Origin of the sequence: Phytohabitans rumicis (genome assembly GCF_011764445.1) — a bacterium.
Taxonomy (GTDB): Bacteria; Actinomycetota; Actinomycetes; order Mycobacteriales; family Micromonosporaceae; genus Phytohabitans; species Phytohabitans rumicis.
This window is the reverse complement of sequence record NZ_BLPG01000001.1, coordinates 1,433,874-1,491,544: the sequence shown is the minus strand read 5'-3', so window position 1 is coordinate 1,491,544 and position 57,671 is coordinate 1,433,874. Positions and strand designations below refer to the sequence as shown.

Genomic DNA, 57,671 nt, shown 5'->3' with positions numbered 1-57,671 from the left:
CTGTCCCAGAGCCTGCGCACCACCTCGACGTACTCGGTCGCCTCGTCGAACAGGTTCGCGATCAGCTCGACCATCGCGGGCGATCCGAGGTCGTCGAGGCTGAAGCGGGGGATCTCCCGGCGCCCGAAGTGCCGCGCCTCGTGGCTGCGGCCGGAGACCTGCACGCGCCAGCCGGCCCGCCCCTTGCTGGCGTAGTCGAGCGTCGCGATCGCCTTGGAGACGTGGAACGGCTCGGTGTGCGTGACGGTGGCGGTCGGGACGAGTCCAATGTGGTGGGTTGTCGGCGCGACGCGAGCGGCGATGAGTACCGCGTCGAGCCGGCCGCGGACCTGGTCGGTGCGTTCGTCCGGCCCGTCGAAGCGGGACGACTGCAGACCGAGCGCGTCTTCGATGGTGACGAAGTCCAGGAGGCCGCGCTCGGCCTCCTGGACCAGGCCGGCCCAGTACCCGGCCGTGAAGAGCGCCTCCGGTCGCGCGTCCGGCTCCCGCCAGGCCGCCGGATGCCAACCGGCGCCGTCCAACGCGACCGCCAGATGCAGCGGGGATGTCGTGGTCACGCGGCGCCCCATTCCTTGGCCAGCAACTCGTACGAGCGGACCCGGTCCGCGTGGTCGTGGGTGATCGTGGTGACCAGCAGCTCGTCCGCTCCGGTGGCATCGCGCAGGATGCGCAGCTTCTCCGCCACGGTCTCCGGCGCGCCGACGAACTGGGTGTCGATCCGGTCGGCGACCAGCTCGCGTTCCTCGTCGGTCCAGGCGTGGGCGGCGGCCTCGGCCGGGGACGGGAACGGCGGGGCCCCCTGCCCGCTGCGGATGGAGCGCACCCACAGCCCGTACGGCGAGGCCAGCTCCCGGGCGGTCTCGTCGTCGGGGGCCACGACGGCGTCCGCCGATACGAGCACGTGCGGCCGATCGAGGACGCCGGGCCGGAACGCTTCCCGGTACGCCTCGACCGCTTCGAGCACGCTGGCCGGACTGACGTGGTAGTTGGCGGCGAACGGCAGGCCAAGCGCGCCGGCGACCTGCGCGCTCTGCCCGGCGCTGCTGCCCAGGATCCACACCTCGACGTCCGCGCCCTCCCGGGTACGGCGTGCAGGTCGACGTCGCCGACCAGGTAGCTGCCGGACAGGAGGGCGAGAATGTCGCCGACCTGCTCGGCGAAGTCCGGCGACTGGGCCCCCGGCTGCTGCAAGACCGCGGTCTGCGCGGCCAGACGCGGCGAGGCGAGCAGCGGCAGGAAGTTGAACGCCGGCGGGACGAGCAGCCCGTCCACCACCCGAGCCGGCTTCGGCTCGAACACCGGTGGCGCGGCCAGCGCCTGCGCCTTTCGCTGCCCGGACCGCCCCAGGCCCAGGTCGATCCGGCCCGGGTGGAAGGCGTCGAGCGTCCCAAATTGCTCGACCACCGAGACCGCGGTCTGGTGGCCGAGCTGGACGGCCCCGGAGCCGACCCGGATCCGGCTGGTCGCCGCGGCCACGAGACCGATGAGCACCGCGGTCGCCGAGCTGGCCACGCCGGGCGCGAAGTGATGCTCGGCCAACCAGTACCGCCGGTAGCCGGCCTGCTCGGCCTGCTGCGCCAGGTCGATCGTGTTACGCAGCGCTTGCGCCGGGGTGCCGCCGGACAGTACTGGCGCCAGGTCCAAAATGGACAGCGGAGTTAAGCTCATCGGCACCCCTCAGTCATGGGCGGGGAAGGGTCGGCTGACCTCCGTCGGCCCAGCCTACTAAACCTACAGAATAAGTAGGATCAGGCTGAGACCTGGGTCACACGCCGTGCAGCGCTGGGCGCGGGCGCGCGAGCAGGCCGAGGTCATCTGGTTTCTCGCCTCGCCACGGTGTCGAGCAGGGTCACGCCCAAGGGGGTGAGCGCGTAGTCGACCCGCGGTGGCACCACCGGGTGCACGGTACGGATCACCAGCCCGGTTACCGCCCACTTCTCGCCGACCCGGTCCAGGACCTCGCGGACCCGGCAGGTCGTGTCGTCGCGCGCGGCGAGGACCGCGTCTACGTCTGCGTGGTTGCCGTGATGGGTCATGCGACCACCTCGCGCAGCCGCCCGGTCTCCACCTCGTAGACGAAGCCCCGCACGTGGTCGGTGTACGGGATGAACGGGTCGGCGTCGATCCGCCGGATCGACTGGCGCACGTCCTCGTCCAGATCGGCGAACGCTTCGGCGGACCAGTCCGGCTTGATCCCGGTCTCGGCCTGGATCTTGGACTTGAAGTCGTCGTCGGTGAAGGTGAGCATGCCGCAGTCCGTGTGATGGATGAGGATGATCTCGCGGGTGCCCAGCAGGCGCTGGCTGATGGCCAGACTCCGCCGCTCGCCGGCGGTCACCACGCCGCCGGCGTTGCGGATGACATGGGCGTCGCCTTCCTGTAGACCCAGCAGCCCGTACGGGTTCAGTCGCGCGTCCATGCACGCCAGCACCGCGACGCCGCGGGCCGGAGGCAGCGGCAGATGCCCCTTGTCGAAGGTCTGTGCGTATCGCTCGGCGTTGGCGAGCAGTTCGTCGGTGACGGTCATGGCCAGCTCCCATCCGGATCACTTACACCTATCTACCCGATAGGAATTATCGACCATGGTCATGGTTCCCTCCACCTCACCGGGGCAGAAATTAGTGCGTACTTCCGCTGCGCCGTCATGGCTGCGCAGAATTCGATCGCCAGAAACGACAACCGCGATACGGAGCGAACCAACGATGACTGTGCAGGCCCCCGACCTCGACGAGACCTTCGCTATCCCGGCGGGTGCGGCCCAGCTGGACCGCGCGGCGGCTGCCTTGTGCGGCAACGGCTAGCGACGCCGCGGGCCGTCCCCTGACCCAGACCGTCCACAACACTGGCGGCAGCCCTTCACCGAGGTACGCATCGACCCCGAGCACGTGATCGGCTCGCTGGCACCGGCGAAGCTGACGCCCCTGGCCACCGTGATCACCCCAGCGATCCAGGCCGTCTTCGGCCACTTCTACCTGGGCATCGCGGAGGGCGCGCTGGCCGTCGCCCGCGACTACACCCGTACCGTCTCCCGCCCGTGGGTGCTCAGCGGCATCGACGCGGCCACCCGCGAGCCGTACGTCCTGTCCACGTACGGCAGCTTCGCCGCCCGCCTGGACGCGGCGGGCGCCCTGGCCGACCGGGTCGCCGCCCACCTCGCCGCGGCCGTCGCGCGCGGACCCGCGCTGACCTGGGACGAACGCGGCGAGGTCGCGGCGGCCGTGGCCCGGCTCAAGGTGGTCGCCACCGACGTCGCGCTGGACGTCACCGCGGGCATCTACGAGGTGACCGGGGCCCGCGCCACCAGCAATCGGTACGGCCTCGACAGATTCTGGCGCAACGTGCGCACGCACACCCTGCACGACCCGGTCGCCTACAAACGGCGCGAGGTCGGCGATCACTACCTCAACGGCGCGTACCCCGAGTTCACCCTCTACACCTGATCCGAAGGCCCACCACCTCCCGGACTTGACTCGCGAGCGAACTCAGTCCACTATTCCTACATATCAAGTGGGAAAGATCGGAGAACGGAGTCAGGTCGTGTACGTGTCCGCGCGGACCGACTACGCCGTGCGCGCCATGCTCGCCGTGGCGGCCCACCATCCGGAGTTGGCGAAGGCGGCCGATCTGGCCGCGAGTCAGGACATCCCGTACGCGTTCCTGCAAGGCATCCTGCTCGATCTGCGCCGGGCCGGCCTGCTGCACAGCCTGCGTGGGGCCGACGGTGGGTACGCCTTGACCCGTGCGCCGCAGGACATCACGGTGGGCGACGTGCTGCGCGCCACCAATGGGGCGATTACGACGGTCCGGGGGCTCCCGACTGCCGGCGCCTCGTACCACGGCGTCGCCGCCGGACTGAGCGAGGTCTGGCTGTCGGTGCACCGGGCGATCGAGGGCATCGTCGACAGCGCCAGCCTCGCCGACCTGCTCGCGCCCGGCCGTCCCGCGGCCGTACCTAACTCTTGAAAGTCTGTCGACTAGATGGGATATTCGGTCGAGAGTTGCCGCCGCTGGCATCGAGGCCCGGCAGGCGCTCGTAGTCGCTGACGCTTCACTCTTGTTTGTCCATATTCCCGACCTTTTCGCTCGGAGATATATATCGCGCGGAGACGCGCTGAAGGAGGATGGGTTCCCATGAAGATTCGGACCAGAGCGGCCGCCGCTCTCGCCCTCGTCGCCAGCTTGGCGCTGTCGGCCTGCGGTGGCGATGGAGGAGGGGAGTCGGCCGGTGAGTCCGTGACGCTGAACATCGTCGGCTTCGCCGTCCCCGAGGCGGCGAATAAGGCGATCGCCGCGGAGTGGAACAAGACCGACGCGGGCAAGGGTGTCAAGTTCAAGACCTCGTACGGCGCGTCCGGTGACCAGAGCCGCGCGGTGGTGTCCGGGCTGAAAGCCGACTACGTGCACTTCTCCGTGACCAGCGACGTGACCCGGCTGGTCGACGCCGACCTGGTCGACGCGGGCTGGAACAGCGGGGCGAACAAGGGCATCGTGTCCTCGTCGGTCGTCGTGCTCGCGGTGCGCGAGGGGAATCCCAAGAACATCCAGGGCTGGGACGACCTGATCAAGCCGGGCATCAGCATCGTCACGCCCAACCCCGCCTCGTCGGGCGCGGCCCGGTGGAACGCGCTCGCCGCCTGGGGTCACATCACCGCCAACGGCGGGACCGACGCGCAGGCGCAGGACTACCTCACCAAGCTGTTCGCGAACGTGGTAGCGCTGCCCAACAGCGGTCGGGACGCTACCACCGCGTTCCTCGGCGGTACCGGCGACGTCCTGCTCGCCTACGAGAACGAGACGATCCTGGCCCGCCAGAACGGTGAGAAGCTCGACTGGGTCCTCCCGTCGACGACCATCCTGATCGAGAACCCGGGCGCGGTGCTCAAGAACGCCAACCCGAAGGCGAAGGAGTGGCTGGACTTCGTGCTGGGTCCGCAGGGCCAGCGCCAGTTCGCGCTCAAGGGCTTCCGGCCGATCATCGACGGCGTCGACACCAAGGGTGTCGAGGGGGCGATCGATCCGAACAACCCGTTCCCGACCCCGCAGAAGCTGCTCACCGTGGACAAGGACTTCGAGAGCTGGTCGGCGTTGTCGAAGAAGTTCTTCGATGAGGACGCGGGTCTCGTCACCAAGATCATTACCGCGTCCGGGAAGGCGCAGTGACCTCGACCGCACTCGCTCCGGACCGACCGGCGGCCACCCGCCGGTCGGCCCGGGGCGGCCTGCCGCTCACCCGGGTCTCCGGCCTGGGCCTCGGGGTGGCGATGCTGTGGTTCAGCCTCCTCGTGCTCATCCCGCTGACCGCTGTGGTGGTGACGGCGTCGGAGGGCGGCTGGGGCGGCTTCTGGCGGGCGGTGACCAACGAGCAGTCCGCCGCCGCGATCCGGCTCACCGTCGGCACCGCGGCGCTCGTCACGGTGGTCAACATCGTCATGGGCACGCTCATCGCTTGGGTGCTGGTGCGCGACCGGTTCTTCGGCAAGCGAGCCCTCGAGGTCCTGATTGACATCCCGTTCGCGCTACCGACGATCGTCGCCGGCCTGGTGCTGCTGTCGCTGTACGGCCCGGACAGCCCGCTCGGGATCAACATCGCCAACACCCGGGTCGCGGTGTTCCTGGCCTTCCTGTTCGTCACGCTGCCGTTCATCGTGCGTACCGTGCAGCCGGTGCTGGCCGAACTCGACCCCGAGGTCGAGGAGGCGGCGGCGTCGCTGGGCGCGAGCCGGCTCACCACGTTCCGGCGGATCATCCTGCCCAGCCTGACCCCGGCCATCGCTGCCGGCGCCGCGCTGTCGTTCGCCCGCGGGGTGAGCGAGTACGGCTCGCTGGTCCTGCTGTCCGGCAACCTGCCGATGCGCACCGAAGTCGCCTCGGTGCGGATCCTCAGCAGCATCGAGAACGACAACCCGGACAGCGCGGCGGCCGTGGCCGCGGTGCTGTTGGCGATCTCGTTCGCCGTCATCGTCATCCTCGACGTTATCCAGCGAAGGGTGGTGCGCCGTGGCTGACCGCACCGCCGCGGCCAAGGTCCGAGCGGGTCGCCAGGGCCCAGGTCGGTACGTCCTGCGCCTCGTGGTGACCGCGTACCTGTTCCTGCTCGTCGCGTGGCCGCTCTACCTGGTCGGGCGCAACGCGTTCGAGGACGGCTTCACCGACCTGAACGCGATCCTCGACGACCCCGATGTGGTCCACGCGCTGAAGCTCACCGTGGGCATCGCGATCACCGCCGTCGTCATCAACACGGTGTTCGGCGTCGGTATCTCCATGCTGATCGTCCGCTACGACTTTCCCGGCAAGCGGCTGCTCAACGCCCTGCTGGACGTGCCGCTGTCGATCTCGCCCATCGTCGTCGGCCTCTCGCTGGTACTGGTCTACGGCGGCCGCGACGGCTGGTTCGGGCCGACCCTTGAAGCGATGGGCTTCCAGATCATCTTCGCGGTGCCGGGCATGGTGATGGCGACGGTCTTCGTGGCCCTGCCCCTGGTGATCCGGGAGGTCGTGCCCGTCCTGGAAGAGATCGGCGACGAGCAGGAACAGGCCGCGCGGAGCCTCGGCGCCAACGCGTTCCAGACCTTCCGCCGGATCACCCTGCCCGCTATCAAGTGGGGCGTCACGTACGGGGTCGTGTTGAGCCTCGCCCGTTCACTCGGCGAGTTCGGTGCGGTCAAGGTCGTGTCCGGCAACGTGCTCGGCCAGACCCGCACGGCCACCCTCGTGGTCGAGGAGAAGTACCTGAACTTCGACCGCGGCGGCGCCTACGCCACCGCGTTCCTCCTCGCCCTCGTCGCGGTGGCCGCCATTATCGTCGTCTCCGTCATCCGGCCGAAGGACAACCGTTGAGCATCGAGATCACCAACGTGGGCAAGCGCTTCGGAGACTTCGTCGCGCTCGACAACATATCCGTGAACATCCCGGCCGGCCAGCTCACCGCGCTGCTGGGCCCCTCCGGCGGAGGAAAGTCCACCCTCCTGCGCATCATCGCCGGGCTGGAGCGCACCGACACCGGCAAGGTCCAGATCGAAGGCATCGACGCGACCGACTTGCCGCCGCAGAAACGCAACGTGGGCTTCGTGTTCCAGCACTACGCGGCGTTCAAGCACCTGTCGGTACGCCGCAACGTGGCCTTCGGCCTGGAGATCCGCAAACGCCCCAAGGCCGAGATCCGCCGCCGCGTCGACGAACTCCTCGCCCTCGTACACCTGGAACAGTTCGCCGATCGGCTGCCCTCGCAGCTGTCCGGCGGGCAGCGCCAGCGGATGGCGCTCGCCCGCGCCCTGGCCGTCGAGCCGACGGTGCTTCTGCTGGACGAGCCGTTCGGCGCCCTCGACGCCAAGGTCCGCAAGGAGCTGCGGGACTGGCTGCGCCGCCTGCACGACGAAGTGCACGTCACCACCGTCTTCGTCACCCACGACCAAGAGGAGGCGCTCGAGGTCGCCGACGAGATCGTCGTCATCAACGAAGGGCGGATCGAGCAGATCGGATCACCCGACCAGCTGTACGACGAGCCGGCCAACGACTTCGTCATGCGCTTCCTTGGCCCGGTCACCCAACTGGGCGACCAACTCGTCCGCCCGCACGACCTGCAACTCCACAGCGGCGCGGCGGATCCGGCCGGCGTGCCGGGGCAGGTCACCAGGATCACCCGCATCGGCTTCGAGATCCGGGTGGAGGTGACCACGGCCGACGACCAGGCGGTCACGGTGACGCTCACTCGCAACGAGTTCCTGGATCTGGGCCTCGAGCTCGGCACCGCGGTGTTCATCCGGATCGCGCCGCATAGTCCTACCACGACAGTGACACAAACGGGCGAGTCGTCCGCCGAACCCGCGAGCCTCGCCCCATCCCGCTAAAGGAAGCCGATGTGGGCTGTGATGTCGCGGGACCGGGAGATGGTGTCCGGCGCCACGACGGCGGTGCGCTCACCGCAGTTGACCGGCGATTCGGCGCAGCCCGGCGCGGATCCGCGGCTCGCCGAGTTCAGGTAGCAGCGCGGCCATGTGTTCGGCGGCCAGGGCGGCCAGGAGAACGTGTGCGGCATGATCCGGGTCGGGTACGCCGGCCAGCAGGATCGCCAGGTGCCGGTGCCAGAATCGGTAGGCCCCGATCCGGTAGCGGGCGCCGGGTGCGGCGGTCTCCGACATCCGTACCAGGTCCAGGTGCTCCAGTAGGTAGTCCAAATAGGCGTCGAGGAATGCGGTGAGCCGTTGGGCCGGGGGCGCCCCGGGGCCGAGTGGCGGCGGTCCGTGCAGGATGGCCTCCTGCAGCACCCGCTCGCGCGTGTCGAGCAGCGCAGCGGCTAACCCGGCCTTGTCTCCGAAGCGGCGGAACAACGTGCCCTTGCCTACCCCGGCAGTGGCCGCGATCTCGTCCATGGAGACCGTGGCCACACCGTGCTCGGCGAAGAGCCGGGCGGCCGCGTCGAGTACGGCCGCCCGGTTGCGCGCGGCGTCCGCTCGTTCCTTGGGCGGCGGGCTACGGAGCAGTTCCAGAGGCATTGCAGAACCGGACCGTGGTCCGCTACTGTCTCCAGGCATAACCGGACTATAGTCCGATCCCCTTGGAGGTAGCGACATGACCGCACTGATCACCCGAGACGAACTGAAGGCGGCGATCGGCGCCGGGACCGTCACCGTTGTCGACGCGCTGGGCGGCGAGTACCACGCCAAGCAGCACCTGCCCGGCGCCATCGCCCTGCCCCCTGCCGAGGTGGACGCGCAAGCCTCGGCCCTGCTGCCGGACCGCGACGCCGCGATCGTCACGTACTGCTCCAACCCGGCCTGCCCTAACAGCGGACAGGTCGCCGACCGGCTCACCGCCCTTGGCTACACCAACGTCCGCAAGTATCGCGAGGGCATCGAGGACTGGACTGCCGCCGGCCTGCCCACCGAATCCCTCTGAGGCCAGCCAGAGCCGTTGACCGCTGGCGGCGGCTGAGCAGCAATGCCAGCCGCCGCTGGTCGTCCTCGCCGGCGCCCGGACACCCACCTCACGCCCTTAGCGGCGGGTGCTGCCGCCGTCCGCGACGATGATCTGGCCCGTGATGAACGCCGAACAGCACGCCCGCCGCCGTACGCACCCGGGTCCGCATCCCGCTGCGCTTCCCCGACGCCTACTCCGTCACGACGGAGGCCGTCACGTTCCGCGGCCTGGTCGACGGGGCGGAGCACGTCGCGCTCGTGCTCGGTGACCTGTCCACCGCCCGGCCTCCGCTGGTGCGGCTGCACTCTGAGTGCCTCACCGGGGACGTCTTCGGCTCGGCCCGCTGCGACTGCGGCCCACAGCTGCGCAAGGCCGTGCAGCGCATCGACGCCGTCGGCGGCGTGCTGCTTTACCTGCGCCAGGAGGGCCGCGGCATCGGTCTGTACAACAAGCTCGACGCGTACGCCCTGCAGGACGCCGGCCTGGACACCTATCAGGCCAATATCGCCCTCGGCCTGCCCGAGGACGACCGCGACTACACGGCGGCCGCGCAGATGCTGACCGCCCTCCGCGTCACCGAGCTGGACCTGCTCACCAACAACCCCGACAAGGCGCAGCAACTGCGCGACCTGGGCATCACCATCGCCGAGACCGTGCCCACGGGCGTACACGCGACCCCCAGCAACCTGAACTACCTGCACGCCAAGGCCCAGCACACCAACCACACCATCCCGCTGCCCGAGCTGACCCGCGTGGTCGAGAAGACCGGCCCGGGCGTCACCCGGTTCCGCCCCGGGGACCGCGTCTACGGGCAGTTCATGCGCCTTCCGCAGGGACAGGGCTCCTACGCCGAGTACGTCCTCGCCGAAGAGGACGGCAAGATCGCCCACATCCCCGAGACCCTGTCCTTCGGGGGACGGCCCCAGATGTCAGGGTCTTGCTGCTTTGGGCGCGGCCGTGGACTGGCGCACGATCAGGTCGGTCGCCAGCTGAATGTGCATGCCGCGTGGGTTTTGGCCGTTGATGAGCTGGATGAGCATCGTGGCCGCTGTCGAGCCCATCTCCGAAAGGGGCTGGCGTACGGTCGTGAGGCTGGGGGAGATCAGCTTGGCGGCGTCGACGTCGTCGAAACCGACGATGGACAATGCGTCCGGCACCGGAAGCTTGAGCGTGTGCGCGGCTTGGAGCGCCCCGAAAGCGAGCCGGTCGTTGAACGCGAAGATGGCGGTGGGCGGGTCCGGCTGGCGCATGAGGTCGAGCGCCGCTTCGTAGCCTCCGGCCGATTCGGTGTATCCGCTCACCCGTACGAGGCTCTGGTCGAGACCGATCCCGGCTTGTTCGAGTGCTTCCCGGGTACCGTGCAACCGCTCCCTGGTGCTGAAGAAGTGGGACTCACCGGTGATGATCGCGATCCGGTGGTGGCCCAGTGCGAGGAGGTGCTCGATGGCGTGGCGGGCTCCCATCGCGTTGGTCGCCGTGACCCATGGCATGGGAGCCGTCACCTGGTCGGTCGGGTCGATGATCACGAATTTGAAGCCGCTGTCGTAGAGGGCGGATATCTCCCAGTTGGACCGCGCCGGCAGGAGCAGGAGAGCGCCGTCGACCCCTGTCCGCACGAACTCGCGGATGGCGTCGGTTTGGCGGTCTCCCTCGTGCTGGGTCGTCTCCAGGACGAGGCTCAGCCCGGCGTCATGGATCACCTGCGCGGCACCGGCCAGGATCCGAGCGAAGTACTCGGCCTCGATGCGGGGCAGGGTTACCGCGATGCGTCCGGTCTGGCCGGTCGAGAGCGCTCGCGCTGGCTGGTTGCCGGTGAAGCCGTGCTCGCGAGCGAGCCGGGCGATGACGGATCGGGTGGCGGCGGACACACCGGGCTTCCCGCTCAACGCGCGGGACACCGAGGCCACCGACACCCCAGCCATGCGGGCAAGGTCCTGCATGGTGGCTGGTTCGCCCGCGGTCATCCACTGCTCCTGATCTGACGTCGGCCCACCGACCCGCGGCGGCTGACACCCGCGAGCGCAATCGGTTGCGCACAGTTTGCCACAACCCCTGGCGGGCCGGACAACCCCGCCGAGGGCTTGTACCACGTCGATCCGCAGGTCGTTGACGTCTCGCGCAGGGTGGTGATACGTTCCACGGCACGCAAGCGGTTACGTAGTCTTTGCGTACACGTAACAGTTACCGCCGGCAGCCGCGGCGGCGGACCGCATCCGTCGCTGTCAACGCGGCTTGTGGCTACCCCATAGACCGAGGATCACCAACGACGAGGAGACCTCATGAAACGATTCAGGTATGCGGTGGCCGTTGCGGCCGCTGCCGTCCTTGCCCTCACGGCTTGCTCGGCGAACAACGACACTGGCGGCGGGGACAGCGGGGTGGCGGCCGACGGGACGGCCACGGTCAAGGCGAAGGAGCTGACCGTCTGGACGAGCACCGGTGATCAGCCCTACGTTCGCGAGGCGTACAAGAACTTCGAGCAGAAGTTCGGCGTCAAGGTGAACCTCGTCGAGATCACCGCGGACGGCCTGGAAAACCAGGTGCAGACCAAGTGGGCCAGCGGCGACCGGCCGGACCTGTTGGAGTACCACGCGACAGCGCTGTTCTGGGCGCTCAACCCGGCGAAGAACATGATCGAGATGTCGAACATGCCGTACGTCCAGCGGTCCGGGGAGCTCTACAAGACCGCGGGCTCGCTCGACGGCAAGATCTACGCCGCGATCACCGTCGGTCCGGGGTTGTTCGGCATGTACTACAACAAGAAGGTGCTGGCGGACGCCGGACTCAGCGCGCCAAAGACCTACGCCGACCTGGAAAACATCTGCACCACGCTCAAGCAGAAGGCGCCCGGCGTCGCCACGATCTACGAGGCCGGTGGGTCCCAGTGGCCGACGCAGATCCAGATCCTCATGAACCTCGCCGGCGCCGAAAAGAGCCAGAACTACTCCGGAGAGTTGCTCACCAAGAAGGCGACCCTGGACGACCCCGCGGGACCGTTCGTCGCGGCGCTCACCCAGTACAAGAAGCTCCAGTCGATGGGCTGCTTCAACAAGGACGCGACCACCGCCAAGTCCGAGCCGTCCTTCAAGGCGCTCGCCGACGGCAAGGCGGCGTTCCTCCCGCAGTCCACCAGCTCGCTTCCGCAGCTGACCGCGGTGTACGGCGACGATCTCGCCAAGGCCAGCGCCGCGATCGGATGGGCGTCGCCGTCGGCGAGCAGCACGACGTCCGCCTGGTCGCCGTCCTTCAACGGCACCTGGTACGTGCCGAAGACCGGCAACGCCGACCGCGAAAGCACCGCGCTGGCCTTCATCCAGTGGATCACCACGGACGGGTACCAGGACTATCTGACCTCGACGAAGCGGTTTCCGGCGTTGACCGGCGCCACGGCCACGACACCGACGGGCATCAACCAGGAGTTCTGGAACGCCTACGAGGCAGACAAGGCACTCGCCGTCAACGCCAACCTCGTCGGCTTCAGCGCCCAGTTCCCTACCTTGATGTCGGGCCTGCTCAGCGGGCAGTACACGCCCGAGCAGGCCGCCAAGCTCGCCCAGGAAGCACTGGCGCAAGGGGCGAAATCGGCACACGTGACGGGCTGGTAGAAGCCTGCGATGACGTACGCGCCGAGTGACACCGCGCCGGCGGCGCAAGGCAGGGCCGAGCCCTCCCTTGCGCCGCGGCGCCCGCGTCAGCGAAAAATCGGACAGGGCGGATGGTGGCCGTTCATCGTCCCGGCCTTCGCCCTCGTGGCCGCCTTCTTCACCGTGCCGTTCCTGCTCAACCTCCGGTTCGCGTTCACCGACTGGAGCGGGTACTCGGACGTCATCTCCTTCAACGGACTGGAGAACTTCCGAGCCCTCATCAGCCAGGACATCCTGTGGCAGGCCATCAAGGTCACGCTCCTGTACGCGGTGCTGGCCATGATCATCCAAAACCTGTTCAGTCTCTCCATGGCGCTGGTGTTGCAGCGCTCCAACAGAGTGAACGGGTTCTTTCGATCGTTCTTCTTCCTTCCCGTGCTCGTCGCTCCGGTGGCCGCTGGCTACATCTGGGGCGCCATCCTCGCACCACAGGGGCCACTGAACAGCTTCATCTCGCTTTTCGTCGGCGGGTTCGACTACGCCTGGCTGGGGCACGGGACCAGCGCGCTGGTCAGCCTGGCGTTCGTCGACGCGTGGAAGTGGAGCGGTCTGATCACCTTGGTCTACATCGCCGGGCTCAACAACATCCCCGAGTCGCTCACCGAGGCGGCGACGGTCGACGGCGCGAACGCGTGGCAGCGATTCTGGCGCATCCGGTTTCGGCTCCTGGCGCCCGCGTTCACCTTCACCGTGGTCGTCACGATGCTCGGCGCCATCAACGCCTTCGACCTCGTCGCCGCGACGACCCGCGGCGGTCCCGGCACCGCGACCATGGTGCTCAACATCGCGATGTTCAACCAATACGGCAGCGGCTTCTTCGGGATGGCGAGTTCGCTCAGCCTCGTCGTGACGGTCCTCGTCATCGTGCTCGGGCTACCGCTCATCGCGTACCTGCGGCGCCGCGAGGTCGAAGCATGAGCACCAAGTCAAAGAGCCGCTGGCGGGGCGGCGCCCGGATAGCCGTGCTCAGCGTCATCGCGCTGCTCTGGGTCGTGCTGCCACTGTGGATGCTCCTGGTGAACTCGGCCAAGCCGCTGGAAGAGGCGTCGCTGCTGGAGCTGGACCTGCCGAAAGAGTGGGCCCTCTGGGACAACTACTCCTTCGTCATCAACGAAGGTCACTTCTTCCGAGCCCTCGTCAACAGCCTCGTCGTCGTCGTGCCCACGATCGCCGTCATCGTCGTCCTCGGCGCGATGGCCGCCTGGGCGTACGCGCGGTCACGGTCCATGACCGCGCGGGTCGCGTACAACATCACGGTGCTCTCCATCGTGCTGCCCGCGGCCATCCTGCCGACCATCTACGAGCTGCAGACCCTCGGGATCGACGGCAGCAGGTTCGGCTACTTCCTGGTGATGGCCGGCACCCGGATGGGGAACGTCGTCTTCCTGGCCACCGGCTTCATCAAGTCGGTGCCGCGAGACCTGGAGGATTCGGCATCCATCGACGGCGCCAACCGGATGCAGATCTTCCTGCGCATCATCTTCCCGCTCACCGTTCCCGTGCTCCTGGTCGGGTCCGTGATCCTGATCATCTCCACCTGGAACGAGTTCTTCTTCGCGGGATTCCTGCTCCAGGGCTCGGATCGGGCGACGCTGCCGCTGGCGCTGTACCACTTCGCGTCCGCGTCGGCGGATCAGCCGGTGCTGCGCTGGAACGTCATTTTCGCCCACGTCGTGCTGACGAGCATTCCGCTCGTACTGGCGTACCTACTTGTCCAGCGGCGCGTCGTCCCCGGGCTGTCGTCTGGCGCTATCAAGGGATGAGGACAATGCGCAACGCTTTCCCGCCGGGCTTCTTCATCGGTGCCGCCACGGCCGGCCACCAGATCGAGGGAGGCAACGTCGCGAGCGACAGCTGGGCGCTCGAACACGTGCCAGACACCGTCTTCAAGCACCACAGTGGAGACGCGGCGGACTTCTACAACCGGTGGCCGGACGACGTGGCGATGGCGGCGGGCGTGGGGTTGCGAGCCCTGCGGTTCAGCGTCGAGTGGTCGCGCGTCGAGCCGGTTCCCGGTGAGTTCTCCCGGGCGCAGCTGGATCACTACCGGAGGCTGGCCGCCGCGTGCCGTGCTGCCGGCCTGCGCACCGTCGTCACCTTCAACCACTGGACCACGCCGCTGTGGTTCGCCGCCGAGGGCGGATGGACGAACCCGCACGCCGTGGACCGCTTCGTGCGGTACGTGAACGTGACGGCGGCCCACCTGGCCGGCGAGATCGACTGGGCGATCACGCTCAACGAACCCAATGTCGCCACGGTGGCCGCCGTCGGCGGCGGTGGCGTGGGCGGTGCGGCGGTCGGCGACCTCGGCCTCGCGCTGGAGCACGCCAGCCGCCGGCACCCGAGCACCACCGGCTCGTTCAAACCGATGATGTTGTGGGACGGCGACCAGCTAGGCCGGTACGCGGAGGCGCACCGCCGCGCCACCGAAGCGATCAAGTCGCACGTCGACGTTCCGGTCGGCTGGTCGCTGGCGTGTGTGGACTACCAGGCGGTGCCCGGCTTCGAGGAGCGTGCGGCGGCGGTGCGGGACCAGGCGGTCACCCGCTGGCTCGAGGTCAGCCGGGACGACGACTTCGTCGGCGTGCAGAACTACACGCGCCGCCTCGTCGGCGCCGGCGGCGTCGAGAAGCCACCGGCCGGCACACCGGTGGATGACCTCGGCTGGGAGCTGTATCCCGCGTCGCTCACCAACGCCGCGCGGTATGCGGCCTCGGTATCCGGGCGCCCGGTCGTGATCACCGAGCACGGCGTGTGCACCTTCGACGACTCGCTGCGGCTGGAGCACACCGGCCGGGCGCTGGACCTGCTCGCCGCGGCGGTGGCCGAGGGCCTCGACGTGCGCGGCTATCTCCATTGGACGCTGCTGGACGAGTTCGAGTGGTTCTCCGGGTACGACGTGACGTTCGGCCTCGTCGAGGTGGACTGGCGGACCTTCGAGCGCCGGCCGCGGCCCTCGGCCGCCTGGCTGGGCGGCATCGCCGCCGGCGTGGCGGCCGGATGAGCGCCGGCTATCAGGACCGCGGCGCGGTGTTCATCGGGCCGCGCGCGAGGCCGACCAGCGAAGCCGAGGACCCGGCAGTCTACTTCCGGCGCGAGTTCGAGGTGGCGCAGGACGTCGTGTCGGCGACGCTGTGGGTCACCGCGCTCGGCGTCGTGGAACCGTATCTGAACGGCGCTCCCGTCGGCGACGAGGTGCTCGATCCCGGCTGGACGTCGTATCGCCACCGCCTGGTGGTCCGCAGCCACGACGTCACTCATCTGGTGCGTCCCGGTGCGAACGCCTTCGGCGCGATCGTCGGCGAGGGCTGGGCGACCGGGCGGCTGGGCTACGCGGAGATCTGCCGGCGGCGCCAGTTCGCCGACCGGGTCGGGCTCTTCGCCGTGATCGACCTGAACTACTCCGACCGCAGGGAAGTCGTCGTGACCGACCGGCTGTTCCGGGCGGGCGAGGGATCGGTGCGCGCGAACAGCGTCTACGACGGTGTCACCATCGACGCGCGCATGGAGCCCAACGGGTGGCACCAGCCCGGGTTCGACGACAGCGGATGGGGTCCGGTCGAGGCGATCGAATGGGATCGGGCCACGCTCGTCGACCCGGTCGCCCCGCCGATCCGGCGCATCGAGGAACTGGCGCCACGGGACATCCGGCCGTCCCGGCGGGCGACGACGATCGTCGACTTCGGACAGAACATCTCGGGCTGGGTACGCCTGCGGCTCACCGGCCCACGCGGGCGGCTCGTGACGATCCGGCACGCGGAGGTCCTCGTCGACGGTCTGCCGGACTACACCACCTTGCGCACGGCGCAGGCCACGGATCGGTACCTGCTGGCAGGCTCCGGGACAGAGGAATTCGAGCCGCGGTTCACCTACCACGGGTTCCGCTACGCCGAGATCGAAGGACTCCCGCACGACATCTCGCCCGACGACGTGCGCGCCGTCGTCGTCCACAGTGACATGACGCGAACCGGGTGGTTCGAGACCTCGGACGAGCTCGTCAACCGCCTGCACGAAAACGTGGTCTGGTCGATGCGCGACAACTTCGTCGGGCTGCCGACCGACTGCCCGCAGCGCGACGAGCGACTCGGCTGGACCGGCGACATCAACGCGTTCGCGCCCACCGCCGCCTATCTCTACGACGTCTCCGGTGTCCTGGGCTCGTGGCTCGCCGACCTGGCCGCCGAGCAACGCGAGCGCGGCTTCGTCCCGTACGTGGTCCCCGACGTACAGGGCACATACAAGTCACCGGCAGCACTGTGGAGCGACGTGGCGGTCAGCCTTCCCTGGGCCCTGTACTGGCAGTACGGCGACATCGAGATCCTGCGCCGCTCATACGAGTCCATGGTGGCGTTCACCCGGAGCGTGGAGGCGCTGCTCGACGAGCGCGGCCTGTGGAGCGCGGGCTTCCAGTTCGGTGACTGGCTCGATCCTTCCGCCCCGCTGACCAGCCCGCGCCGCGGAAAGACCGATCCGCACCTCGTCGCCACGGCATACCTCGCGAAGGTCGCGCGGGAGATGGCGGCCACCGCCCAGGCGTTGGGGCAGGTGGGCGACGCGAAGCACTTCACCGCGCTCGTCGAGCGCGTACGTGCCGCCTTCCGCGCCGAGTACGTCACCCCCAACGGCCGGATCACCAACGAAAGCGCGACCGCGTACGCCCTCGCGATCCAGTTTGGACTCCTCGATGCGGGTCAGCTGCCCACCGCGGGCACGCGGCTGGCCGACCTCGTCCGCCGGGACGCCGGTCGGATCTCCACCGGGTTCGCCGGCACACCGCACGTCGCCCACGCGCTGACCCGTACGGGCCATACGGATGCCGCCTACGCGTTGCTCCTGCAGCGCGAAGCGCCATCGTTCCTGTATCCCGTCACCCGAGGGGCGACGACGATCTGGGAGCGATGGGACGCGATCCTTCCCGACGGCACCGTCAACCCCTCCGGCATGACGTCCCTCAACCACTACGCCCTCGGCTCGATCGCGCACTGGCTGCACGCCGTCGTGGCCGGCCTCGAAGCGACCAGCCCGGGCTACCGCACCGTACGCATCGCACCCCAGCCCGGTGGCGGCCTCACCTTCGCCAAGGCGGCACACGACACCCCTCGTGGAAGGCTTGCGGTGCGGTGGCACCAGGCGAATGGCACCATGGAGTTGGCGGTGGTCGTCCCGCCGGGAACGACAGCGATCGTCGAACTCCCGCTGCATCCGACCGGCGACTCGGAGCGGGTCGGCCCGGGAGAGCACCGCTGGACATACCCGGCGCGCCAGCGGCCGCACGAGCTCGCGCTCGACAGCCCGATCGACGCACTCGCCGGCGACGACGCCACCTGGGCCAGGATCGCAGCGATCCTGCAGTATCACCTGCCCCATCTGCCGCTCGACGCCGTTGTCGAGAGCAATGCGGCCATGCCGCTGTCGGCCGTCCTGAACGACTTTTCCGCGCTCCCCGCCAGCGCTCGTGAGGAGATTGCCGCCGCCATACAGAGCGAGGCCGGGGGCAACAAGCGGCAACCAGTGGACGGTGGCGCCCGCCGGCCGATCAGATTGGTCCCTCCACCCCACGTGACGGAGGACCAGCGATGACGACCTTCCCGGCGGGCTTTCTCTGGGGCGCGGCCACCGCGCCGCACCAGATCGAGGGCAACAACGTCAACAGCGACTTCTGGGCCAGCGAAGGTCGCGTGCCGGGAATGGAACGCAGCGGCGACGCCTGCGACAGCTACCACCGGTACGCCGAGGACATGCGTCTCCTGGCCGACGCCGGCCTGAACGCCTACCGGTTCGGCATCGAATGGGCGCGCGTCGAGCCGGAGCCCGGCCTGATCTCGCGCGCGGAGCTGGCGCACTACCGGCGCATGATCGACAAGGCGCTCGAGTTCGGGTTGACGCCGGTCGTCACGCTGCACCACTTCACCAACCCCCGGTGGTTCGCCGAGGAGGGCGGCTGGGCGGGGGAGCGTGCCATCGAGCGGTTCCGGGCCTACGTCGAGACCGTGACCACCATCCTCGACGGCGTGCCGTGGGTGTGCACGATGAACGAACCGAACATGCTGGCGCTGATGACCATGCTGGCCCGCCTCGCCGCCGACCCCGAGCTGGCCGCGCAGTGGCAGAGCCCGACGGTCGACGAGGGCGTGCGGCCGGTCCTGCCCGACCCCGACCCGCGGATCGGGCGTCGCCTGGTCGAGGCGCATCACGCGGTCCGCGACCTGGTCCGGGAGCGCACCGGCGCCGCGGTCGGCTGGACCGTCGCTAGCCAGGCGCTGGTCGCGCGCCCCGGCGGGGAGGAGAAGCTCCGCGAACTCCAGTACGTCCGGGAGGACCTCTACCTGGAGGGTGCGAAAGGTGACGACTTCGTCGGCGTGCAGTCGTACTCCAGCCAGTGGGTGAACGGGACCGGCATCGAGCCCGCCCCGCCAAGCCCGGACAACACGCTGGTCGGCACCGCGTACCGGCCGGACGCGATCGGCCTCGCGGTGCGCCACACCTGGGAGGCGACCGGCGGCATCCCGATCCTCATCACGGAGAACGGGATCGCGATCGGCGAGGACGAGCGGCGCGTCGCATACACGAGCGAGGCGTTGCGTCATCTGGGCGCGGCGATGGCCGACGGTGTGGACGTGCGCGGATACCTGCACTGGAGTCTGCTGGACAACTACGAATGGGGGCATTGGGCGCCCACGTTCGGGCTGATCGCGGTGGATCGCGAGACGTTCGTGCGGACCCCGAAGCCGAGCCTGGCGTGGCTGGGCGAGGTGGCCCGCCGCAACGCGCTCTGAAATGCCCTAGGCGAGGCCGCGGGCGGCGATCACCAGGGCGTTCCGGACGGTGTCGCGCAGGGCCACCGGGTCGCTGTCGGCCGGGTCGGTGGTGAACGCGTAGTGCTCCATCGCGGCCCGCAGGGCGCCGTTGATGGTGGCGGCGTGTACCCGGATGGTCAGATCGGGGGCGGGCAGGCCGGCGCGGCGGGCGAGCGCGTCGGCGATGATCGGCTCGGAGTCGTCCTGGGAGTGCAGCCACACCAGCCGAAGGCCGGGCTCGGTGCGCGTGAGCCGCACCAGGTCGAGTATCGCCGGGATGTCCGCGCCCATCTCGTCGGCGGCGATCGCGTCGGCGGTGCCCTGCTCCATGGCTTCGTAGAAGGCGGCGACGTCGTCGCCGCGTCGCCAATCGCGGAGGGCCTTCGCGGTGACCGCCAACGGCTCGGTGAGCAGTGGCAGCACGCAGCGTTCCTTGTTGGGGAAGTGGCGCCACAGGCTCCGGACGGAGATCCCGACCGCGGCGGCGATCTCCTCGGCCGAGGTGGCGGCCACGCCCTTGGCGGTGAACAACCGTACGGCCTGCCGGGCGATCTCCCGGCGGATCTCCGCCTTGTGCCGCTCGGTCAGCGGGGGCCGACCCACCTGCCGCGTGCGGCCACTCACGCCACCGCCGGCCTCACCTTGCCCGCCTGACACACATACCTCCCGGTCACCGGCCTGCTCGACCCATCCTAGGGTGGCGAACTCCAATTGTTGGCAATCGGTTGCCAAAAGTTGTGGGTTCAGGTTAGCTGGTGCGATGACAGACCAGTCGGACGCCCTCGGTCGCGGGCCTACGATCTATGACGTCGCCCGCGCCGCCGGGGTGGCCGCGTCGACCGTTTCCCGGGCCTTCTCACGCCCGGGACGGGTGCGTTCCGAGACGGCGGAGCGGATCAGGCGGGTCGCCGCGGAGCTCGGCTACCATGCGCACCCGATCGCCCGGGCGGCGCCGACCGGTCGCACGTCGATGGTGGCGTTGGTGATCTCCGACATCACCAACCCGTTCTCCAACCAGATCATCCACGGCGCGCATGTCGCGGCGGTCGAGGCCGGCTACTCGCTCCTGCTCGCCGACGCGCAGGAGTCCGGCCTGCGCGAGCGGGAGGTCCTGGAGCGCGTGATGCCCACTGTGGACGGTGTCGTGCTGGCGACGTCGCGGATGCCGGACGCGGCGATCCGCACGATCGCCAAGCAGCGGCCGCTGATCGTGCTCAACCGGACGATCGCCGACGTGCCATGCATCGTGACCGACAACCCCCGCGGCATGCGGCGCGCGGTCGAGCACCTGGCGGCGCTGGGGCATCAGCGGATCTCGTACGCCGCCGGGCCGGAGGCGTCGTGGGCGGACGGCATCCGCTGGCGGTCGCTGCGGGCCGCCGCCACCGAACTGGGGCTGCACGTGCGCCGGATCGGCCCGGGTGAGCCGACGATCAGCGGTGGCGCCGTGGCCGCGACCGAACTGCTGCGGCATCCCACCAGCGCGGTGATCGCCTACAACGACCTGGTCGCGATCGGCCTGATGCAGGCGCTCACGGCGCGAGGTGTCGCCGTGCCCCGCGACGTGAGCGTCGTCGGGTTCGACAACGTGTACGCGGCGGAGCTGGTGACGCCGGCGCTGACCACCGTCGCCGCGCCGCTGCACGCGATGGGGCTCACCGCGGTACGCAACCTGCTCGCCGTGGTCCGCGGAGCCAAGCCGCACGCGCTGGAGCCGGTGATGCTGCCGTCGCGGCTCGTGGTGCGCGCGTCCACTTCTCACCTGAGGCGGAACAGGACCTCGCCGGCCTGGGCGACGAGGAGGGTGTCGGGGTCGTCGGCGAAGTCGTCGAGCCTGACGGTGTCCGGGTCGCGGTAGTTGAGGTTCGCGCGGTGCACGACGTCTGGCGGGATGCCGGTGGCGAGGGTGACGGTGACCCGGTTGCGCTCGCCTTCGGTCGCGGACCACGTGCCGGCACCGCGCAGGTGGGTCGAGTGGGCGAGCACGCCCCAATGGTGGTGTGCGAACCGATCCCACTGGCCGAGGAAGTAGTCGCGGCAGTGGTACCCGATCTCCTCGATCTCCGGGTGCGTCGCCGACAGCCGGTTGATGTGCGGGGCGTAGAGGATGACCTCGCCGCCGTCGGCGACGACCGGCTCCACCTTGTAGAAGCCCTTCGCGCCGGTCCACATGTCGTCGTACTTGGCCGGGATGACCGACAACACGCGGGATACCGGTGTATCCAAATAGGACACGTGTGCGCGCGCCGACACGTCCGCGCACGCCGTCCAGGCTTCCTCCGGCGTGCCGAACGCCGCCGCGTGCAGCGCGCCCGTGCCGGATCGCACCACCACGCACAGCGCCAGCCGCCGGCTCGGGATCAGCCCGGCGGCCTCGTCGATGAGCGCGCGCACCGGCGTGACGCCGCGGGTGCCGATGATGGCGGCGCTGGTGATGAGGGCGCCCAGCCAGTGCGAGAAGTCGATGATCTCCTGGCCGGCGACACCGGGGAAGAAGTACTTGTTGCCGCCGGAGAAGCCGACCACCTCGTGCGGGAACACCGGGCCGACCACCAGGCACACGTCGTGGTCGACGACCGCCCGGTTGAGCACCACCTCGACCGCGCGTTTCATGCGGCCCCCGGACAGCTCCGCGACCCGGTCGGCGTCGATGCTGCCCAGCGACACGAGGGCCTCGGGGTCCCACCACTCGTGGTTGCGGATCACCCAGCCGGGGTACGGGCCGCCGAGGTGCGCGCGCAGTTGGGCGTCGCTCATCGGCGCATGGGTGCCCAACGCTACGAGAACGGTCACCCGTGCGGCCCGCCCCCGCAGGGCCTCATGGACCGCGCCCAGCAGCAGCGGCAGCGGGCAACTGCGGGTCGCGTCCGGCACGATGACGCAGACGCTGCGCCCGTCCAGGTCGGCGCCGGCCAGATGCTCGGCAACGTAGGCCCGGACCGTGTCGTCGTCGAGAACATCGCTGGTCACCTCCCCACCTTTGCCACAACCGCGCCGTGGCGGCAAGGACCGGCGGCAACACGTGGCAACCGGTTGGCGCCGTCGCCGGCGGGGCCACATGCTCCGGGCATGGCGACCGCACGCGTACCCCTGACGCTGCATCCGGACCGACTCCTGCCGGCCGGTGGCGCGGTGCGGCCGATCGCGCGCCGCCTCTACGCGGCGGTGCGGGACCTACCGATCATCTCCCCGCACGGGCACGTCGACGCCCGGATCCTGCGCGATGACGTCCCGTTCACCGACCCGACCGCGCTGTTCATCCAGCCGGATCACTACGTGACGCGGCTGCTGCACGCGGGCGGTGTGCCGTTGGACCGGCTCGGCGTCGGCGAAGGACCGCTGCCGGAGGATCGCGCCCGGGAGGCGTGGCGACTGTTCTGCGCCAACTGGGCGGTGTTTCGGGGCACCCCGGTGCAGTATTGGCTGGCCAGCGAGCTCGCGGACATCTTCGGCGTCACCCACCGTCCCGACACCGCAGATCCCGACGAGCTCTACGACCATGTCGCCGCCCAGTTGCCGGAGGCGCGGAACCGCCCGCGGGCCTTGCTGGAGCGCTTCGGCATCACGTTCCTGGCGACCACCGACGATCCCGCCGACAGCCTTGACGCTCACGCCGCCATCGCCGCCGACCAGGCCGTTTCGACGCGCGTGGCGCCGACGTTCCGCCCCGATCGTTACCTGGAGGTGGCCCGCCCGGGCTGGGGCGACGCGGTCAAGCACCTCGGTGTGGTCGCTGACGTCGACACCGGCCACTACGACGGCTACGTCGCGGCGCTCGAACAACGCCGGCGACACTTCGCCGCGCATGGCGCCGTTTCCGCCGACCACAGCCACGCCGACGCCGGTGCGGCCCCGCTGCAGTGGACCGACGCCGAGCGTATCTACGCCCGGGCGCTCGCCGGCGTGGTCACCGCCGCCGAAGCGACCGCGTTCCGCCAGCACATGATCCTCGAGATGGCGCGGATGTCCTGCGACGACGGGCTCGTCATGACCCTCCACCCGGGGTGTACCGCAACCACCACCCGGCGACGCTCGCCGCGTTCGGCCCGGACACCGGCCACGACATCCCCACCACGGTGGAGTTCACCCGGGCGCTGCGGCCGTTGCTGGCCCGCTTCGGCACTCACCCGAACCTGCACCTGGTGCTGTTCACCGTGGACCCGACCGTGTACGCCCGCGAGATCGGCCCGCTCGCCGGCTTCTACCCGTCCGTCTACGCCGGCGTGCCCTGGTGGTTCCTCGACAACCCGGCCGCCATCCGCCACTTCCACGAGTCGGTCACCGAGATCGCCGGGTTCCCGCGGCTGTCCGGGTTCATCGACGACACCCGGGCCTTCTGCTCCATCCCGGCACGCCACGACATGGCCCGCCGGCTCGACGCCGGCTACCTGGCCGGGCTCGTCGCCGCCCACCGCCTCGACGAGGACGAGGCGCTCGACACCCTCACCCGCCTCGTCTCCGTGCAACCACAGAAGGTCTTCAAGCTGTGAAAACCCTGCGCCGCGCCACGCCGGCGCCGCCCGTCCGCGCCATCCATCTCGGCCTCGGCAACTTCTTCCGCGCCCACCAGGCCTGGTACACCGCCGCCGCCCCGGACGCCGCGGAGTGGGGGATCGCCGCGTTCACCGGTCGCTCGCCCGCGCTGGCCGACATTTTGCGCGTCCAGGACGCCCTCTACACCCTCGTCGTACGCGGGCCTGAGCGCGACGAGACAACCACGCCCGAATCGCTGAGCGAGGTCCATGCCGGCACCGACCACGACGCGTGGCGGCGGCTCTGGCAGCGGCCCGAGATCGCGCTCGCCACTCTGACCGTCACGGAAGCCGCTTACCGGCGCGGACCCGACGGCGGACTGGACGACACCGATGTCGCGGTCCAGGACGACATCGCCGCGCTGCGCGCCGGCGAGGCGCAGGACGTGCGGACCGTGCCGGGCCGCCTCGTGGCCGGACTCGCCGCCCGACGCGCGGCCGGCGGTGGCCCGGTCGCCATCGTCTCCTGCGACAACCTGCCCGACAACGCCGACGTCGCCGGACGGGCCGTGCACGAGCTTGCGGGTCTCGTCGACCCGGCACTCGATCGGTGGATCGGTGACAACGTGTCCTTCGTGACGACGGTGGTCGACCGGATCACCCCGGCGACGTCCCCCGTCGACCTCGCCAGCGTGGCTCGCCTGACCGGGCACGCCGACGCCGTACCGGTGGTCACCGAGCCCTACCACGAATGGATCCTCAGTGGACACTTCCCGGCCGGCCGCCCGGCCTGGGACGCCGTCGGCGCCCGGTTCGTCACCGACGTCCTGCCGCATGAGCAGCGCAAGCTGTGGCTGCTCAACGGCGGGCACTCGCTGCTGGCGTACTCCGGTGGCGCCCGCGGCCATGCGACCGTCTCCGAGGCGCTCGCCGACCCGATCTGCCGCCAGGTATTGGAGCGTTGGTGGGACGAGGCAGCGCGGCACCTGACGCTGCCCGGCGCGGAGATCGCGGCCTACCGTGCCGCGCTCGTCGAGCGCTGGTCCAACCCGCGTATCGAGCACCGCCTGGAACAGATCGCCGCCGACGGATCCCAGAAAATCCCCATCCGCATCCTGCCCGTACTGCGCCTGTCCCGCGCCGAAGGACATCTGCCCGCTGGCGCCGTGCACGTCCTCGCCGCCTGGATCGGGCACCTGCGCGGCCGGTCGACACCGATCCGCGACGCCGCCGCAGCACCGTTCGTCGCCGCGGCCGCCTCGCCGCGGGACGTGCTCGCGCTGCTCGACCCCGGCTGGCCGCCGACCGGGAGCTCGTGACCGCGCTCGACGCCGAACTGGACGCGCGATGAGCACTCCATATGATCTGCGGATCGCCAGTGGCGGCGACCAGTTCCCCGTCGCCGGACAGCGGCCATCGCTGTCCTGGAAGCTGCCGCCCGCCTGGATCGGGCAGGACGGTTACGACCTGCAGCTTCGTATCGACGGCAGTGAGCACACGGTGGAGCGTGTCGCCTCTGCGGGGCACCTCTTCGTCGACTGGCCGCTGCCGCCGTTGCGCAGCCGGCAATCCGTCGCGTGGCGCGTCCGGGTTCATCGTGGTGGGCGCGTGTCGGACTGGTCGCCGTGGCACGCGTTCGAGGCGGGCCTGCTCGATCGGGACTGGTCCGCGCGGTGGATCTCCCCGCACGAGGAGGACGCCCGCCCGGCGTACGTGCTGGCCGGACATGTGCTTCTCCGCGAAGACATCGTCGAGGCGCGGCTCTACTCCACGGCCCTCGGTGTCTACGAGGCATTCGTCAACGGCACGCGGGTGGGGACGGCGGAGCTGGCTCCGGGCTCTACCTCGTACGGCGACACCCTCTACGCTCAGGCCACCGACGTCACGAACCTGCTCCACAGTGGAGTCAACGACCTGGAGATTCTGCTCTCGGACGGTTGGTACCGGGGCTCCAACGGGACCTGGCGCCAGCGCGACGTGTGGGGGACGACTACCGCGGCGCGGCTCCAACTCCACGTCCGCCACGCCGACGGCACGGAAGTCGTCGCCGGCACCGGCTCAGGCTGGACGTCGCGCCCCGGCAACATCGTCGCGGCCGACCTCATGAACGGCCAGACGACCGACTACACGGCGCCACCCACAGCCGTCCGGCCGGTCCTCGTGGACGCGGTCACCGCCCCACCGATCAGCTGGTCGCCGGCCCCGCCGGTGCGGCGCGTCGAGCGGCGCGCTCCGGCGTCGGTGACCCGGCACGCCGACGGCGCGTGGATCGTCGACTTCGGACAGAACGCGTCCGGATGGATCACCCTCACTGACCTGGGGCCGGCCGGGACCCGTACGGTCATCGACTACGGCGAGCACCTGGACCGGGCTGGCGACCTCACGACGGCGCACCTGGACAGCCAGAAGCCGGGCGAGCCGGTAATCCCTTTCGTACAGCGGGACGAGGTCGCCTCCTCGGGCCGGCCCGATGAGGTGTTCGAGCCCCGGCACACGGTGCACGGCTTCCGCTACGCGCGCGTACGCCGCGCCGGCGGCGACCTGGACCCGGCGGCCGTGGTCATGCAGGTGGTACATACCGACCTTCGGCCCACGGCGACCTTCGCCTGTAGCGACGACGACCTCAACCGCCTGCACGAGGCGGCCCGCTGGAGCTTTCGCGGCAACGCCGTCGACATCCCGACCGATTGCCCAACCCGGGAGCGCCTTGGCTGGACGGGGGACTACCAGATCTTCGCGCCGACCGCGGTGCGGTTGTACGACGTGGACGGCTTCAGCCGCAAATGGCTGCGATCGGTCCGCGACGATCAGCTCGACGACGGCCGGATCGTGAACTCGTCGCCGGACTCCAACCGGCTGAAGGTCCATGACGACGCGACCGTCAGCGGCATCACCGGCTCCGCGGGCTGGGGCGATGCCGTCGTCCTCGTCCCGTGGGTGCTCTACGAGACGTACGGGGACACGACCGCCCTGGCCGAGAACTGGCCGGCGATGCGGCGGTGGGTCGAGTGGGCGCTGGGCACCGCGCGGAAGGCTCGGCACCCTTCCCGCATCGAGCGCTCGGCCGAGCCGCTGCCGCACGAGGAGTTCGTCTGGGACGGCTCGTTCCACTGGGGAGAGTGGCTGGAGCCCAAGCAGCGAATCGCGGACGATCCCATGGCGTGGTACATGGCAGACAAGGGCGAGGTGGGCACCGCATACCTGTTCCGCTCCGTACACACACTCGCGGCCATCGCGGACGTGTTGGGTTACGCCGAGGACGCGGCCCGCTACCACGAAACGGCGGAGAACGTGCGCCGTGCGTGGCGGATCGAGTTTCTGGATCCGCGGGGCCGGACGACGGCCGGCACGCAAGCCAGCTACGTGCGCGCCCTCGCGTTCGACCTCGTGCCCGAGGACTTGCGCGAGCGGGCGGCCCGCCACCTCGTCGGCCTGATCGAGGCCGCCGACGGGCACCTCGGCACGGGCTTCCTCTCCACCGCGGACCTGCTGCCCGTCCTGGCCGACGCAGGCTTCCCCGATGTCGCCTACGCGGTGCTCTTCCAACGGTCGTCCCCGTCGTGGCTGGGCATGCTGGACCGGGGTGCGACGACCATCTGGGAGGACTGGGACGGCGTATCCGAGGACGGCACCGCCACGGCATCGCTGAACCACTACAGCAAGGGCGCGGTCATCCGCTTCCTGCACACCCACACGCTCGGCCTGCGGCAGGCGCCGGGCTCCGTCGGGTGGGAGTCGTTCGTCGTGGCCCCGTGCTGAGCGAGGCGATCACCTGGGCCAAGGGCACGTTCGACGGCCCGCAAGGGCTGATCGCGGCCGAATGGTCCATCAAGGACGGTCACCTGAGCATCTCGGTCGACGTGCCCGGGGGGTCCGAAGCGCAGATCCGGTTTCCGGACGGCAGCACCGTCCGTACCGGCCCGGGTCGCTTCCAAGGAAGGAGACCATTGTGTCTACCGCAGACGTAGCGAGCCGATCTTTGGCCGAACTCGTGTCGCTGAAGGGCCGGCGCGCGGTCGTGACCGGAGGCGGTCGCGGACTGGGCAAGGCGATCGCGTCGCGGCTGGCCGAGGCCGGAGCCGACCTGCTGATCGGCGACATCGACGAAGGGCTCGCCGCGACCGCGGCCAAACAACTGGCCGAGCGGCACGACGTACGCGCGATCGGGACCGCCATGGACGTCACCGACGCCACAGCCGTTGCCGCGGCGGCGGACCGGGCGGTCGCCGAACTCGGCGGCCTGGAAATCTGGGTCAACAACGCCGGCATCTTCCCGAACGTCCCCTGCTGGACATGAGCGAGCAGACGTGGGACAAGGTCTTCGACGTGAACGCCCGCGGCGTCTTTCTCGGTGCGCGCGAGGCGGCACGGCGGATGGCGGCCGCCGGTGCGGGCGGCGTCATCGTGAACATCGTCTCCACCGCCGGGTTCCGCGCGAGCGCACCGGGCCTCGCGGCCTACGTCGGATCCAAGCACGCCGTCCGCGGTCTCACGCGGGAGATGGCACTTGAGCTCGCCCCACTGGGCATCCGCGTGCTCGGCGTCGCGCCAAGCTACGTGCCGACCGAAGGCAACATGCTGGCGGCCGCCGCCGCGGGCTTCACAGCCGCCGACGCACCGCCGACCGACCTCATGCTCGGCGGCCCGATCGGCCGGGTCGGCGTTCCGGACGACATCGCGCGCGTTGCCCTCTTCTGCGCGTCCGACCTGTCCACCTTCATGACGGGCAGCACGCTGCTCGCCGACGGCGGCACTACCGCCTGAACGGAGTTGTCTCATGTTGAAGCCCCGCTCGACCGCCACCCGTGAGCTGGTGAACCTCGACGGACTCTGGCGGTTCTCGCTCGACCGGGACCGGTGGGACCTCGAAGCGGCGGTACCGGCCAGCTACAACGACCTGTTCGTCGACAGCGCCATCCGCGACCACGTGGGCTGGGTGTGGTACCAGCGCCAGGTGCGGGTGCCGCGCGGCTGGTCCGGCGAAGACATCATCCTGCGCGTCGACGCCGCGACCCACCAGGGAAGGATCTACGTCGACGACGTCCTGGTGGCCGAACACGTGGGTGGCTACACGCCGTTCGAGGCCGACATCACCGCGCACGTGAGCGCAGGCCAGGAGTTCCGCCTCACCATCGGGGTCAACAACGAACTGACCAACACGACGATCCCACCCGGCACGATCACCGTCACCCAGGACGGGCGGCGCCGGCAGACCTACCTGCACGACTTCTACAACTACGCGGGCTTGGCCCGCTCGGTGTGGCTGTACAGCGTGCCGGCCGTACACGTCCAGGACATCACGGTCGTGACCGGCCTCGACGCAAGCACCGGGACGGTCGAGTACGCAGTCCGGACCAGCGCGCCGGCGCCGGTCCGGGTACGGGTGCTCGACGCCACCGGCACCGAGGTCGCGGCGGCGGACGGTGCCGGCGGCACGCTGCGGATCCCCGACGTGACGCCGTGGCGGCCGGGCGCCGCCTACCTCTACGACCTCCTCGTCGAAGTGCTCGACGGCGACCGGGTGGTCGACAGCTACACGGAGCCGTTCGGTGTGCGCACCGTGGCGGTGCGCGGTACGGAGTTCCTCATCAACGGCGAGCCGTTCTACTTCACCGGATTCGGCAAGCACGAGGACACGCCCGTGCGCGGCAAGGGCCACGACAACGCCTACCTCGTCCACGACTTCCAGCTGATGGACTGGATCGGCGCGAACTCCTTCCGTACGTCGCACTACCCGTATGCGGAGGAGGTGATGGAGTTCGCCGACCGGCACGGCATCGTCGTCATCGACGAGACCGCGGCCGTCGGGCTCAACCTGGCGGTGCAGGGCGGGCTCACCGGCGTGCCGCCGCAGCCGACCTTCTCACCGGAAACCTTCGGCGAGGCCACCCGCGACGCGCACGCCCAGGCGATCCGCGAGCTCATCGCCCGCGACAAGAATCACCCGAGCGTCGTCATGTGGTGCATCGCCAACGAGCCCTCGTCCCATGAGGACGGTGCACGCGAGTACTTCGAGCCGCTGGTCGAGCTCACCCGCAAGCTCGACCCCACCCGCCCGGTGTGCTACGCGGCCGTCATCTTCGCCACGCACGAGAACGACCGCATCGCCGATCTCTTCGACGTCTTGTGTATCAACCGCTACTACGGCTGGTACGTGGCCACCGGTGACCTCGCCACGGCCGAGATGTACCTGGAGCACGACCTGCGCGGCTGGGCCGCCAGGCACGGCAAGCCGATCATGATGAGCGAGTACGGCGCCGACACGATGCCGGGGCTGCATGCGGTGTGGGACACCCCGTGGACCGAGGAGTACCAGCAGGCCTACCTGGAGATGAACCATCGGGTGTTCGACCGCATCGACGCGTTCATCGGCGAACACGTGTGGAACTTCGCCGACTTCCAAACCTCGCACGGCATCCACCGGGTCGACGGCAACAAGAAGGGTGTGTTCACCCGCGACCGCAGGCCCAAGGCCGCGGCCCACGCGCTGCGGGCGCGGTGGAAGCCGCTAGCCGGCCGCAAGCCGCCGCGTGATCTCGGCCGCGACACGTGACTCTGCGCTGGGCCGTCATCGGCACCGGAACGATCTCGCAACGGTTCGTGCCCGATCTCCACGCGATGCCCGGCACGGCGGTCGTCGCGGTCTTCGGTCGCAACCGCTCCAGGGCTGACATGTTCGCGGCCGAACACGGCATCCCGGCGGCGTTCGACGACTACGACGCGCTGCTCGCCGATCCCGCGATTGACGCCGTCTACCTTGCCACGCCCTTCGCCACACACCACCGGATGACGAGAGCTGCCCTCGACGCCGGCAAGCACGTACTCGTCGAGAAGCCCATGGCGCGCACGGCCGCGGAGGTGGCGGAGCTGTTCGCTCTGGCGGCTGAGCGGGGGCGGTTCCTCATGGAAGCGATGTGGATGAAGTTCAACCCGGGATTCCGCGAGGTGCTGCGGCTGGTCGGGGAGGGGCGCATCGGTGAGCCGCGCAGCGTACGCGCCGGCTTCGGCCTGCCGATGCCCGGCGATGGCACGGGCAGCAAGTGGGATCCGGAACGCGGCGGCAGCACACTGCTCGACCAGGGCATCTACCCGGTGACCCTCGCCCATGCGGTTCTTGGGCCGCCGGAGGCCGTACACGCGGCCGGCGTGCTGCGGCCGAACGGCGTCGACGTCGCCGAGCACATCACGCTCGAATATCCGGGCGGCCGGTTCGCGCACCTGGCGGCGTCCATGGTGGACTTTGTGGAACCGTCGGCGGCGATCAGCGGCACCCATGGATGGGTCGGCATCCCACCGATGTTCTGGGCGACGACGTCGTACACGCTGCACGCCGACTCGTGGCAGGCGATGTTCGGCAATCCACCACGCACCGAGCTTCCGCAGGAGGGCAACGGCTTCGTGCCGATGCTCCGCGCGGTCGCCGAGGCCATCGAACGCGGGTGGCCGCAGCACCCCGACCACGACGCCGCCGCGACAATCGACGTCTTCCGCACCCTCGACGCGATACGCGCGCAGCTGGCTGGCAACAGGCGGCAACCGGTTGTCGCTCAAGACGGCACGAAGGCCTACTGATTCTCATGCTTCGTCCCCAAGACAATGCGACCCGCGAGCGGAAGTCTCTGAACGGCCTGTGGATGTTTCGGCTGGACCCTGAGGGAGCGGGGCGCACCGCGGGTTGGTGGCGCGCCACGCTGGACCGGGCGCGGGAGATGCCGGTGCCAGCGAGCTACAACGACATCGTGCCGGAACTCGCCGTCCGCGATCACGTCGGCGACGCCTGGTACCAGACGACGGTGCGGATACCTCGGGGCTGGGCGGGGGAGCGGATCGTCCTGCGCTTCGACGCGGCCACGCACCGCGCGGTGGTGTGGGTGAACGACGTCCAGGTCGCCGAGCACGAGGGCGGCTACACACCCTTCGAGGTCGACGTGACCGACCGCGTGCGGCCGGGCGGCACGGCGCGCGTCACCGTCGTGGTCAACAACGAGCTCACCTGGGCCTCCGTACCGCCCGGCACGCAGCAACAGACGGCCACCGGGCGCACCCAGAACTACTTCCACGACTTCTTCAACTACGCCGGTTTGCACCGCTCGGTCTGGCTTTACACCACGCCGCGCACGCACATCACGGGTATCTCGGTCGACACCGGCCTGGACGGCGGCACCGGCACCGTGCGGTACGCGATCCGGCAGGCCGGCTCCGCTGAGCCGCACGTCACCCTGCGCGACGCCGGCGGCGCCCAGGTGGCCGTGTCCGAGGGCGCCGAGGGGCTGCTGACCGTACCGGACGTCCACCCGTGGGCACCGGGCGACGGCTACCTCTACGAGCTGGAGGCGAGCCTGCACGACGCGGGCGGCAACCTCGTCGACAGCTACACCCTGCCCGTGGGCGTGCGCACGGTGGAGGTGCGCGGCACCGAGTTCCTCGTCAACGGCGAGCCGTTCTACTTCCGCGGCTTCGGCAAACACGAGGACGCGCCGATCCGCGGCAAGGGCCACGACGACGCCCTCATGGTCCACGACTTCGAGCTGATGGAGTGGATCGGTGCCAACTCGTTCCGCACCTCGCACTATCCGTACGCGGAAGAGGTTTTGGACTACGCCGACCGGCACGGCATCGTCGTGATCGACGAGACCGCCGCCGTCGGCATGAACCTCCGCGTCCTGGTGACGTACGGCCGCACGGACCTGCCCCGACGTACACGGAGCAGACCATCGGGTCCGCGACCCAGCGCACCCACCTGCAGGCGGTGCGGGAGCTCGTCGACCGCGACCGCAACCATCCGAGTGTCGTGCTGTGGTGCGTCGCCAACGAGCCCGACGCCGGCGGCCAGGAAGCGCGCGACTACTTCGCGCCCCTGTTCGCCGAAGCGCGCAAGCTCGACCCCACCCGTCCGGTCGGGTACGTGAACATGATCGCGGACGGCCCGGACACCTGCGCGCTGACCGACCTTGCCGACGTGGTCATGATCAACCGTTACTACGGCTGGTACGCGCACACCGGCGACCTCGCGCGGGCCGAATCCGCGTTGGAAGCCGACCTGCGTGCCTGGGCCGACCGGCACGGCAAGCCCATCATCGTCACCGAGTACGGCGCGGACGCGATCGCCGGCCTCCACGCCGTGGTCGACGCACCGTGGTCGGAGGAGTACCAGGCCGGCCTGCTGGAGATGTACCACCGGGTGTTCGACCGGGTCGACGCGGTCGTCGGCGAACACATCTGGAACTTCGCCGACTTCGCCACCCAGCCCGCGATCGTGCGGGTCGACGGCAACAAGAAGGGCATCTTCACCCGCGACCGCCGACCCAAGAGCGCCGCGTTCGCCGTACGCCGCCGCTGGCGCGGCGTCTAAAGACCTTCAGATCTTGAGCTGCCGCGATGGCCGTCGTGGCTCAGACCGTTGCTCCCGCGGCCTCACCCTCCGCGTCGATCAAGGCTTTCTGCGTCGATCAAGGGCAAAGAGATCAGGCGGCGCTCCTTGCGGCGTTTGTGTTGTTCGATCGGGTCGGCGACCGGTGCGGCGAGCAGCAGCTTGCGGGTGTATGGGTGGTCTGGGGTGGACGTGACCGTGGCCGCGGGTCCGGTTTCGACGAGGTCGCCGCGGTAGAGCACCGCCACACGGTGGCTGATGTGACGCACCACCGCGAGGTCGTGCGAGATGAACAGGTAGGCGGTGCCCGTGCGGCGCTGGATGTCGATGAACAGGTCGAGCACGCGCGCCTGGGTGGACAGGTCGAGTGCGGAGACCGGTTCGTCGCAGACGATGAGCCTGGGCTGGGGCGCGATCGCGCGGGCGATGGCGATGCGCTGTCGCTGACCGCCGGAGAACTCGCGCGGTAGGCGTTCGGCGGCGTCCGCAGGAAGGCCCACCTGATCGAGCAGGGTACGCACGCGGGCGCGTGCGTCTCTCGCGGTCGCGCCCTGGACGACGAGTGGTTCGGTGAGGATGGCCCCGATCGTCATGGACGGGTTCAGCGAGCTGTACGGGTCCTGGAAGACGACCTGGATGTCCTTCGCGAGTGCTCGCCGCTCCCGCGCGCCGAGCCTGCCGATCTCGCGCCCCTCGAAGCGGATGCTGCCGCCGCTCGGTTTCACGAGGCCGAGTACGGTCCGGCCGATCGTGGTCTTGCCCGAGCCGGACTCGCCGACGAGGCCGACCGTCTCGCCGGCGCCAACGTGGAGTGAGACGCCGTGCAGCACCTCGATGGGTTGGGCGCGGAATCCGCGGCGGCGGAACGCGACCCGAAGGTCGGTGACGTCGAGCAGTGTCCCGGTCATCGTTTTGCCCCTTCGGTCGTGGCCCCGGCCGGGGCGTCGGTGCGCACCGACGCGTCGTCGAGGATCGAGTCCAGCAGCATCCGCGTGTACTCGTGGCGCGGGTTGTGCAGGACCTCCAGCACATCGCCCGATTCCACGATCTCGCCTTGCGCCATCACCGCGATGCGGTCGCAGATGTCGGCGACGACGCCGAAGTTGTGCGTGACGAGCAGCACCGCCATGTTGAGCTCCGCCTGCAGGTCGCGCAGCAGGTCGAGGATCTCGGCTTGGACGGTCACGTCGAGGGCCGTGGTGGGTTCGTCGGCGATGAGCAGCTTGGGACGGCTGGCGACGGCGCCGGCGATGAGCACGCGCTGCGCCATGCCGCCGGAGAGCTGATGCGGGTACGAGTCGAACGTTCGCTCGGGATCGGCGATGCCGCATCGTTCGAGCAGGGCCAGGACGCGGGTCCTGGCCTCGCGCTTCGAGATGCCCAGCGCTGACCGTACGCCCTCGATCAGCTGCGCTCCGACCGGGTACGACGGGTCCAGGTTGGACATCGGCTCTTGCGGGACGTACGCGATCTGCTTGCCACGTAGCGGCCGCATCTGGCCGTCGGAGAGTCCGATCAGCTCGCGGCCCTCGAACACGATCGAGCCGCCGGTGATGACGGCCTCGTCCGGCAGCACGCCGAGCACCGCGAAAGCGGTCTGCGTCTTGCCCGATCCCGACTCGCCGACGACCCCGAGCGTCTGCCCGCGGCGGATGTGCAAAGCGGCCCCGCGCACCACCTCGCGCAACTGGCCCATAGGCCCGGGATAGGCGATCGTCAGATCGCGGATCTCCAGCAGCGCCTCCGGGTCGGCCGCCGGGGTCGGATCGGTCCTCACCTCGGCGCGCTGCCCTTCGCCGACCTTCGCCGGCTTCGGCCTCGAACCCTGGAGGGTGTCGCGCAACGCGTTGCCCAGCAGCACAAGCGACGCGGTGATCAGCCCGAGGAGCAGGCTCGGCCACAGAAACTGCGTCGGTGCGATGTACAGGTTCCGGAACCCGGACGCGATCATGTCGCCGAAGCTCGGAATCCCCTTCGAACCAACGCCGAGGAAAGCCAGCCCCGACTGGGTGGCGATGGACGCACCCATCATGAACGCCGCGGCGATGATGATGGGCCCTCGCACGACCGACAGCACGTGCCGGCCGAGGATCCGCGTGTTGCCCAGGCCCGAGACGCGCGCGGCGTCGACGTAGAGCTCGTTCTTCACGCCGAGCACGAGGTTGCGCACGATGCGGTAGATGCTCGGCGACAGCAGCACGCCGAAGATCAGCATGGTGAAGCGGTAGTCGCCGCCGGTCACCGGCATGAGGATGATGAGCAGCAACAGGCCGGGGAACGTCATGACCAGGTTGAACGCCCACTCGGCAATCGCCCGGGTGCGGGTGCCGAAGTAGCCGCCGACGAGTCCCGCGGTCACCCCACGGCGAGGGCGACGCCCGTGCCGATCAGCGCGGAGACCGCGCTGGTGTTGATGGAGTGCAGGAGACGGGAGAGGATGTCGCGCCCGCTCTCGTCGGCCCCGAGGAGATACCCCGGTGTACCGGCCGGGGCGTTGACCATGCCGAGGTCGGATTCGTTGGGGCTGTGCTGCGCCAGGAGAGGCGTCAACAGTCCCGACGCGAAGATGACGATCAGGACGCTCGCGGTGAGGACGGCCTGCGGGTCGCGCAGGAGCCGCCGCCAGGTGGGGGTGCGCGTGCCGGTGCTCAATGGACTCTCGCCTTCGGGTTGAGCCAGCCGTTGGCCAGGTCGGTGCCGAGGTTGACGACGGTCACGAGCAGCACACCGAAGATCGTGATGCCCATGATGACGGGGATGTCGCCCTGCAGGGACGCGTTGAACGCGTAGCTGCCGTAGCCGGGCAGCGCGAAGACGTTCTCGATGATGAGCGCGCTGCCGAACATCTGGATGAACTCCAGCGACAGGACCGTGAGCGCGGGGCTCGCGGCGTTGCGCAGGGCGTGTTTGACGACGATCGACGTGGTGGAGATGCCGCGGGTCCGCAGGGTGCGTACGTAGTCGCGGCGCAGCTCGTCGATCATGCGGCCGCGCACCTGCGCCGCCATGTTCGCGACGCTCCCGATGACCAGCACGACCACCGGGATCGCGATGCTGCGCAGCCACGCCGCCGGGTCCTCGGCGAGCGGTGTGTACCCCGTCGCCGGCAGCACCTTCGCCCGTACCGCGAAGACATAGACCAGCCCGATCGCCAGCAGCAGGCCCGGGACGATGTAGCCCACGAGCGAGAGGCCCTGCGCGATGCGGTCGGCGACACCGCCGCGCGAAGCGGCCCACACGCCGAGCAGGATGCTCAGCAAGACGGTGATGATCAAGGCGGGGACGATGATCGACAGCGTCACGCCAAGCCGCTGGAGCACGGATGAGGCGACCGGGAGCGAGGTGTAGACCGAGCTTCCGAGGTCGCCACGGAGCAGGCCCAGCAACCAGTCGCCGTACTGGACCAGCACCGGCCGGTCATAGCCGAGCTGCTTCGTCATGGCCTCGACCGACTCGGGCGTCGCCGACTGGCCAAGGATCGTCCTGACGACATCCCCGAACGACAGGCTCAGCATCAGGAAGGTGATGAGCGTTACCAGTAGCGCGAGGACGAGGCCGGCGCCGAGTCTGCGCAGGATGTAGGCAATCATTGTCGCTCCCGATCGGGATCCGGGTGGCGGCCAGGCGACCGCCACCCGGGGTCTGTCGCTTCCTAGGCGAGGCCGAACAGCCTCGTGGTCGACGGGGCCTTGCCGTCGTCGAGCATCACGATTCCCTTGCCGGTCGCCCACGTCCCACCGGTGAAGACGATCGGGGCCTCGAATGCCTGCCTGACGGCGTACTCATTGAGCTGCTTGTAGGCCGGCAGCGCCTTGTCGAAGTCGACCGTCGTGTTGATGGCGCCGAAGAGCTTGTCGGTGGTGGCGTCCTTGTAGTGACGCGGGTTGGCGTAGCCGTCGGGCCCGTAATGCAGGTTGGCGTCGCCCGGGTCGGAGTTGAAGCCGGTGATCTGGAACGACAGGGGATAGTCGCCGGACAGATGCGCCGTCTGCGCCTGCTGCGGCGGCACCGACACCCATTCCAGCCCCAGACCGATGTCGTTGAACGCCTGCGAGATGCTGGCCTCGAACGACGTCGACAGGAAGGTGCTCGGGATCTTGAACTTCGTGCCCGCGTATCCCGCCTCCTGCACGAGTGCCTTACCGCGAGCGGGATCATGCGGATACGTGCTGTTAAGCGACGCGTCGTAGACCTTCCCGAACGGGCTGAAGGTCTGGTTGGTGACCTTGCCGTTGCCCTGAAGGAGGCCCTTCAGGATCCCCTCGCGGTCGATGGCGTAGTTGATCGCCTGGCGCACCCGCACGTCACCGAGCGCCGGCCACTTCTCGCCCTTGCGGTCGAGGATGTCGACGTACATGATTGCTTGCGCCTCGATCTTGTTGATCGTGAAGGCGTTCTTGTCGAGTCGCCCGAGCAGCTGGGTCTGGACCGTCGCGGCGTTGATCTCGCCGGCCTGGAGCGCGTTGAACGACGCCGTCGGGTCCTGCAGCACCCGCACCGTGAGGGTCGTGAACGGATAGGCGCTGGCGTTCCAGTAGTCGTTGCGCTTCTTCAACACGTACTTCGCCCCCGGCACGGTCGCGGCGGTGTCCAGTGTGTACGGTCCGGAACCGACCGGATCGGTCGCGGTGCGCTTGTCAGCGAGGGTGTCCGGATCGCCGATCGCACCCGCGCCGAGCGTCAGGTTTGGCACGAACTGCGGGTCGAAGCGGCTGAACTCGACGAGCACGGTGCTGTCGTCGACAGCGGTCACCAACTTCACCGCTTCATATTTGATCTTTAAGACGCCGGGCGTGCTCATCGTGCGCCGCATCGTCGCCACGACGGCCTGGGCGTTGACCGGACGACCGCTGCTGAACGTCATGCCCTTGCGGATCTTGAGGGTCAGCTTGGTGCCGTCCTCGTTGTACTCCCAGCTCTCGGCCGCGTTGGGCTTGAGCTCGCCGGTCTTGTTCTCCTTGTACAGCAGGGTGTCGAGAATCGACCCCCACACGAACATCTGCTGGCCGTCGGCGAGCTGGGCTGGATCGAGCGAGTTCGGGGGAGTGACGACGGCGACGGCGAGGTCATGCCTGGCGGCGGTGGGTTCCTGACCGTCCGCCGAGCACGCGCCCAGCGCCATAGCGGTAGCCGCCGCCGCGATGAGCGCGACCGGGCGGCGCGCACGGCGGCGTAGGGGGATGTGCGACATAGTGACTCCCTTGGATGAGCACGGGTCGGCTTGGCAACCGGTTGTCAGGGCAACCGATGGCTGGGCAAATGTCCCGCGTGTGTCCCCCGTGTTGCCGCTAGCTCAGCACGTCGTCGACTTCTTGTCAACCGATTGCCATAATCGGCTGACGGCGTTGCCCTGGCTCTTTGTCAATCGGTTGCCATGTGCCACCCTTTGCATGTGAATCAGGAGCAGGCTCGCTCCGCACGACGCGGAAATGGCAGCCGGAAGCCGGCGGCCACGATCTACGACATCGCCCGGCACCTCGGCCTCAGTCCCTCGACCGTCTCGCGCGCGCTCAACAAGCCCGGACGGATCAACGCCACGACCGAACAACGCATCCGGGAAGCCGCGGCCGAGCTGAACTACCGGATCAACCCGATGGCCCGGGCGCTGCCCACTGGGCGCACGAACACCCTGGGACTGATCCTCACCGACATCACCAACCCGGTGTACTTCCCCTTGGTACGCGGCGCCGAGCGGATCGCGGCCGCGGAGGGCTACACGCTCGTGCTCGCCGAGTCGCAGGAGTCCGGCGCGCTGGAAGCGGAGAGCGCGCAACGGCTACTCCAGTCCATCGACGGGCTCGTCCTGGTCGCCTCCCGTCTCGCCGACGAGCAGATCGAGGCGCTCGCGGACGCCAAGCCACTCGTGCTGGTCAACCGGGTGGTCGCGGGTGTGCCCGGGGTGGTACCCGACGTGGTGCCGGGCATTCGGGACGCGCTCGACCACCTAGCCTCCCTCGGCCACACCTCGCTCGCGTTCCTCTCCGGGCCGAGCGCGTCGTGGATGAGTCGGCTGCGCTGGGAGACGCTGCTCGACGAGGCGCCACGCCGCGGCATGACAGTCGTCGAGATCGGCCCGGGCGTACCGACACTCGACGGCGGAGAGCAAGGACTGCGACGGGTCCAGGCGTCCGGCGTCACTGCGGTCATCGCGTACAACGACCTGATGGCGATCGGCCTACTCCGCGCCTGCCGCTCCGCGGGCATCGACGTGCCATCGCGGCTCAGCATCATCGGCTTCGACGACATCTTCGGCTCCGACTTCACCTCGCCGCCGATCACGACCATCCGTACGCCGCTCGACCTCGCGGGTGAGGAGGCGGTGCACCAGATTCTGGCCGCCCTCGGCGACGACGACGTCCCGGAGCCACGGCACGTCCGTGCGGAGTTCGTGCGGCGGGAGTCCACGGCGGCGCCGGTCCGCTGATGGCGCAGCGATCCGTGCGTGGCGGATGGAGCGGCCCCTTTACTCGGGTGTTCTATGCTGGCGGCGACCTGGGCAAACGTGCGTGAGCATGCCGCTGGGCCACCGGAGTACTGGGGGTCAAGGGGTCGTCGGTTCAAATCCGGCCGTCCCGACGGTGTGAGCAGGGGAAACTCTGTCGCTGTACGTCCTTTGTGGACGTGGTGTGTTAGCGGGCGCTCACGGTGATCGAGCGAGTTCGGTTGGCTCGCGGTCGGACCAATCCGACAAACAAGCCGAAATCGACCAGCGGTATCTTCCCTTATGTCGGGTTACATCGGCGCGCACTTGACGCGAATCAAGTGCGTCCAATGTTCGGCAGTGGCCCGTCGTGCCGGGGCGTCGCTCGGGCTGCAGCGGCGGCCGGCGAGCGGGAACTCGTCCAGCCACTTTCCGATCCGGTCTGGAGCGCCGAGTGGGCCTACCTTTCGCCGTTGCCACTCTCGCCCGGCGGTACCGGATCGGCACGTCCCCTGCTGGCTGCGGCGCGGATCTGGTGAGATGAGGACGCCGGTGGCAGCGATCGTGTGGCACCACTCGAGCCAGCTTGGCTGCAGGCATCGGCGCCGGTCGTCGCGGCGCGCTCGGCTTCACCAGGCCACGGCCCCGCCACCGTCGCAACCGGACGCTCCGCACGGCCGGCGGAGAGTAGCCGCTCGAAGATCCACCGACGCCGGGAGCGGCTGCCCGCTACGTTCATGGCCACCGTCTGCGGAACATCTCCGGATCGTTCTGCGCAGGAGGCGCCTGGGCTCTCGCCCGACCCGGGTGGCGTTGATTGCCGCCCTGCGCCGCCCGACCCGCGATGCGGTACTGCACCACCTAGCCGACCTGCCCGTTGAGGAGGTGGCAGCCGTACTGGGTGTGCCGGTTGGCACGGTGGATGCGGGCCTGTCCCGCGGGCGGCGCTGGAGGTGCTGGTGACCTGTGCGCCCGCCTACGCGAGTCGCCGCCGCGAGCGTGTCTGTGCACCTGGCGGACCGCCCCACTCGGCCAATCCTCAGGCCAGCACGCGGCGCTCGACCTCGCTCATCTCGATCGTGTTCAGTTTGTCGTCGACGCTCGCCGTCGGTTCTGGCGTCACGAAACCACCAGTGTCAGCCGCCGAGCGAGGTTAGTGTCGTGCGGCTGATTTCGCGGATGGCCGCTTCCAGCTTGCCCGCGGCTCGGGTATCGGGTATCGGGCAGGTTTACCATCGCGTTGACGGTGAGCACGACGTTCGCGTTGTGGCTGGTGAGTTCGGCGACGACGCTGGTGGCGTCGTAGGCGCCGAAGCGAGCGAAGGCGTTTTGGCCTACGCCGGTCACGGGCCCGGATCGGGTCAGCCGGTACTTCCACATCGTGCTGGCTGCTGCGGAGTTGAACGCCGTCGTGGCGTCGCTGATCCGGTCGTATGTCACCGCGACGACATCTAACCGGCCGCCGGTCAATGGCAGTGTGCAGCTTCGGCTTGCCTGGCCTGGCCCGTCGGACTCGACGTGTTTGCCTGTGCCGGCCAGTGGCGGGTTCGTCGTCTTTAAGGGTGAAGCGTCGATGGCCTGGCAAAGGTTGGCGACGGGCCGGTAGGGCCCGTCCGGGGCGGGGCTCGCCGCCGGTCCGGACTCGGCCGCGGCCGTGGGTGTGTCATCGCTGGTGGTGCAGCTCGTGAGGACGAGCACGGCGACTGCGGCGACTGAAGTTCCCCCGGTTTCCGGACAACCCAGGTGTGAGGGCAGCAGTTGTCCTCACTGAGAGGAGTCCGGACATGCCCGCACCACATCCTGCGGAGTTCCGCCGTCGTGCGGTGGAACTGGCGCGCCGGCGTGAGAAGCCGGTGGCCGAGCTGGCCAAGAGTTTGGGGATCTCCGAGTCGTGCCTGCGGAACTGGATGTCCCAGGCCGACGTCGAGGAAGGGCACCGTGAGGGCCTGACCGGCGCTGAACGCGAGGAGCTTCGTGTGCTGCGCCGTCAGGTTCGGGTGCTGGAGATGGAAAAGGAGATCTTGGTAAAAGCCGCGGCCTTCTTCGCCCAACAGAACGTTCTGCCACCCCGATGATCTACCGGTTCATCGAGGTGGAGAAGGCCACCTACCCGATCACCCTGCTGTGCCGCACCCTGGGCGTGTCCCGTTCCGGGTTCCACGAGTGGCGCACCAACGGCCCCTCCGGCCGCGATCTGGACGACGCCTATCTGACCAATGCGATCATCGACATCCACGCCGACTCTCGCGGCAGCTACGGCTCGCCGCGGGTACACGCCGAACTACGGCTCGGCCACAAAATCCACTGTGGACGTAAACGGGTCGAGCGGCTAATGAGAGACGCTGGCCTGCAAGGCATCCACCGCCGCCGGCTCCACGGCTGCACCGTCCGCGACCCCGAGGCGGCACCCGCCGACGACCTGGTCGCACGCAAGTTCACCGCCGAGCAACCCAACCAGCTCTGGGTCGCCGACATCACCCAGCAGATGACCTGGCAGGGCTGGCTTTACCTCGCCGTCGTCCTGGACGTGTACTCCCGCCGCGTGGTGGGCTGGGCCATCGGCGACCACATGCGAGCCGAATTGGTCTGCGACGCCCTGGACATGGCCACCTGGACCCGCCGACCCACCGACGGCACCGTGATCCACCACAGCGACCACGGCGCCCAGTACACCTCCTACATCTTCGGCAAACGGCTCCGCGACGCCGGGATCCTCGCCTCCATGGGCAGCATCGGCGACTGCTACGACAACGCCATGGCCGAAGCGTTCTTCGCCAGCCTGCAAACCGAACTGTTGGACCGGCACACCTGGCGCACCCGCGACGACCTCGCCAACGCCATCTTCGAGTGGATCAACGCCTGGTACAACCCGACCCGGCGACACTCCGCCCTGGGCTACCTCAGCCCCGTACAGTACGAACAAACCCACCACACGCCCGCTCAACGAGCAGCGTGATCACCACACGTCCCCCGTCCGGAAAACCGGGGGAACTTCAGACGGCTATACGTGCGGCCTGTTGGGAGACCTTGCGGGACGTCAACGTTTCTCCTCCACCGGAAATCGGTGGCTCAGGGTACCGGCTTTCGCCGCGTTGGTGGGGACCGAGAACGTGCGTGGATCGCCGTGGAATCTCGATGGGGGAGTCGCGCCGTGGATGTTCCCGCTTGAGCCGTTGGAACTGCGGCGTGAGCACACGGCCCAGGGAGGCTGTGTGGGTGGCGGTTGATGTGTGTGGTTTGGGGCTTCCTGGTGGTGGTTTGCCGTTCTACCGCATGGTTGGGGAATCGTTTCCCGCTGATGTAGATCTGTGCCGCCAGTTTCCGAGGACCTGAAGGAAACTCCCGCTGGGGGCATTGACAGCCACGCAGGTCGTGCCGCAGTGTGACGGTCACTTTGCTCGGTGTGATTCGGGGAGGCACCGTGACAGCTGGCCGTTCGATGGGTGTCTGGGCCGGTCGGGGTCGGGTTTCACGGTTACGGTTCGTTGCGGCGGGTGCGGTCGCGATGGTGTTGGCGTCGTTGCTGGTGGCGCCGGAGCGGGCGTGGGCGGCGCCGCGGGAGCCTTCCGAGCTGGGCGTGCCGGTGTTGGTGGACGAGTCGGCGGCGTTGGCGCGAGCCGCGTCCTCGAACCGGCGGGTTGAGGTGGAGACGCTCCGGGATGAGTACAGCTTGACGTTTGCGCGGCCGGACGGTTCGTTTGTGACGGAGGCGAGTCTGCGTCCGCAGCGGGTACGGCGTGCGGATGGTTCGTGGGTCGGGGTGGACACGACGCTTAGGCGGAACGCGGACGGTTCGGTGTCGCCGGTGGCGTCCACGTTGGACGTGCGGTTTTCCGCGGGCGGGTCGGGGCCGTTCGCGGTGATGCGTGATGGTGCCAGGCAGGTGGGGTTGCGGTGGCCGCAGCCGTTGCCGGCGCCGGTGTTGTCCGGTGATACGGCCACCTACCGGGATGTGCTGCCGGGGGTGGATTTGCGGGTGCGCGCGGATGTGGACGCGTTCACGCACCTGTTGGTGATCCGGTCGGCGAAGGCGGCCAGGAATACGGCGTTGGCGCGGGTCGCGTTGACGACGGAGCTGTCCGGGGTGTCGCTGCGTACGGAGGCTGGCACGGGGGTGGTGTCGGCGGTGGACGGTTCGGGTGCGGTGGTGTTCGAGGGGCCGACGCCGTCGATGTGGGACTCGCGGGGCGCCCAGCCGGGGCAGTCGCCGGCGGCGCGGTCGGCGGCGGGCAAGGTCCCGGATGGTGGGGTGGCGGCGCCGCCGGTGGAGCCGCGGACGGCGACGGTGGCCGCGGAGGTGTCGGCAGGCCAGTTGACGTTGGTGCCGGACGCGGGCATGCTCGCGGATCCGGCGACGGTGTTCCCGGTGTTTGTGGATCCGACGTGGACGCAGAAGACGGTGAACAGGTCGGCGTGGTCGGTGCTGCGCTGGTCGGAGGCGTCCAAGTCGTTTTACAAGGCGTCGTCGGTGAACAGTTCGGATGCGAACTACGGGATGATGCGGGCCGGGTTCAGCGACTGGGAGTCCCCGACGGTCAAGGACCGCTCGTTGTTCGCGTTCGATATCGCCCCGTACAAGTTCAAGCACATCTACAAGGCGACGATGTCGCTGACGCAGATGTGGTCCGGCGCCGGTTGCAGCTATGCCGGTACGGCGCGTACGGAGCTGCGGTGGCTCAAGCAGGCGTTCGGCCCGTCGACGACGTGGAACACCGGCTGGAACACGTCGGGTTCGGGGTGGGGGGAGGTGCTGGCGACCTCGGATGTGATCCGCCGTAACGGGTACTCGTGTAGCCCGAGCAAGGTCGAGTTCAACGTGACCGGCAAGGTCGCCCAGCTGGCCGCGTCGGGTACGGGTGTGCTGAATGTGGGGTTGCGGGCCAAGTCCGAGTCGGACAGGTTCCAGTGGAAGCGGTTCAAGAGCGACGCCGCCCTGTCGATCCACTACAACACCAAGCCGAACGCGGCCCGCGACCTGAAGGTGGCCGCCAAAGGGTGCGCGACCGGGACGGCCCGGCCGTTCGTGACCACGAACGCGCCCACGTTCACCGCCACTGCCAGCGACCCGGACAGCGGGCAGCAGGCGTTGACGACCCGGTTCTACTACTGGAAGCAGGGCCAGGCCCGCAACACCGCCATCTACGTGCAGGGCACCTCGGCCAACCCGGCCCCGGTCACGTCGGGTCCGGTCTCGACGACCGATGCGGTCAAGAAGCTGGTGGAGAACACCGTGTACGTGTATCAGGCGTACACGTTCGACAACGTCAACGATGGCACCTGGTCGGGGACGTGCGAGTTCCACACGGACTTCCTGCCGCCGAACCCGGCCTCGGACATCACCTCCACGGATGGGCTGTATCCGGAGTACAACCCGGCCAACCCGAACCAGCCCGGCAGCGGCGGGGTGGGCTTTGCCGGCGGGTTCCGGATCCACCCGCCGACCACCATGCCCGAGGACGTCGTCTACTACCGGTGGACGATCGACCAGGGCGTGTCGCCGGGCAACGCGAACAAGGTGACGCCGGACGCGTCGAAGAACGCCTACATCAGCGTCCGGCCGCGGCGGGACGGGGTGCACACGCTGACGGTCTGGGCGGAGGACCGAGCGGAGCGGCCTTCGACGCCGATCGAGTACAAGTTCAAGGTGGCCTCCGGCTCCGGGCCGGCGACGGAGTGGAATTTCGACGACGCCACCAACCGTGGCCTGGACGACACCGGGCACGGCAACACCCTGACCCTGTCGTCGGCCGGCACCACCACCGGCCGCGGCGGTGAGGGTACGGCGTTGTCGCTGACCAGCGCGACCGCCCACGCTTTGACGACGGGCCCGGTGACCCAGCCGCACCCGACCACGGGTGCCCCGGCAGCGCTGCGCACCGATTCGACGTTCACCGTGGCGGCCTGGGTGCGGCTGGCCTCGCCCTCCGCGGGCGCCGGGCAGACCGCGGTCGCCGCGGACGGCGCCACCAATTCCGCGTTCACGCTCAGCTACACCTCGGCGCAGAGCGGTCGGTGGAGGTTCGTCATGGTCAGCACGGACACATCCGGGTCGGGCACGGCGACGGTGCTGTCCGACTCCACCGCGGTGCTGGGCAAGTGGACCCACCTCGCGGGAACCTTCGACGCCGCTACGAAGACACTCCGGCTGTATGTCAACGGGGTGCAGCAGTCGGGCTCGGCTGTGCTGAGCGGCGGTTTCCACGCCACCGGGCCGGTGACGATCGGCCGGAGCCGGTGGACCGCCCTGAACGTCGACTACCTCAAGGGCGCCATCGACGACGTACGCATGTACAACTTCATCCCGTCCCCGGCCGCGATCAAGGACCTCGCCCGGCCGGTCAAGCCCCAGGTCGCCTTCACCACCGCGACCGTGACGGTGGGCAGCCCGGCGCAGGTCACGTTCAACGCGGGCGGCGACACCAACATCACCAAGTTCAAGTACAGCATCGGCACCGACACCCTGAACCTGACCGCCGACCCCGCCACACCGGGCGGGACGACCACTCCGCCGGTGGCGATTCCGACCACGCAGACCGGACAGCTCAGAGTGTGGGTGGCGGCGTTCAATCAGGCCGACAACCTGCTCGGCGAGTCGGTCTCCGCAACAATCCAGGTCGAGGCCGCCACCGTGGGGCTGTCCGGCCGTACCTTCGACCAAGCTCGGCAGCCGCTGGCTGGGGCCACGGTGATCCTTGAACCGCCGGGCTTGACCGTGACCAGCGGCGCCGACGGGGCGTTCGCGTTCACCGGGCTGACGCCGGGCACGTACGTCGTTGCGGCCTCGCATGGCGGCGGCTGCGGCCTGTCGGCCAGCACCGAGGTGAAGATTCCGGATGACGGGGACCCTGAACTGTTCCTGGTTCCACCCGTGGACAGTTACGGATACGGCTGCCAGGTGGATGCCAGGGCGTTCACTCCAGCCGATGACACCGTGCTGCAAGCCCTGGCCGGCGCCGACAACGCGGTCACGCAGGTGTCGCTGCCCTTCGAGTTCCCGTTCTACGGCGACGTGTTCGACACCGTCTGGGTGGACACCAACGGGTTGTTGACGTTCACGGAGCCGGGCGGCTCCACGCCGGGGCGTTCGATGACGATCCCGGCCGCGTCGGCGCCGAACGGCCTGGTCGCGGCGTTCTGGGATGACCTGGTCGTGGACGGGTCGGCCAGTGTCCGCACCGCCAGCATCGACGATGCTGACGGCCGCTGGTTCGTGGTGGAGTGGCGCAACGTGCACCGCGCCGGCAACACCAGCGAGCGCATCACCGTGGAGGTGATGCTTCACGAGGCCGGCTTCATTTTCCTCAACTACGCCGGTCTGAGCGCCACCAGCGACGCGGAGCGTGGGTCGGAGGCGACAGTCGGGATCGAAAGCCCCGGCGGCACGGTGGGCCTGCAGTACTCGTTCCTGCAACCGGTCCTGGCCGACGGCAGCGCGGTGGTGTTCCTGCCGCCGCAGATCATGGCCAACCCGATCCAGATGGTTACCCTCGCCGGCACGGTGACCGACGCCGGTACCGGCAGCCCCCAGGCGGGCACCGCCGTGACCCTGGAGCCCGCGGGGATCTCCGTCACAGCCGACGCCGCGGGTGGGTACGCGTTCGCTGACATCGAGGCCGGCTCGTACACGGTGTCCGCGGTCAAGGGCAACCACTGCGGCAAGGTCCTCAACCTCGACGTCGATGTCTACGAGACCGCCGACGTGGACCTACCTTTGCGGCCGCTGTCTGATGCGTACGGCAACATGTGCCAGGCCGGGCCGGCCGCATTCACCCCGGCCAACGGCACCGTCCTGCCGCTGTCCGGCGACGACGGCAAGACGCAGGTGACCGTACCGTTCCCGATCTCCCTGTACGGGCAGTCGTACACGACCGCGTGGGTGGACATCGACGGCCTGGTCGCGTTCGCCCCCTACACCGGGATCCCGTGGCAGGCCACCGAGCTGCCCTCGCTGCAGGAGCAGACCAAACCCAACGCCGCTGTCTACGCGTTCTGGGACGACTGGGTCGTCGACGCCTCCGCCAGCATCCGCACCACCACCCTCGGCACCGCACCCCACCGGCAGTTCATCGTCGAGTGGCGCAATGTGCACAACTGGTGGGAACCCACCGCGCGGGTCAGTTTCGAGGCGGTCTTCCACGAGGGCGGCGACATCCAGGTGGCCTGGAACGATATCGACCCCGGCGTCGCACGCGAGCAGGGTGCGGCGGGGGCGGTGGCGATCGAGAACGCCGACGGCACCTTCGCCCTGGTCCACTCTTACCAGCAGCCGGTCATCGCCAGCGGCCAAGGGGTGCGGTTCACGCCGGGGCCGGCGCCGATCGGTGACATCACCGGCACCGTCACCTACGCCGGCACACCAGCGGCGGGGGTGAGCGTGAAGGTTGCCGGGCTGACCGCCACCACCGCAGCCGACGGCAGCTACCTGTTCGGGGACGTGCCGGGAGGCCCGTACACGGTCCTGGCCACCCCGGGGACGGGGAGCGGCTGCTACGGCACGGCCGCCCAGCCGGTGACGGTGTCCGGGAACGCGACGTCCACGGTGGACTTCGACCTACCCGCGTCGTCCGGCACGCGTTACACCGCCGTCGAAGGACCGCGCACGTTCGTGCCGGCCAACGACACCGTGCTGCCCTCCAGCGGCGACGACGGCATCCAGGAGGTGACCCTGCCGTTCCCCGTCGCGCTGTATGGCCAGTCGTACCCGACGGCGTGGATCGCCAACGACGGCGTCATCGCGTTCGAGGCGATGACCAACCAGCCCTACGACCCGTGGCCGCTGCCCTCGGAGTGGGAGAGCAGCCACCCGAACACGGCGGTGTACCCGTTCCAGCACGACTGGGTCCTTGACGCCTCCGCCAGTATCCGCACCGCGACCACCGGGACCGCCCCGAACCGGCGATTCATCGTGGAGTGGCGCAACGTGTACAGCCTGGCCGACCCGAACGCCCGGGTCAGCTTCGAGGCGGTGTTCCACGAGCAGGGCGACATCGAGATCGTGTGGGACGACATCGACGTCAACTTCTACGAACAAGGCGGCGAAGCCACCGTCGGCGTCGAAAACGCCGACGGCACCCAAGCCGTCCAATACGGCTACCGCCATCCCGTGATCGCCGACGGCCGCGGCCTGCTGCTGCACCCCGTCACCAGCTAACCCCCTTTGTCCTGCCACCCCCAGGCCCCCGACCACGGAGGTTCCCGGTGAGACCACGCCCGTCGTCGACGTATCCGTTCAGGCCGATCCGGACCCGGCGGCGGCTGCGCGCCGCCACCGCGGCGGCTGTGACCCTCGTCCTCGCCCTCGGGTTCGGGCAGGCGCCCGCGGTCGCGAAACCGGCCCCCTACACGCCGCCGGCCGTGAAGGACGTGCCGAGCGTCCCGGTCACCACGGTGAAGGCCGAGACCGCGCCCGCGGCCGTCGTGCCCAGTGCGTTGGACGCGCCGGCGCCGGTCTGGCCGAGCGCTGGCACCGCCGAGGTGACACTCCCAGCCGCCGCTGACCAGAGGGCTACGGCCCGGGGACCGGCACGCGCCGGGACGCTGCCGGTGCTGGTTGACCATCCCGGTATCGGCAAGACCGCCCCGGCGCGGGTGACGGTGCACGTGTATGACCGGGCCGCCACAGCCCGCGCGGGCGTTGACGGCCTGCTGCTGCGGGTCAGCCCGACCAGCGCGCCCGCGGCCGGGGGCCAGGCGGCGGTCACCGTCGACTACCGGGCCTTCCGCACCGCGTACGGGGCGAGCTGGGCGTCCCGGCTGCGGATGTACCAGCTGCCCGAATGCGCCCTGGCCACCCCGGAAAAGCCGGCCTGCGCACCCCAACCGGTCCCGTCGTCTCGGAACCACGCCGGCTCCAGCCTCGTCACCGCCACCATCCCTGCCGCATCGACCACCGGATCACTGCTGGCGCTGGACGCGGACCCGTCCGGGCCGTCCGGCGACTTCACCGCCACCGCCCTGCAGCCCTCGTCCACGTGGTCGGCGGGTGGCAACTCGGGCGCGTTCACCTGGGCCTACCCCATGCGCGTTCCACCGGTTCCCGGCGGGCTCGCTCCGAGCGTCGCGCTGAACTACAACTCGCAGGCCGTCGACGGCCGGCACGCAGCCTCCAACAACCAGCCCGCGTGGGCCGGTGGCGGGTTCGACGCCTGGCCCGGCGGATACATCGAACGCGGCTACCGGTCCTGCTCCGACGACATGGACGACGGCGGCCCCAACGACACCGCGCCGAACAACACGGTCAAGACCGGCGACCTGTGCTGGGCCAACTACAACGCGGTCCTCAACCTCAACGGCACCAGCAGCGAGCTCATCTACAACAGCACCGAGGGACGCTGGCACCTGCGCAACGACGACGGCTCCCGCGTCCGGCGGGAGACCGGGGCGGACAACGGAGACAACGACGGCGAGTACTGGGTGGTCACCAGCACCAGCGGCACCCAGTACTGGTTCGGCAAGCACAAGCTGCCCGGCTGGGCGTCCGGGAACCCGGTCACCAACTCGACCTGGACCACTCCGGTGTTCGGCAACCACGACGACGAACCGTGCCACGCCACCACCTACGCCAACTCGGACTGTGTGCAGGCGTGGCGGTGGAACCTGGACTACGTCGTCGACCTGCACGGCAACTCGGCCTCCTACTGGTACACCGCCGAGACCAACAAATACGGCCGCAACAACACACCCGCCGACGACATCGGCTACAGCCGGGGCGGCTACCTGACACAGATCGCGTACGGCACCCGCCGCGAAACCGAAACGAGCCCGGACACCGTCTTCGCCGGCACCGCCACCGCCAAGGTCGTCTTCGGCACCACCGACCGGTGCCTGACCTCCTGCGCCACCCACGACGGCACGCACTGGCCGGACACCCCGTGGGACCTGGAATGCGCCGCCACGGCCACCTCCTGCGACACGGTCAGCCCGACGTTCTGGTCCACCCGCCGGCTGGCCACCATCACCACCCAGATCCGCAACAGCGGCGGCGGCTACGACAACGTCGAACGCTGGACGTTGACCCACGGCTTCCCCGACCCCGGCGACACCACCCAGGCCGGACTATGGCTGGAAAAGATCAGCCACACCGGTCTGGTCGGCGGCACCGCGAGCCTTCCGGACGTCACGTTCACCAGCCTGTCCCTGGACAACCGGGTCGACGGCATCGACAACATCGCTGCCATGGCCTGGCACCGGCTGGTCCGCATCGACACCGAAACCGGCGGCGCCATCTCCATCGTCTACAGCGACGCGGACTGCACCGACGGCGGTGCGGAACCGGCCGTGCACAACAACGACCGGCGCTGCTACCCGGTCAAGTGGATCCCCGACGGCCAGACCACACCGATCACCGACTGGTTCCACAAATACGTGGTCGAACAGGTCCGCGAAACCGACATGGTGGCCGGCGCTTCGCACACGCTGACCCGCTACAGCTACCTGGACAGCCCGGCCTGGCACTACAACGACGACGACGGCATCATCAAACCCGCCTACAAAACCTGGTCCGGCTGGCGTGGCTACGCACGGGTCGGCGTCACGACCGGCGACCCCGACCGCGGTGACCCGCTCACCTACGCCGAAACCCGCTACTTCCGCGGCATGCACGGCGATAAGCAACCCTCCGGTACCCGCACCGTCAACATCACCGACTCCAAAGGCGGCACCTGGCCCGACGAGGACTGGTTTGCCGGCATGACCCGCGAACAGATCACTTTCAACGGCCCCGGCGGCCCCGAAGTCTCTGGCACTATCAACGACCCGTGGGCATCCGGCCCGACCGCGACCCGAACGATCAACACCGACACCGTCACCGCCCGGTTCACCAACACCGCCACCGTCAAAAACCGCGTCGCGCTCGACGCTGGCCGCGGCGAACGGGTCACCAGGACCACCACGACATTTGACGGGTTCGGTATGCCGATCCAGGTCGACGACTTCGGCCAGGACGGCGTCGCCGGTGACGAGCAATGCGCCAAGACCACCTACGAACCTCGGAACACCACCGCGTGGCTGCTCACCGCGGTGCACCGCGGCCAGGTCTTCGCCGTCTCCTGCACCGCCGCGGGCACCCCGACCTCGCTGGTCGACGCGGACGTCATCTCCGACACCAAGACCACCTACGACAACGCTCCCGCCCATGGAACCGCACCGTCCAAGGCAAACCCGACCAAGGTGGAGGAGATGACGGCGTGGAACGCTGGCACCCCCACCTACGTCACCACGACACAGGCCACGTACGACGCACACGGCCGGGTCACCCAGACGATCGATGCCAACACCAACGCCACGGATACCGCGTACACGCCGGCGACCGGCGGCCCGGTCACCGCGGTCAAGGTGACGAACGCGGCCGATCATGAAACCGTCACCGAGCTCTCGCCGGCCTGGGGATCGACGACCGCTGTGGTCGACCCGAACCTCAAACGCACCGACCTCGCCTACGACCCGCTCGGGCGGCTCATCGCGGTCTGGAAACCCGGCCGCACCAAGGACGTCCACACGGCCAACGCCGTCTACAGCTACACCATCAGCAAGACCGCACCGTCCGTGGTCACCACCAAGGTCCTCGGCCCGAACGGCAACGACCCCGGCATGCCGGGCAACTACGTCACCAGCCACACCCTCTACGACGGACTCCTACGCCAGGTGCAAACCCAGGCGGCCTCACCCGCCGCGGCCGGCGGGCGGCTGCTGACCAACACCTTCTACGACACCGCCGGCCGGGAGAAAGTAACCTATAGCGCCTACTACAACGCGACCGCCCTGCCGGCCACCACCCCAACCCTGCAGGTGCCGGTCCAGCCCCTGGACGTCCCCACCCAGAACCGGGCCGTCTACGACGGCGCCGGCCGTGCTGTCGCCCACATTTTCGAGCCGTACAACGTGGAACGGTGGCGGACCACCACCTACTACGCCGGCGACCGCACCGACATCACGCCACCAGTTGGCGGCACCGGCACCTCCACCGTTACCGATGCCCGAGGCCGCACCACCCAACTGTGGCAGTACCCGCGGCTGACCGCCTGGAACAGCGGCGACGTCACCACCTACAGCTACAACCGCAAAGGCCAGCTCATCGGGGTCACCGACCCGGCCAGCAACGCCTGGACGTACGAGTACAACATCCGTGGCTTCAAAACCGTCGAGATAGACCCCGACCGCGGCAGAACCACGTCCACCTACGACGCCGGCGGCAGGCTGAGCACCACCGTCGACGCCCGCAACATCAAGCTGGTCTACAAGTACGACGCCATCAACCGCACGATCGGCGTCTACCAGAACTTCGCCCTCGGCGTACCCCGCGCCGCCTGGAGCTACGACCTCACCGCCAAAGGCCAGCTATACGCGTCCGTGCGCAGCGGCAGCGGCGGTGTCGCCTACGAGACCCGGATCTCCGACTACAGCGACGACTACCAACCCGAAGCCATGCAGGTCGTCATCCCCGACACCGAGACCGGGCTGGCCGGCACCTACCAGTACCAGTACACCTACAACCCCAACGGCAGCCTCGCCACCACCAGCTTCATCCAGGCCGCCGGCACCGACCTACCCACCGAAACCCTGCACCACGAGTACACCGACCTCGGCCTACCCACCGCCCTAACGACCACCTACGGCCTGACTCACCTGGACTACGTCAACGCCACCCACTACGACGACCTCGGCCAGGTCGAGCAACACAACCTGTGCACCAACCAGTGCGACCAGGTCGGGCACAACACCCACCTCACCTACAACCGCGAACTAGAAACCGGCCGCGTCACCCAGAACATCGTCAGCCGGGACACCGCCGCCCCGTACAACCTCGCCGACGTCAACTACAGCTACGACCACGCCGGCAACATCACCAAAATCCGCGACGCCATCGGCACTCCCGACAACCAATGCTTCACCTACGACCACCTACGCCGCCTCACCCAAGCCTGGACACCTGCTAGCGACAACTGCACCACCACGCCCACCACCGCCGGCCTTGGCGGCCCGGCCCCCTACTGGCTGACCTGGACTATCAACAAGATCGGCAATCGCACCGAACAGGTCGACCACAGATCCACCGGAAACATCACTACCAGCTACACCCATCCCACCTCCGGCCCGACCGCGAACAAGCCCCACGCTGTCAGCACGATCACCACCGGCTCGACCACTAGCAGCTACACATACGACAACACCGGCAACACCCTCACCCGGCCCGCCAACGGCGGCACCCAAACCCTCACCTGGGACCAAGAGGGCAAACTCGCCACCACCAGCGACCCCAGCGGCGCCAGCTCCTACCTCTACGACGCCGGCGGCAACCGACTCATCCGCCGCGACGCCACCGGCAAAACCCTCTACCTGCCCGGCCAAGAAATCCGATACACCACCAGCGCCGCAACCAAAACCGTCACCCGCTACTACAGCCACGCCGGCGCCACCGTCGCGAGCCGCACCGCCACCGGCCTGAGCTGGCTGGTTACCGACCACCAAGCCACCAATCTCATCTCGATCAACACCGCCAGCAACGCTGTCTCACAACGTCGGCAAACCCCGTTCGGCACCCCCCGTGGCACCGTCCCAACCTCGTGGCCGAATCCGAAGGGCTATGTCGGCGGTGAAAACGACCCCACTGGGCTCGTCCACCTCGGCGCCCGCGAATACGACCCCACCACCGGCAGGTTCATCTCCGTCGACCCGATCATGGACCTCGCCAACCCACAACAGTGGAACGCCTACGCCTACGCCAACAACACACCGGTCACCTCCAGTGACCCAACCGGGCTCTGTCTCACCCAATCCACCTGCGACGACAGACAGCTCGAGCGCCCACCCAGGCAGTGCGGCTCCGCCAACGCCTGCGAAGGACCACCAACCATCGACGACGTTCTGGATATGCCCAACGACATAGGCGACGATCACGCGTACTCCCTCGACGTCCGGGGGTATACCGGATCCAAAGCGTTCACCAACCGCGAACTCCTCGAGTTTTCGGGGCAATATCCTGATAACTGGGCCTACGTTTGCACGTGGATCTACCAACTCGGTGACTGGGACCACTGCGCGAACAACAACCCATTCTTGCCCGAACGTAGCGCGCTCGAAAACTTTTTACTCGTAGGCACGATAGTGCTCGGGATGAGCTGCGCTCTGACGCCGGGGTGTTGGGTGGCAGCAGTCGCTGGCACCGGCGAATTCTACGCAACGGGAAGCCTGCTAGGCGCAGCAGGCGTCGGCGCACTGACCGGCTACGTCCGCCCGGGTGTCGTTGGTGCGGGAGGTGCGTGCAGCTTCAGCGGCGACACCGAAGTGCTAATGGCCGACGGCACCACGAAACCAATCAGAGACATTAGAGTCGGGGATGAGGTCCTTGCCACCGATCCTGAAACCGACGAGCAGGGCCCACGCACTGTCACCTACCTGTGGGTCCACGAAGACCAGCTTGTCGCCCTAGAATTGGCAAACGGCGAAGTCCTCACCACGACCGAAGACCATCCATTCTGGAACGAAACCGCCAAGCAGTGGCAGCAGGCCCAGCAACTGAGCCCCGGCGACCACCTTTACACTGGTAACGGAGCCCCTGCCGCCGTCGACGGCATTTCATGGACCAGTGCTCACGTGGGTGGCGCCTACACCCTCTCGGTCGATGACATACACACGTACTACGTGATAGCCGGCGACACACCCGTCCTGGTTCATAACTGCCCGCCTGCTCCGGGCGGCGGTTCAGGATTCACGTGGCCACGTCAGCAAGGCGGAAACTGCCATGAGTGTGCGACGCGGATTCAGGGTAGAATAGGCGGAGACATCGTGCACATCACTCCCCGTGGTGCCCCGAGACTCGGCGCATCGACTCACGATCCGAATGGGACATGGTTTGAGCACTATGCTGTGGTCAAGGATGGTCGTGTATATGATGGGACCACGGGTTCAAGCGGACTAGCGCCTTCTCAATACAAAGCCCAGTGGGGCGAGAATGCCCCTTATATCAACTTTGGATTCTAACGATGGATTTTCGTGACCTGTTTAAGCAGCTCGGCATGCGTCCGAGGATGTACCTGCCTGACGACAGGTTCCACACGCTGGTTGCCTTCATCGAGGGCTGCAACGCCGCGACTGACTGGAAGCTTTTGGCAGGGTTCAATGAGTGGGTAGCAACCCATACTCTCGGACAGAAATCTAGCTTTCACTGGTCAGTGATCGTGGCGTCGAAAATCTTTCCTACAATTTTGGACGAGTCCGGCGCTGCCGCGATTCCAGGCGAGCTAGAAGGCCCGGCCAGTGAGGAGCTACTGCGTGTACTGGATAGCTATCTTGCAACCAGACAAATGACCTGACGCGTCCTCATACGCGGCCGACCCTCAACGGGTGGCGCTATCGGGCTTGATGCAGGTCCTCGCGCTCTTAATCCGCGGGTTCGGGGCTCGAACGACCGGTCAGACGGCGGGCCGCGCGCTGCACGCTTTCGGGCTGGCTGGGCCCCGATGTGACAGGTGTTCGCGGCCCGCTGGTTGTGGCGGGCCGCGAGTTGCCGCGGTCGTCAGCTGTTGCCGACGGTGAACTTTGCTGTGGTGTGTCGCTGTGGAAGTACGGTCCGTGTCGTGGGATCACCCCGTGTGTGTGGGAGCGGAGGTACCGCACCACTCGCCCGAGCCAGGCCCGGGGACCACCCCCGCGAGCGCGGGGAGCACTCCTTCGGCCACGAGTGGTTGCGCGTCTTCGGGGACCGCCCCCGCGAGCGCGGGGAGCGCCAATCGGACTAACCGTGTGATTCGGGTCGCTAGAGGCCACCCCCGCGAGCGCGGGGAGCACGCCGTTCTTGAATGCGACGATTCGGCCGCCCCAGGACCACCCCCGCGTGCGCGGGGAGCAGCTACGCGAGGCGGGCCGTGACCTGGCTGCCGCGGGACCACCCCCGCGTGCGCGGGGAGCAGGGGACCAGAAACGAGCCGTTCCCCGCGAAAGGGACCACCCCCGCGTGCGCGGGGAGCAGGGCTGGGTCGCACTCCAGGATGTCGAAGACGAGGGACCACCCCCGCGTGCGCGGGGAGCAGATGACCCGGGACCTCCGCGATCGGCTGTGCCACGGATCACCCCCGCGTGCGCCGGGGAGCAGCGCTCCGGTCCATTACGAGGTGTGCCCACAACGGGACCACCCCCGCGTGCGCGGGGAGCAGGTACAGGGCGGTGCGTACGCGCCGCTTGTAGCGGGACCACCCCGCGTGCGCGGGGAGCAGTTCGGATCGAGCTGAACCGCCACCAGGGCGAGGGACCAACCCCGCGTGCGCGGGGGCAGCCCCCGTCAAGGTCGTGACCGCCACGGGGACGGGGACCAACCCCGCGTGCGCGGGGACCAGCGACATGTTCATGCTGGGCGAGCAGGAGCAACTGGACCAACCCCGCGTGCGCGGGGAACAGGGAAATGCGAAGAAATACTTCCGATGAGACCCGGGACCAACCCCGCGTGCGCGGGGAGCAGAGCCGCATCATGCCGTTGGAGCCACCGAGGCTGGGACCAACCCCGCGTGCGCAGGGAGCAGACGCCGCCTCGGCGGCGCCAGCAAGCCGCTCCGGGACCAACCCGCGTGCGCGGGGAGCAAGCGTCCAGCACCAGATCGAAGAAGTTCCCCGAGGGACCAACCCCGCGTGCGCGGGGAGCAGCGCGCCGGGCCCATCCTCGCCTACGGCGAGTAGGGACCAACCCCGCGTGCGCGGGGCGCAGCGGGCCTTGTCCACCTTGGCCCGGGCCGCGGCCGGACCAACCCCGCGTGCGCGGGGAGCAGCTGCTGTTCAAGCACGCGCTTGGCGCTGTCTCGGGACTCACCCCGCGTGCGCGGGGAGCAGTACACCTGGAAGTGCCCGTGGGTCTTGTGCGGGGGACCAACCCCGCGTGCGCGGGGAGCAGGTGCAGGCGCAGCCAGTCGGCCGCGATCCACGGGGACCAACCCCGCGTGCGCGGGGAGCAGGAGAAGGCGCAGCGGGAGGAGCTGGCGAACGGGGGACCAACCCGCGTGCGCGGGGAGCAGATGGCACCAACATTGAACATCCGGGTGGGCTCGGGACCAACCCCGCGTGCTC

The 57,671-nt window shown here is 68.9% G+C and carries 40 protein-coding genes, 5 pseudogenes and 1 CRISPR repeat array (1 of these 46 only partly in view); of the genes and pseudogenes, 30 read left to right on the top strand and 15 right to left on the bottom strand.

The features are described 5' to 3' along the window. The 5 genes and pseudogenes from Prum_RS06075 to Prum_RS06060 all read right to left on the bottom strand — a co-directional run. Positions 1 to 557: the 5' portion of an LLM class flavin-dependent oxidoreductase gene (locus Prum_RS06075; RefSeq protein WP_246277681.1), read on the bottom strand. 622 nt of this gene lie to the left of the window's left edge; the window shows 557 of its 1,179 coding nt (coding positions 1-557); the start codon lies at positions 555 to 557; its stop codon lies beyond the left edge, outside the window. After that, positions 554 to 1,060, bottom strand: coding sequence for an LLM class flavin-dependent oxidoreductase (locus tag Prum_RS51010; RefSeq protein ID WP_246277680.1), 507 nt, complete (start codon positions 1,058 to 1,060; stop codon positions 554 to 556). The genes Prum_RS06075 and Prum_RS51010 overlap by 4 nt, the downstream gene beginning before the upstream one ends. A gap of 314 nt (positions 1,061 to 1,374) precedes the next feature. Continuing rightward, a pseudogene (locus Prum_RS51005) lies at positions 1,375 to 1,668 on the bottom strand (LLM class flavin-dependent oxidoreductase); the annotation flags it as partial. Between the two features lie 143 nt (positions 1,669 to 1,811). Beyond that, positions 1,812 to 2,036 carry a winged helix-turn-helix transcriptional regulator gene (locus tag Prum_RS51000; RefSeq protein ID WP_246277679.1) on the bottom strand — a complete coding sequence of 75 codons (225 nt, stop codon included), beginning with the start codon at positions 2,034 to 2,036 and terminating at the stop codon, positions 1,812 to 1,814. Further along, complete coding sequence (locus Prum_RS06060; protein ID WP_173074674.1) at positions 2,033 to 2,527, bottom strand: beta-class carbonic anhydrase; 495 nt, start codon at positions 2,525 to 2,527, stop codon at positions 2,033 to 2,035. Before Prum_RS06060 ends, Prum_RS51000 begins: the two co-directional genes overlap by 4 nt. A 358-nt stretch (positions 2,528 to 2,885) precedes the next feature. On the opposite strand from Prum_RS06060, the gene Prum_RS06055 reads away from it, so the two are divergent. From Prum_RS06055 to Prum_RS06030, 6 genes are all read left to right on the top strand, one after another. Next, positions 2,886 to 3,440: an acyl-CoA dehydrogenase family protein gene (locus Prum_RS06055; RefSeq protein WP_218577098.1), complete on the top strand. Its 555-nt coding sequence runs from the start codon at positions 2,886 to 2,888 to the stop codon at positions 3,438 to 3,440. Between the two features lie 97 nt (positions 3,441 to 3,537). After that, positions 3,538 to 3,963 carry an RrF2 family transcriptional regulator gene (locus Prum_RS06050; RefSeq protein WP_173074672.1) on the top strand — a complete coding sequence of 142 codons (426 nt, stop codon included), beginning with the start codon at positions 3,538 to 3,540 and terminating at the stop codon, positions 3,961 to 3,963. A 168-nt stretch (positions 3,964 to 4,131) separates the two neighbouring features. Next, complete coding sequence (locus Prum_RS06045) at positions 4,132 to 5,160, top strand: sulfate ABC transporter substrate-binding protein (RefSeq protein ID WP_173074670.1); 1,029 nt, start codon at positions 4,132 to 4,134, stop codon at positions 5,158 to 5,160. After that, positions 5,157 to 6,005 carry a sulfate ABC transporter permease subunit CysT gene (gene cysT / locus Prum_RS06040; RefSeq protein WP_173074668.1) on the top strand — a complete coding sequence of 283 codons (849 nt, stop codon included), beginning with the start codon at positions 5,157 to 5,159 and terminating at the stop codon, positions 6,003 to 6,005. Before Prum_RS06045 ends, cysT begins: the two co-directional genes overlap by 4 nt. Then, complete coding sequence (locus Prum_RS06035) at positions 5,998 to 6,837, top strand: sulfate ABC transporter permease (protein WP_173074666.1); 840 nt, start codon at positions 5,998 to 6,000, stop codon at positions 6,835 to 6,837. Before cysT ends, Prum_RS06035 begins: the two co-directional genes overlap by 8 nt. Beyond that, positions 6,834 to 7,847, top strand: coding sequence for a sulfate/molybdate ABC transporter ATP-binding protein (locus Prum_RS06030; RefSeq protein WP_173074664.1), 1,014 nt, complete (start codon positions 6,834 to 6,836; stop codon positions 7,845 to 7,847). The genes Prum_RS06035 and Prum_RS06030 overlap by 4 nt, the downstream gene beginning before the upstream one ends. Before the next feature lie 69 nt (positions 7,848 to 7,916). On the opposite strand, the gene Prum_RS06025 is transcribed toward Prum_RS06030, so the two are convergent. Continuing rightward, positions 7,917 to 8,492, bottom strand: coding sequence for a TetR/AcrR family transcriptional regulator (locus tag Prum_RS06025; RefSeq protein ID WP_246277678.1), 576 nt, complete (start codon positions 8,490 to 8,492; stop codon positions 7,917 to 7,919). 76 nt (positions 8,493 to 8,568) lie between these two features. Between Prum_RS06025 and Prum_RS06020 the strand changes: the two genes are divergently transcribed. Together Prum_RS06020 and Prum_RS06015 are read left to right on the top strand one after the other, a co-directional pair. Continuing rightward, a complete protein-coding gene (locus Prum_RS06020) occupies positions 8,569 to 8,895 on the top strand; it encodes a rhodanese-like domain-containing protein (protein WP_173074660.1) in 327 nt (108 codons plus the stop codon). 188 nt (positions 8,896 to 9,083) lie between these two features. Beyond that, positions 9,084 to 9,656 (top strand): annotated as a pseudogene (locus Prum_RS06015) (GTP cyclohydrolase II); the annotation flags it as partial. A gap of 189 nt (positions 9,657 to 9,845) precedes the next feature. Here the strand turns inward: Prum_RS06015 and Prum_RS54945 are convergent. Continuing rightward, the gene (locus tag Prum_RS54945; RefSeq protein ID WP_173083444.1) at positions 9,846 to 10,838 is read right to left on the bottom strand and encodes a LacI family DNA-binding transcriptional regulator; all 993 of its coding nucleotides are present in this window, start codon (positions 10,836 to 10,838) and stop codon (positions 9,846 to 9,848) included. 357 nt (positions 10,839 to 11,195) lie between these two features. Here Prum_RS54945 and Prum_RS06000 point away from each other — a divergent pair, with 357 nt between their 5' ends. From Prum_RS06000 to Prum_RS05975, 6 genes are read left to right on the top strand one after another with little or no spacing between them, the layout of a single operon-like run. Further along, the gene (locus tag Prum_RS06000; protein WP_173074659.1) at positions 11,196 to 12,521 is read left to right on the top strand and encodes an ABC transporter substrate-binding protein; all 1,326 of its coding nucleotides are present in this window, start codon (positions 11,196 to 11,198) and stop codon (positions 12,519 to 12,521) included. 9 nt (positions 12,522 to 12,530) lie between these two features. After that, positions 12,531 to 13,478 (top strand): carbohydrate ABC transporter permease, encoded by a 948-nt coding sequence (locus tag Prum_RS05995; RefSeq protein WP_173074657.1) that lies wholly within the window; start codon positions 12,531 to 12,533, stop codon positions 13,476 to 13,478. After that, positions 13,475 to 14,323 carry a carbohydrate ABC transporter permease gene (locus tag Prum_RS05990; RefSeq protein WP_173074656.1) on the top strand — a complete coding sequence of 283 codons (849 nt, stop codon included), beginning with the start codon at positions 13,475 to 13,477 and terminating at the stop codon, positions 14,321 to 14,323. Before Prum_RS05995 ends, Prum_RS05990 begins: the two co-directional genes overlap by 4 nt. 5 nt (positions 14,324 to 14,328) lie before the next feature. Continuing rightward, positions 14,329 to 15,564: a family 1 glycosylhydrolase gene (locus Prum_RS05985; protein ID WP_173074654.1), complete on the top strand. Its 1,236-nt coding sequence runs from the start codon at positions 14,329 to 14,331 to the stop codon at positions 15,562 to 15,564. After that, positions 15,561 to 18,140 (top strand): glycoside hydrolase family 78 protein, encoded by a 2,580-nt coding sequence (locus Prum_RS05980; RefSeq protein WP_173074653.1) that lies wholly within the window; start codon positions 15,561 to 15,563, stop codon positions 18,138 to 18,140. The genes Prum_RS05985 and Prum_RS05980 overlap by 4 nt, the downstream gene beginning before the upstream one ends. After that, a complete protein-coding gene (locus Prum_RS05975) occupies positions 18,137 to 19,336 on the top strand; it encodes a glycoside hydrolase family 1 protein (RefSeq protein WP_173074651.1) in 1,200 nt (399 codons plus the stop codon). Before Prum_RS05980 ends, Prum_RS05975 begins: the two co-directional genes overlap by 4 nt. A 6-nt stretch (positions 19,337 to 19,342) precedes the next feature. Here the strand turns inward: Prum_RS05975 and Prum_RS05970 are convergent, their stop codons facing one another. After that, positions 19,343 to 19,981, bottom strand: coding sequence for a TetR/AcrR family transcriptional regulator (locus Prum_RS05970; RefSeq protein ID WP_173074649.1), 639 nt, complete (start codon positions 19,979 to 19,981; stop codon positions 19,343 to 19,345). Positions 19,982 to 20,117: 136 nt separating this feature from the next. On the opposite strand from Prum_RS05970, the gene Prum_RS05965 reads away from it, so the two are divergent. Next, a complete protein-coding gene (locus Prum_RS05965) occupies positions 20,118 to 21,215 on the top strand; it encodes a LacI family DNA-binding transcriptional regulator (protein WP_173074647.1) in 1,098 nt (365 codons plus the stop codon). Here the strand turns inward: Prum_RS05965 and Prum_RS05960 are convergent. Then, positions 21,116 to 22,327, bottom strand: a complete 1,212-nt coding sequence (locus Prum_RS05960; RefSeq protein ID WP_246277677.1) for a lactate racemase domain-containing protein — start codon at positions 22,325 to 22,327, stop codon at positions 21,116 to 21,118. The genes Prum_RS05965 and Prum_RS05960 overlap by 100 nt on opposite strands. Between Prum_RS05960 and uxaC the strand changes: the two are divergent. From uxaC to Prum_RS53580, 9 genes and pseudogenes are all read left to right on the top strand, one after another. Next, positions 22,274 to 23,847: pseudogene (gene uxaC / locus Prum_RS54400) on the top strand (glucuronate isomerase). The gene Prum_RS05960 and the pseudogene uxaC sit on opposite strands and share 54 nt — an antisense overlap. Further along, positions 23,844 to 25,148 (top strand): mannitol dehydrogenase family protein, encoded by a 1,305-nt coding sequence (locus tag Prum_RS05950; protein ID WP_246277676.1) that lies wholly within the window; start codon positions 23,844 to 23,846, stop codon positions 25,146 to 25,148. The pseudogene uxaC and the gene Prum_RS05950 overlap by 4 nt, the downstream one beginning before the upstream one ends. 28 nt (positions 25,149 to 25,176) lie before the next feature. Beyond that, entirely contained in the window at positions 25,177 to 27,588 is a 2,412-nt protein-coding gene (locus Prum_RS05945) for a family 78 glycoside hydrolase catalytic domain (protein WP_218577096.1), read from the top strand. Continuing rightward, positions 27,582 to 27,797, top strand: coding sequence for an alpha-L-rhamnosidase C-terminal domain-containing protein (locus Prum_RS49285; protein ID WP_218577091.1), 216 nt, complete (start codon positions 27,582 to 27,584; stop codon positions 27,795 to 27,797). The genes Prum_RS05945 and Prum_RS49285 overlap by 7 nt, the downstream gene beginning before the upstream one ends. Further along, positions 27,779 to 28,593 (top strand): annotated as a pseudogene (locus Prum_RS50995) (SDR family NAD(P)-dependent oxidoreductase). The gene Prum_RS49285 and the pseudogene Prum_RS50995 overlap by 19 nt, the downstream one beginning before the upstream one ends. 13 nt (positions 28,594 to 28,606) lie before the next feature. Further along, on the top strand, positions 28,607 to 30,382 hold the full coding sequence (gene uidA / locus Prum_RS05930; RefSeq protein ID WP_173074643.1) for a beta-glucuronidase: 1,776 nt from the start codon (positions 28,607 to 28,609) through the stop codon (positions 30,380 to 30,382). Beyond that, a complete protein-coding gene (locus tag Prum_RS05925; protein WP_173074641.1) occupies positions 30,379 to 31,401 on the top strand; it encodes a Gfo/Idh/MocA family protein in 1,023 nt (340 codons plus the stop codon). The genes uidA and Prum_RS05925 overlap by 4 nt, the downstream gene beginning before the upstream one ends. Before the next feature lie 5 nt (positions 31,402 to 31,406). Further along, positions 31,407 to 32,477, top strand: a pseudogene (locus Prum_RS53585) (glycoside hydrolase family 2 TIM barrel-domain containing protein); the annotation flags it as partial. Then, positions 32,366 to 33,181: a glycoside hydrolase family 2 TIM barrel-domain containing protein gene (locus Prum_RS53580; RefSeq protein WP_308785334.1), complete on the top strand. Its 816-nt coding sequence runs from the start codon at positions 32,366 to 32,368 to the stop codon at positions 33,179 to 33,181. The pseudogene Prum_RS53585 and the gene Prum_RS53580, both read left to right, overlap by 112 nt. Before the next feature lie 62 nt (positions 33,182 to 33,243). Here the strand turns inward: Prum_RS53580 and Prum_RS05915 are convergent, their stop codons facing one another. The 5 genes from Prum_RS05915 to Prum_RS05900 form a co-directional block, all read right to left on the bottom strand. Continuing rightward, positions 33,244 to 34,029, bottom strand: coding sequence for an ATP-binding cassette domain-containing protein (locus Prum_RS05915; RefSeq protein ID WP_218577085.1), 786 nt, complete (start codon positions 34,027 to 34,029; stop codon positions 33,244 to 33,246). Between the two features lie 74 nt (positions 34,030 to 34,103). Beyond that, entirely contained in the window at positions 34,104 to 35,558 is a 1,455-nt protein-coding gene (locus tag Prum_RS05910) for a dipeptide/oligopeptide/nickel ABC transporter permease/ATP-binding protein (protein ID WP_218577084.1), read from the bottom strand. Beyond that, positions 35,555 to 35,851, bottom strand: coding sequence for a hypothetical protein (locus tag Prum_RS49275; protein ID WP_218577083.1), 297 nt, complete (start codon positions 35,849 to 35,851; stop codon positions 35,555 to 35,557). Before Prum_RS49275 ends, Prum_RS05910 begins: the two co-directional genes overlap by 4 nt. Beyond that, the gene (locus Prum_RS05905; protein ID WP_173074637.1) at positions 35,848 to 36,789 is read right to left on the bottom strand and encodes an ABC transporter permease; all 942 of its coding nucleotides are present in this window, start codon (positions 36,787 to 36,789) and stop codon (positions 35,848 to 35,850) included. Before Prum_RS05905 ends, Prum_RS49275 begins: the two co-directional genes overlap by 4 nt. 62 nt (positions 36,790 to 36,851) lie before the next feature. Continuing rightward, positions 36,852 to 38,390 (bottom strand): ABC transporter substrate-binding protein, encoded by a 1,539-nt coding sequence (locus Prum_RS05900; protein WP_173074635.1) that lies wholly within the window; start codon positions 38,388 to 38,390, stop codon positions 36,852 to 36,854. 201 nt (positions 38,391 to 38,591) lie between these two features. Here Prum_RS05900 and Prum_RS05895 point away from each other — a divergent pair, with 201 nt between their 5' ends. Both Prum_RS05895 and Prum_RS54940 read left to right on the top strand, forming a co-directional pair. Continuing rightward, a complete protein-coding gene (locus Prum_RS05895) occupies positions 38,592 to 39,623 on the top strand; it encodes a LacI family DNA-binding transcriptional regulator (RefSeq protein ID WP_173074633.1) in 1,032 nt (343 codons plus the stop codon). Between the two features lie 300 nt (positions 39,624 to 39,923). Then, positions 39,924 to 40,583: a sigma factor-like helix-turn-helix DNA-binding protein gene (locus Prum_RS54940; RefSeq protein ID WP_371871191.1), complete on the top strand. Its 660-nt coding sequence runs from the start codon at positions 39,924 to 39,926 to the stop codon at positions 40,581 to 40,583. A gap of 156 nt (positions 40,584 to 40,739) precedes the next feature. On the opposite strand, the gene Prum_RS05885 is transcribed toward Prum_RS54940, so the two are convergent. Next, positions 40,740 to 41,318 carry a hypothetical protein gene (locus tag Prum_RS05885; protein ID WP_173074630.1) on the bottom strand — a complete coding sequence of 193 codons (579 nt, stop codon included), beginning with the start codon at positions 41,316 to 41,318 and terminating at the stop codon, positions 40,740 to 40,742. 86 nt (positions 41,319 to 41,404) lie between these two features. Between Prum_RS05885 and Prum_RS05875 the strand changes: the two genes are divergently transcribed. The 4 genes from Prum_RS05875 (at position 41,405) to Prum_RS05860 (ending at position 55,930) form a co-directional block, all read left to right on the top strand. Next, a protein-coding gene (locus Prum_RS05875; RefSeq protein ID WP_371871189.1) for an IS3 family transposase occupies positions 41,405 to 42,576 on the top strand; the annotation gives its coding sequence in 2 pieces (ribosomal slippage) (positions 41,405 to 41,645 and positions 41,645 to 42,576; 1,173 coding nt in all). A 552-nt stretch (positions 42,577 to 43,128) separates the two neighbouring features. After that, on the top strand, positions 43,129 to 48,771 hold the full coding sequence (locus tag Prum_RS05870; RefSeq protein ID WP_173074628.1) for an NIDO-like domain-containing protein: 5,643 nt from the start codon (positions 43,129 to 43,131) through the stop codon (positions 48,769 to 48,771). Between the two features lie 47 nt (positions 48,772 to 48,818). Next, positions 48,819 to 55,598, top strand: a complete 6,780-nt coding sequence (locus Prum_RS05865; RefSeq protein ID WP_173074626.1) for a polymorphic toxin-type HINT domain-containing protein — start codon at positions 48,819 to 48,821, stop codon at positions 55,596 to 55,598. 2 nt (positions 55,599 to 55,600) lie between these two features. Beyond that, complete coding sequence (locus Prum_RS05860) at positions 55,601 to 55,930, top strand: hypothetical protein (RefSeq protein WP_173074624.1); 330 nt, start codon at positions 55,601 to 55,603, stop codon at positions 55,928 to 55,930. 1,295 nt (positions 55,931 to 57,225) lie between these two features. Next, positions 57,226 to 57,619: a CRISPR direct-repeat array (repeat unit 28 nt). Between the last annotated feature and the right edge of the window lie 52 nt (positions 57,620 to 57,671).

What these genes read in the sequence shown, in the direction of transcription:
- Prum_RS06060 (WP_173074674.1), bottom strand. Translation starts at nt 2,527, where the DNA reads ATGACCGTCACCGACGAACTGCTCGCCAACGCCGAGCGATACGCACAG.
- Prum_RS05985 (WP_173074654.1), top strand. Translation starts at nt 14,329, where the DNA reads ATGCGCAACGCTTTCCCGCCGGGCTTCTTCATCGGTGCCGCCACGGCC.
- Prum_RS51000 (WP_246277679.1), bottom strand. Translation starts at nt 2,036, where the DNA reads ATGACCCATCACGGCAACCACGCAGACGTAGACGCGGTCCTCGCCGCG.
- Prum_RS05975 (WP_173074651.1), top strand. Translation starts at nt 18,137, where the DNA reads ATGACGACCTTCCCGGCGGGCTTTCTCTGGGGCGCGGCCACCGCGCCG.
- Prum_RS05990 (WP_173074656.1), top strand. Translation starts at nt 13,475, where the DNA reads ATGAGCACCAAGTCAAAGAGCCGCTGGCGGGGCGGCGCCCGGATAGCC.
- Prum_RS54945 (WP_173083444.1), bottom strand. Translation starts at nt 10,838, where the DNA reads ATGGCTGGGGTGTCGGTGGCCTCGGTGTCCCGCGCGTTGAGCGGGAAG.
- Prum_RS05965 (WP_173074647.1), top strand. Translation starts at nt 20,118, where the DNA reads ATGACAGACCAGTCGGACGCCCTCGGTCGCGGGCCTACGATCTATGAC.
- Prum_RS06025 (WP_246277678.1), bottom strand. Translation starts at nt 8,492, where the DNA reads ATGCCTCTGGAACTGCTCCGTAGCCCGCCGCCCAAGGAACGAGCGGAC.
- uidA (WP_173074643.1), top strand. Translation starts at nt 28,607, where the DNA reads ATGTTGAAGCCCCGCTCGACCGCCACCCGTGAGCTGGTGAACCTCGAC.
- Prum_RS54940 (WP_371871191.1), top strand. Translation starts at nt 39,924, where the DNA reads ATGTCGGGTTACATCGGCGCGCACTTGACGCGAATCAAGTGCGTCCAA.
- Prum_RS05860 (WP_173074624.1), top strand. Translation starts at nt 55,601, where the DNA reads ATGGATTTTCGTGACCTGTTTAAGCAGCTCGGCATGCGTCCGAGGATG.
- Prum_RS06045 (WP_173074670.1), top strand. Translation starts at nt 4,132, where the DNA reads ATGAAGATTCGGACCAGAGCGGCCGCCGCTCTCGCCCTCGTCGCCAGC.
- Prum_RS06020 (WP_173074660.1), top strand. Translation starts at nt 8,569, where the DNA reads ATGACCGCACTGATCACCCGAGACGAACTGAAGGCGGCGATCGGCGCC.
- Prum_RS05945 (WP_218577096.1), top strand. Translation starts at nt 25,177, where the DNA reads ATGAGCACTCCATATGATCTGCGGATCGCCAGTGGCGGCGACCAGTTC.
- Prum_RS05980 (WP_173074653.1), top strand. Translation starts at nt 15,561, where the DNA reads ATGAGCGCCGGCTATCAGGACCGCGGCGCGGTGTTCATCGGGCCGCGC.
- Prum_RS05995 (WP_173074657.1), top strand. Translation starts at nt 12,531, where the DNA reads ATGACGTACGCGCCGAGTGACACCGCGCCGGCGGCGCAAGGCAGGGCC.
- Prum_RS05905 (WP_173074637.1), bottom strand. Translation starts at nt 36,789, where the DNA reads ATGATTGCCTACATCCTGCGCAGACTCGGCGCCGGCCTCGTCCTCGCG.
- Prum_RS06000 (WP_173074659.1), top strand. Translation starts at nt 11,196, where the DNA reads ATGAAACGATTCAGGTATGCGGTGGCCGTTGCGGCCGCTGCCGTCCTT.
- Prum_RS05900 (WP_173074635.1), bottom strand. Translation starts at nt 38,390, where the DNA reads ATGTCGCACATCCCCCTACGCCGCCGTGCGCGCCGCCCGGTCGCGCTC.